Annotated in this window: 53 protein-coding genes, 1 pseudogene, 1 riboswitch and 1 other annotated feature (1 of these 56 running past the window's edge); of the genes and pseudogenes, 48 read left to right on the forward strand and 6 right to left on the reverse strand. The window is 44.4% G+C overall.

What is annotated here, in order from left to right; translation table 11 throughout:
• Positions 1–1,268, reverse strand: a 1,268-nt coding sequence (locus BUA78_RS09895; RefSeq protein ID WP_175549000.1) for a GLUG motif-containing protein, incomplete at its 3' end; no start/stop codon positions are given.
• 840 nt (positions 1,269–2,108) lie between these two features.
• Here BUA78_RS09895 and BUA78_RS09905 point away from each other — a divergent pair.
• From BUA78_RS09905 to BUA78_RS09940, 8 genes are all read left to right on the forward strand, one after another.
• Positions 2,109–3,113, forward strand: a complete 1,005-nt coding sequence (locus BUA78_RS09905) for a methyl-accepting chemotaxis protein (protein ID WP_072913898.1) — start codon at positions 2,109–2,111, stop codon at positions 3,111–3,113.
• Between the two features lie 168 nt (positions 3,114–3,281).
• The gene (locus BUA78_RS09910; protein WP_072913901.1) at positions 3,282–4,214 is read left to right on the forward strand and encodes a helix-turn-helix transcriptional regulator; all 933 of its coding nucleotides are present in this window, start codon (positions 3,282–3,284) and stop codon (positions 4,212–4,214) included.
• A gap of 67 nt (positions 4,215–4,281) precedes the next feature.
• On the forward strand, positions 4,282–4,740 hold the full coding sequence (locus tag BUA78_RS09915; RefSeq protein WP_072913903.1) for a GyrI-like domain-containing protein: 459 nt from the start codon (positions 4,282–4,284) through the stop codon (positions 4,738–4,740).
• Between the two features lie 231 nt (positions 4,741–4,971).
• The gene (locus BUA78_RS09920; protein WP_072913906.1) at positions 4,972–5,709 is read left to right on the forward strand and encodes a hypothetical protein; all 738 of its coding nucleotides are present in this window, start codon (positions 4,972–4,974) and stop codon (positions 5,707–5,709) included.
• 154 nt (positions 5,710–5,863) lie between these two features.
• The gene (locus BUA78_RS09925; protein ID WP_072913908.1) at positions 5,864–6,250 is read left to right on the forward strand and encodes a GntR family transcriptional regulator; all 387 of its coding nucleotides are present in this window, start codon (positions 5,864–5,866) and stop codon (positions 6,248–6,250) included.
• Positions 6,247–7,152 carry an ABC transporter ATP-binding protein gene (locus BUA78_RS09930; protein WP_072913910.1) on the forward strand — a complete coding sequence of 302 codons (906 nt, stop codon included), beginning with the start codon at positions 6,247–6,249 and terminating at the stop codon, positions 7,150–7,152. Before BUA78_RS09925 ends, BUA78_RS09930 begins: the two co-directional genes overlap by 4 nt.
• On the forward strand, positions 7,127–9,133 hold the full coding sequence (locus BUA78_RS09935) for a DUF6449 domain-containing protein (RefSeq protein ID WP_072913913.1): 2,007 nt from the start codon (positions 7,127–7,129) through the stop codon (positions 9,131–9,133). The genes BUA78_RS09930 and BUA78_RS09935 overlap by 26 nt, the downstream gene beginning before the upstream one ends.
• A gap of 317 nt (positions 9,134–9,450) precedes the next feature.
• Positions 9,451–9,648 (forward strand): cold shock domain-containing protein, encoded by a 198-nt coding sequence (locus BUA78_RS09940; RefSeq protein ID WP_072913914.1) that lies wholly within the window; start codon positions 9,451–9,453, stop codon positions 9,646–9,648.
• 74 nt (positions 9,649–9,722) lie between these two features.
• Here the strand turns inward: BUA78_RS09940 and BUA78_RS09945 are convergent, their stop codons facing one another.
• Positions 9,723–10,190, reverse strand: a complete 468-nt coding sequence (locus tag BUA78_RS09945; protein WP_072913917.1) for a CarD family transcriptional regulator — start codon at positions 10,188–10,190, stop codon at positions 9,723–9,725.
• A gap of 234 nt (positions 10,191–10,424) precedes the next feature.
• On the opposite strand from BUA78_RS09945, the gene BUA78_RS09950 reads away from it, so the two are divergent.
• The 3 genes from BUA78_RS09950 to BUA78_RS09960 all read left to right on the forward strand — a co-directional run bounded on the left by BUA78_RS09950 (position 10,425) and on the right by BUA78_RS09960 (position 12,050).
• Positions 10,425–10,766: an arsenate reductase family protein gene (locus BUA78_RS09950; protein ID WP_072913919.1), complete on the forward strand. Its 342-nt coding sequence runs from the start codon at positions 10,425–10,427 to the stop codon at positions 10,764–10,766.
• A 30-nt stretch (positions 10,767–10,796) separates the two neighbouring features.
• Positions 10,797–10,991, forward strand: a complete 195-nt coding sequence (locus tag BUA78_RS09955) for a YwbE family protein (protein WP_072913921.1) — start codon at positions 10,797–10,799, stop codon at positions 10,989–10,991.
• A gap of 66 nt (positions 10,992–11,057) precedes the next feature.
• Complete coding sequence (locus BUA78_RS09960) at positions 11,058–12,050, forward strand: diaminopimelate dehydrogenase (RefSeq protein WP_072913923.1); 993 nt, start codon at positions 11,058–11,060, stop codon at positions 12,048–12,050.
• A 52-nt stretch (positions 12,051–12,102) separates the two neighbouring features.
• Here BUA78_RS09960 and BUA78_RS09965 read toward each other — a convergent pair whose 3' ends face one another.
• Positions 12,103–13,002, reverse strand: coding sequence for an RluA family pseudouridine synthase (locus BUA78_RS09965; RefSeq protein WP_072913925.1), 900 nt, complete (start codon positions 13,000–13,002; stop codon positions 12,103–12,105).
• Positions 13,003–13,315: 313 nt separating this feature from the next.
• Between BUA78_RS09965 and BUA78_RS09970 the strand changes: the two genes are divergently transcribed.
• The 6 genes from BUA78_RS09970 (at position 13,316) to BUA78_RS09995 (ending at position 22,054) form a co-directional block, all read left to right on the forward strand.
• Positions 13,316–13,804: a DUF4358 domain-containing protein gene (locus tag BUA78_RS09970; RefSeq protein WP_072913927.1), complete on the forward strand. Its 489-nt coding sequence runs from the start codon at positions 13,316–13,318 to the stop codon at positions 13,802–13,804.
• Between the two features lie 83 nt (positions 13,805–13,887).
• A complete protein-coding gene (locus BUA78_RS09975) occupies positions 13,888–15,294 on the forward strand; it encodes an MBOAT family O-acyltransferase (RefSeq protein ID WP_072913929.1) in 1,407 nt (468 codons plus the stop codon).
• Positions 15,295–15,319: 25 nt separating this feature from the next.
• On the forward strand, positions 15,320–17,047 hold the full coding sequence (locus tag BUA78_RS09980) for a DHHW family protein (protein ID WP_072913931.1): 1,728 nt from the start codon (positions 15,320–15,322) through the stop codon (positions 17,045–17,047).
• A 296-nt stretch (positions 17,048–17,343) separates the two neighbouring features.
• Complete coding sequence (locus tag BUA78_RS09985) at positions 17,344–18,900, forward strand: sigma 54-interacting transcriptional regulator (RefSeq protein WP_072913933.1); 1,557 nt, start codon at positions 17,344–17,346, stop codon at positions 18,898–18,900.
• A gap of 231 nt (positions 18,901–19,131) precedes the next feature.
• Complete coding sequence (locus BUA78_RS09990; protein WP_072913935.1) at positions 19,132–20,508, forward strand: tyrosine phenol-lyase; 1,377 nt, start codon at positions 19,132–19,134, stop codon at positions 20,506–20,508.
• A gap of 145 nt (positions 20,509–20,653) precedes the next feature.
• On the forward strand, positions 20,654–22,054 hold the full coding sequence (locus BUA78_RS09995; RefSeq protein ID WP_072913938.1) for an amino acid permease: 1,401 nt from the start codon (positions 20,654–20,656) through the stop codon (positions 22,052–22,054).
• A 91-nt stretch (positions 22,055–22,145) separates the two neighbouring features.
• Here the strand turns inward: BUA78_RS09995 and BUA78_RS10000 are convergent, their stop codons facing one another.
• Positions 22,146–22,910, reverse strand: coding sequence for a DUF2087 domain-containing protein (locus BUA78_RS10000; protein ID WP_072913939.1), 765 nt, complete (start codon positions 22,908–22,910; stop codon positions 22,146–22,148).
• Between the two features lie 231 nt (positions 22,911–23,141).
• On the opposite strand from BUA78_RS10000, the gene BUA78_RS10005 reads away from it, so the two are divergent.
• The 9 genes from BUA78_RS10005 (at position 23,142) to BUA78_RS10045 (ending at position 33,152) form a co-directional block, all read left to right on the forward strand.
• Positions 23,142–25,328: a DNA topoisomerase III gene (locus BUA78_RS10005; protein WP_072914161.1), complete on the forward strand. Its 2,187-nt coding sequence runs from the start codon at positions 23,142–23,144 to the stop codon at positions 25,326–25,328.
• 94 nt (positions 25,329–25,422) lie between these two features.
• Positions 25,423–25,842, forward strand: coding sequence for a PPC domain-containing DNA-binding protein (locus BUA78_RS10010; RefSeq protein WP_072913942.1), 420 nt, complete (start codon positions 25,423–25,425; stop codon positions 25,840–25,842).
• A gap of 130 nt (positions 25,843–25,972) precedes the next feature.
• Positions 25,973–26,446: a peptide-methionine (R)-S-oxide reductase MsrB gene (gene msrB, locus BUA78_RS10015; protein WP_072913945.1), complete on the forward strand. Its 474-nt coding sequence runs from the start codon at positions 25,973–25,975 to the stop codon at positions 26,444–26,446.
• Positions 26,447–26,514: 68 nt separating this feature from the next.
• On the forward strand, positions 26,515–27,072 hold the full coding sequence (locus BUA78_RS10020; protein ID WP_084082376.1) for a hypothetical protein: 558 nt from the start codon (positions 26,515–26,517) through the stop codon (positions 27,070–27,072).
• Positions 27,073–27,277: 205 nt separating this feature from the next.
• Positions 27,278–28,393: an aminopeptidase gene (locus BUA78_RS10025; protein WP_072913947.1), complete on the forward strand. Its 1,116-nt coding sequence runs from the start codon at positions 27,278–27,280 to the stop codon at positions 28,391–28,393.
• Positions 28,394–28,666: 273 nt separating this feature from the next.
• Entirely contained in the window at positions 28,667–29,641 is a 975-nt protein-coding gene (locus tag BUA78_RS10030; RefSeq protein WP_175549006.1) for a TAXI family TRAP transporter solute-binding subunit, read from the forward strand.
• A 19-nt stretch (positions 29,642–29,660) separates the two neighbouring features.
• Positions 29,661–30,167: a DUF1850 domain-containing protein gene (locus BUA78_RS10035; protein ID WP_072913951.1), complete on the forward strand. Its 507-nt coding sequence runs from the start codon at positions 29,661–29,663 to the stop codon at positions 30,165–30,167.
• A gap of 3 nt (positions 30,168–30,170) precedes the next feature.
• The gene (locus tag BUA78_RS10040; RefSeq protein WP_338011612.1) at positions 30,171–32,126 is read left to right on the forward strand and encodes a TRAP transporter permease; all 1,956 of its coding nucleotides are present in this window, start codon (positions 30,171–30,173) and stop codon (positions 32,124–32,126) included.
• Positions 32,127–32,249: 123 nt separating this feature from the next.
• Positions 32,250–33,152 carry a patatin-like phospholipase family protein gene (locus BUA78_RS10045; RefSeq protein WP_072913952.1) on the forward strand — a complete coding sequence of 301 codons (903 nt, stop codon included), beginning with the start codon at positions 32,250–32,252 and terminating at the stop codon, positions 33,150–33,152.
• Between the two features lie 60 nt (positions 33,153–33,212).
• Here the strand turns inward: BUA78_RS10045 and BUA78_RS10050 are convergent, their stop codons facing one another.
• Positions 33,213–33,761, reverse strand: a complete 549-nt coding sequence (locus BUA78_RS10050; protein ID WP_072913955.1) for a GbsR/MarR family transcriptional regulator — start codon at positions 33,759–33,761, stop codon at positions 33,213–33,215.
• A 240-nt stretch (positions 33,762–34,001) separates the two neighbouring features.
• On the opposite strand from BUA78_RS10050, the gene BUA78_RS10055 reads away from it, so the two are divergent.
• From BUA78_RS10055 to recQ, 10 genes are all read left to right on the forward strand, one after another.
• The gene (locus tag BUA78_RS10055) at positions 34,002–35,234 is read left to right on the forward strand and encodes a quaternary amine ABC transporter ATP-binding protein (protein WP_072913956.1); all 1,233 of its coding nucleotides are present in this window, start codon (positions 34,002–34,004) and stop codon (positions 35,232–35,234) included.
• The gene (locus BUA78_RS10060; RefSeq protein WP_072913959.1) at positions 35,227–36,081 is read left to right on the forward strand and encodes an ABC transporter permease; all 855 of its coding nucleotides are present in this window, start codon (positions 35,227–35,229) and stop codon (positions 36,079–36,081) included. Before BUA78_RS10055 ends, BUA78_RS10060 begins: the two co-directional genes overlap by 8 nt.
• Positions 36,078–36,941, forward strand: a complete 864-nt coding sequence (locus BUA78_RS10065) for a glycine betaine ABC transporter substrate-binding protein (RefSeq protein ID WP_072913961.1) — start codon at positions 36,078–36,080, stop codon at positions 36,939–36,941. Before BUA78_RS10060 ends, BUA78_RS10065 begins: the two co-directional genes overlap by 4 nt.
• Positions 36,942–37,039: 98 nt before the next feature.
• A riboswitch (TPP riboswitch) is annotated at positions 37,040–37,153 on the forward strand.
• Between the two features lie 108 nt (positions 37,154–37,261).
• Complete coding sequence (locus tag BUA78_RS10070; protein WP_072913963.1) at positions 37,262–37,549, forward strand: thiamine-binding protein; 288 nt, start codon at positions 37,262–37,264, stop codon at positions 37,547–37,549.
• Positions 37,524–38,303 (forward strand): ABC transporter permease, encoded by a 780-nt coding sequence (locus BUA78_RS10075; RefSeq protein WP_072913965.1) that lies wholly within the window; start codon positions 37,524–37,526, stop codon positions 38,301–38,303. Before BUA78_RS10070 ends, BUA78_RS10075 begins: the two co-directional genes overlap by 26 nt.
• Positions 38,304–38,411: 108 nt before the next feature.
• Positions 38,412–39,413 carry an ABC transporter substrate-binding protein gene (locus BUA78_RS10080; protein ID WP_072913967.1) on the forward strand — a complete coding sequence of 334 codons (1,002 nt, stop codon included), beginning with the start codon at positions 38,412–38,414 and terminating at the stop codon, positions 39,411–39,413.
• A gap of 21 nt (positions 39,414–39,434) precedes the next feature.
• Positions 39,435–40,244 carry an ABC transporter ATP-binding protein gene (locus tag BUA78_RS10085; protein ID WP_072913969.1) on the forward strand — a complete coding sequence of 270 codons (810 nt, stop codon included), beginning with the start codon at positions 39,435–39,437 and terminating at the stop codon, positions 40,242–40,244.
• Positions 40,223–40,864 carry a thiamine diphosphokinase gene (locus BUA78_RS10090; protein ID WP_072913971.1) on the forward strand — a complete coding sequence of 214 codons (642 nt, stop codon included), beginning with the start codon at positions 40,223–40,225 and terminating at the stop codon, positions 40,862–40,864. Before BUA78_RS10085 ends, BUA78_RS10090 begins: the two co-directional genes overlap by 22 nt.
• Positions 40,865–40,991: 127 nt before the next feature.
• Entirely contained in the window at positions 40,992–42,047 is a 1,056-nt protein-coding gene (mutY, locus tag BUA78_RS10095) for an A/G-specific adenine glycosylase (protein ID WP_175549002.1), read from the forward strand.
• Positions 42,041–43,819 (forward strand): DNA helicase RecQ, encoded by a 1,779-nt coding sequence (recQ, locus tag BUA78_RS10100; RefSeq protein ID WP_072913976.1) that lies wholly within the window; start codon positions 42,041–42,043, stop codon positions 43,817–43,819. The genes mutY and recQ overlap by 7 nt, the downstream gene beginning before the upstream one ends.
• A gap of 120 nt (positions 43,820–43,939) precedes the next feature.
• Here recQ and BUA78_RS10105 read toward each other — a convergent pair whose 3' ends face one another.
• A complete protein-coding gene (locus BUA78_RS10105) occupies positions 43,940–44,356 on the reverse strand; it encodes a YlbF/YmcA family competence regulator (RefSeq protein ID WP_072913978.1) in 417 nt (138 codons plus the stop codon).
• 422 nt (positions 44,357–44,778) lie between these two features.
• On the opposite strand from BUA78_RS10105, the gene BUA78_RS10110 reads away from it, so the two are divergent.
• From BUA78_RS10110 to iorA, 12 genes and pseudogenes are all read left to right on the forward strand, one after another.
• Positions 44,779–44,967, forward strand: coding sequence for a 4Fe-4S binding protein (locus BUA78_RS10110; RefSeq protein WP_072913981.1), 189 nt, complete (start codon positions 44,779–44,781; stop codon positions 44,965–44,967).
• 120 nt (positions 44,968–45,087) lie between these two features.
• On the forward strand, positions 45,088–45,903 hold the full coding sequence (locus BUA78_RS10115) for a respiratory nitrate reductase subunit gamma (RefSeq protein WP_072913983.1): 816 nt from the start codon (positions 45,088–45,090) through the stop codon (positions 45,901–45,903).
• The gene (locus tag BUA78_RS10120; protein WP_072913986.1) at positions 45,904–47,295 is read left to right on the forward strand and encodes a (Fe-S)-binding protein; all 1,392 of its coding nucleotides are present in this window, start codon (positions 45,904–45,906) and stop codon (positions 47,293–47,295) included. It begins immediately after the preceding gene.
• Between the two features lie 168 nt (positions 47,296–47,463).
• Positions 47,464–47,781: a TusE/DsrC/DsvC family sulfur relay protein gene (locus tag BUA78_RS10125; RefSeq protein WP_072913994.1), complete on the forward strand. Its 318-nt coding sequence runs from the start codon at positions 47,464–47,466 to the stop codon at positions 47,779–47,781.
• A gap of 275 nt (positions 47,782–48,056) precedes the next feature.
• Positions 48,057–49,499: a cobyrinic acid a,c-diamide synthase CobB gene (locus BUA78_RS10130; protein ID WP_072913996.1), complete on the forward strand. Its 1,443-nt coding sequence runs from the start codon at positions 48,057–48,059 to the stop codon at positions 49,497–49,499.
• A 70-nt stretch (positions 49,500–49,569) separates the two neighbouring features.
• Positions 49,570–50,289, forward strand: coding sequence for a spore cortex-lytic enzyme (gene sleB / locus BUA78_RS10135; protein ID WP_072913999.1), 720 nt, complete (start codon positions 49,570–49,572; stop codon positions 50,287–50,289).
• An 18-nt stretch (positions 50,290–50,307) separates the two neighbouring features.
• The gene (ypeB, locus tag BUA78_RS10140; RefSeq protein ID WP_072914001.1) at positions 50,308–51,663 is read left to right on the forward strand and encodes a germination protein YpeB; all 1,356 of its coding nucleotides are present in this window, start codon (positions 50,308–50,310) and stop codon (positions 51,661–51,663) included.
• A gap of 81 nt (positions 51,664–51,744) precedes the next feature.
• Positions 51,745–51,959 (forward strand) — a binding site (T-box leader).
• A 48-nt stretch (positions 51,960–52,007) separates the two neighbouring features.
• Entirely contained in the window at positions 52,008–52,487 is a 480-nt protein-coding gene (locus BUA78_RS10145) for an Lrp/AsnC family transcriptional regulator (RefSeq protein WP_072914003.1), read from the forward strand.
• Positions 52,484–53,680, forward strand: coding sequence for an aminotransferase class I/II-fold pyridoxal phosphate-dependent enzyme (locus BUA78_RS10150; RefSeq protein ID WP_072914006.1), 1,197 nt, complete (start codon positions 52,484–52,486; stop codon positions 53,678–53,680). Before BUA78_RS10145 ends, BUA78_RS10150 begins: the two co-directional genes overlap by 4 nt.
• Positions 53,681–53,957: 277 nt before the next feature.
• Positions 53,958–54,193, forward strand: a pseudogene (locus tag BUA78_RS20645) (sodium:solute symporter); the annotation flags it as partial.
• A 314-nt stretch (positions 54,194–54,507) separates the two neighbouring features.
• The gene (locus BUA78_RS10160) at positions 54,508–55,806 is read left to right on the forward strand and encodes a phenylacetate--CoA ligase family protein (protein ID WP_072914008.1); all 1,299 of its coding nucleotides are present in this window, start codon (positions 54,508–54,510) and stop codon (positions 55,804–55,806) included.
• A gap of 139 nt (positions 55,807–55,945) precedes the next feature.
• Positions 55,946–57,671 carry the 5' portion of an indolepyruvate ferredoxin oxidoreductase subunit alpha gene (gene iorA / locus BUA78_RS10165; protein ID WP_072914010.1) on the forward strand. The gene runs 56 nt beyond the window's last position, so only the first 1,726 of its 1,782 coding nucleotides appear in the window; it begins with the start codon at positions 55,946–55,948; the stop codon falls past the right edge of the window.

A 57,671-nucleotide genomic window follows, 5' to 3' on the forward strand; every position in this document is an offset into this window, starting at 1 on the left:
ACTGTAAAGGTTGCTGTCTCTCCTACCGTCACCATCTGGTTCTGAGGCTGGTCCGTAATGCTCGGCGCTACCGGATCTGTTGTCCCCGGATTAATCGTCAAGGTTGCCGGATCACTAGTGACTGTTCGTGTTCCGTTGCTAACTTCTACCGTATAGGTTGCCGCGTCTGACGCTGCGGCCGCTTCAATGGTTAGCGTCGCAGAAATAGCCCCCGTGATGTCAACGTCGTCTTTTTTCCATTGATAGCTCAAAGGATCCTCTGCCGCTGTAGATGCTCTAACACTAAAACTTGCCGGTTCGCCTGCATTTATCGTCTGGTCCTCGGGCTGTGAATAAATGGTTGGTGTCACTGTCCATATAAGATAAGGGTAGCCATCGTGGCTTTCGTCCATGGCCCAAACATCGGTAAAATCCCAGTCCTCAAAGGTACTCTGTGTCTTCATCTCTGCGGTGCCTTTCCCGGTGCCCCCGGCGCTATCCTCCCGCGTTGAAGTTTGGATGTCCCAGTAGGATCTCTCTGTAGTTCCGTATCCGTCAGAAAAGGCCCCCACCAAGCCACCGAGACTATAGCCCATCGGGCTAAGTTTCTCCACTCGGCCTTTAGAATAAGAACTGATAATACTGCCCTGGTTGTAGCCTGCCAAACCACCGAGCATGGCGTTACCCGATACATCTCCTGTAGCATAAGAGTCGAGAATACTCGAACCGATGTAGCCTCTACCCACCAGACCTCCCGCATAAGTGTAAACGTATGTGCTCGTCACATTGCCCGTGGCGTAGGACTCCCAGATTCGACCATAGTGTGAGCCTACCAAGCCGCCGACATTTGGGTTACCACTTGCTGACACATTGCATGAGGAATAAGACTTTCTTATGAGGCCATAATTCTGTCCCACCAGGCCGCCGACAGCTGCGACGCCTGCCACTTCGCCTTTGGCGTAAGAATTGATAATAGCATCATTGGGAGAAGAGCTGGCCCCCGCCAGGCTGCCGACCATTTGGTTTCCTCTTACAGCTACATCCACCATTCCCAAGTTATGGATTCTTGCTCCATTAAGAATGCCGAACAATCCCATACCGCTTTGATTGGGGCGGTTACTATAAAGTCCGCTGATTGTATAACCGTTGCCGTCAAAAATGCCTCTGAAGTCGTTAATGGGCTGCCATCCGGCACCGCCATTATAACCTGGCCCGTCCGCGCTCAGATAATCGGTCAGATCAATGTCTTGGGTCAAGATAAAATTACCCGCCAAGTTCGCCCTTACCAAAGTATCCAATTCTTCCGGAGTGCTAATCGGTATTGCATCATCGGATTTTGCATATGCAGGCGCGCCGGCCATAGGGAGGGCTGCTATCAGCATCATTAAACTGAGCAGTAAGGAAAAGATTTTTTGACAATTCAATTTCATTAAAAAGACCCCTTCTTAGACCAAATTGTTCGTAAATGAAATGCTTCACAGAAGTTCTCTTAAGTAGCTATGCTAAAAGGGATTTTCTGTTTTCTTTGAACCGAATCGCGCTCGCTTTTCGATAATCACAGCGTATATCTTCACCCCTTTTTCTAACTTTTTTCAGGTTCCATCAACTTCCCAATACATGAGTGCCCACTGGGTCCTTCTCCGTATTTTCTAGAAATGATTGCTAACTTTTTCAGTATAGCAAAGGCCACTGAACAATTACTGAACAGATCTGAAACCCACGCCGGCTTGAAAATCTTTTTGAAAATACTAAAAAAGAGGTCATCTCCCGTAGGATTTTTAACTTTTAAGCTTCGGATATTTAAACAGATAACAAAAGGCTGGTTCCCGAGTTTGGAGAACCAGCCTTTTGACAAAAACAATGTATTTATAGATAGTAGAATCAGTTGGAAGGAAAGTCATGGATAATAATTTGTTAAAACCCCTACAGCACGAATAACTTCGCTATTACCTATTTCCCGAGGAGATCATGGAATATCTTAAGGACAGGCCCATTTTACAGAGTATACCAAGCTTTTAAGAAAAAGCTTGAAAAAAGTTGAAATTATTATATAATAGTCAACATAATTGGCAACGAGGCCTACCTGATTTTTCAGGTAGGCATTTTTTATTTTTGGGGGTGAGTGTACTATGGTAAACCAGGAGCTAGTTATTGATGCATCTATCCTAATTAGTGAACTTAAAAATGCTAGTAATGAAATGGGACGTATCAATGGTTCCATTCGGGAAATTGCTGTGCGTACAAATTTATTGTCGTTAAATTCAGCAATCGAAGCTGCCAGGGCAGGGGATGCTGGCCGGGGATTTAGTGTAGTGGCGGATGAAATAAAGAAACTGGCAACAAGTAGTTTAGCCTCTACCAAGGAGAGTACCAAAATTATTGAAAATATTCAAAGCAAAGCGAATGAGGTTATGGCCGTCAGAACAGCCGATGTAGCCTATGATACCATTGATAAAATTGACCGAAACCTTTTTGAACGTAATTGTGATGCACAGGCCTGGGCCAGTTTCGACAAGGTAAAGAGCTGCTTTTTATCGACAGACCCTACACGTTTTTCCGTAGCAAACGAGCTTTTGAAAAAGCTGGTAGACATTTATGAAGTTTATCATGACCTCTATGTACTGGATACTGATGGTAAAATTGTTGCGGCGGGTGTCCGCCATGAACTCATAGGAAAAGATATGGGAGATAAGGATTGGTTTAAGGAAGCTGCTGCGGTAAATTCTATATCTGTAAGCGATCTTTATTATTCATCTGTGGAAAATCTTCATACAGTGGCATATACTTGTCCGGTACGAGGAGATGAAGGGCAAATCCTTGGGTATTTTTCCACTCGTTTTAATTGGAACTATATTTATGACATCATAGATTCGGCCCGTATCGGTCAAAATGGGGACATATTGATTATCAACAAGCAAGGTTATATTATTGCTTGCCGAAGCCGTAAGGGGATTCTGCATGAAAAGCTAGGGCACCTTGAGGCGGTACAACGTGCAATGGGTGGTGGAACCTATGGCTATGTATTTGAAAAAGATAGCCTAGGTAGCATTAAAATATATGGCTATGCGCACACACGGGGCTATAACGCTTATAAAGGGAAAAACTGGTCAGCTATTATAATAGAGACTTTATAGAACCGTTTTAAGATAATATCAATGAATTTGAAGCCAGGGTAGATACCGCTGGCGTTTTTTTATTTCCAACAAGTCTTTTATCGTTGTAAGCAGGAACCCATAGAGAAATGACAAAGAATACACTTATAGTAAAATGATTTGCTGTAGCGGGTTAAAGGATGTGCTTCATTGAAACTAGATAGACTAATCTCTATTTTGGTGATGCTGTTAAGAAGGGAACGTGTTCAGGCAAAAGACCTGGCTAACATGTTTGATGTTTCAGTCAGGACAATCCTGAGGGATGTGGAGGCATTAAATCTGGCAGGGATACCTGTTGTGACATATCAGGGAGTGAACGGCGGCATTGGCATTGCGGAAGGTTACCGTTTGGATAAAAGTGTACTAACTGAATCAGAGATGGCGGCAATTATCACAACGTTAAGAAGCTTTGCCAAAACCATACCGGATAACAAGCATCAAGTTTTACTGGATAAGTTTACCAACATTTTATCCTCAGCTCAGCTGGAGTTACTGAATACAAAGGTAAACCAGCTTGTTATTGACTTGTCTCCCTGGGGAGGAAACGAACTTCTTAAAGAAAAAGTACTGGCTATACGCAAAGCCACAGAAAGTTTAAAGGAGATTGAGTTCACGTATATAGATTCAGCAGGTCAGAGGACCAGCCGGAGAGTGGAACCCTATTCACTGGTTTTCAAGGGGCAAAAATGGTACCTCTATGCGTGGTGCCTTCTGCGACAGGACTTCCGATTTTTCAAGCTTTCGAGGATGAGAGAACTGATAGTATGTAAAACCTTCTATAAACCGAGGGAGGTATCGCTAGAGCAGTTGCCTTGGGAAAGCGAATGGAATAATCTTAAAAACTTGGTGTCACTGGAATTACTATTTGATAAGGAACTGGCGAGTATCGTAGAGGAATGGTTTGGCCAAGATACAGTGGAGCAGCCGGTTGGAAATATTATGGTCAAGACATTACTTCCTGAAAACAACTGGCTTTATGGCTTTCTTTTAAGTTTTGGGCCGGCATTAGAGGTTGTCAACCCGCCGCATATTCGAACAATCCTAGCAGAGATGGCCAAAGAGATTTATAAAAAATATACATAGAAAACATGACATACAGGTGTCAGGTTCCCAATGGTATAATCTACAAAAAGCTAAAGGGGGCAATACTATGAGTTATAACTTTGTAGTAACAGAGGAACTGGCACAACCAGTACTTTCTATTCGTATCAGAACTGCAGTTGGCAATTTGCCACAGGAATTAGGCAAGGGATACCAGGCAATCTTTCAATATTTAGCTGAAATGGGAGAAAAGCCATTAGAGGCTCCCTTTGCGGCGTATTACAACATGGATATGCAGGATCTCGATGTAGAGATGGGAGTCCCGGTTGCCAACCCCCTTATTGGGCAGGGTGATATCCAGCCAGGGGAAATCCCTTCAGGCAAGAGAGTATCCTGTGTTTATAAAGGCCCCTACGATCAAACGGAGCCAGTTTATAATGCCATGATGCAGTGGATAAAGGAAAATGGCTATACTCCCACAGGCGTGGCCTACGAGTTTTACTTTAATTCTCCGATGGAAGTGCCGGAAAGTGAACTTTTAACAAAGATTGTCTTTCCCCTAAAATGAGAGTGAGTTCCTAAGGCTAAGAAATAATAGTATTTTTTCTATGAAGACCGTAGCAGTGCAATGATCTGTTAGGGTCTTTTTTACATTGTTCAAATTAATTTTGTAACTTAAACCGCAACATGAACAGGGTGTTTGCTTCAAATTTTATTTTAAAAAATGCAAATATTCATTAAGTTTTTTTAAAAAGAACCGAGTATATTTAGGAGATGTTTAGCAAATAGGGGTGATATTGTGTTTCGTTCTTTTCAATTAGCTTTAAATAATGGCGGTGCTAAAGCAGGACTCATTTATATAGTTTCTTCAGGTCTATTACTAGTAATGTTTTTAGTTATAATGACATTATTCTCTGGAGGGTCCCTACTTTCAATAGTAGCTCCAGGAAGTTTAGACTCAATAACGGAGCATCTCATATCACAAATGTTGAGTAAAGAATCCTTCGGATTAGTAATTACTTTATTAGGTGCTTTATTTGTTTTTGGAATTATTAGTTGTGGTATCCTACTCGGGGGGCTAATAGGATCGTTTAGGGATGTTGTTGAAGGCAGACCGATAAGTATAGCGAGCTATTTCAATAATAGTTTGAATTATGCCCTAAGAACAATTGGTTACTTCTGCCTGTATTTTTTTATTCTTGGGCTAATGATTTTTGCTTTAATTCGCATAATATTTTTAGTAATTACGCCAATTGAAATAAATAATCAAACATTTTTAATATCATTATTTACAGGGCTGGTCATTACCCCACTATTAACTTTATCTATAGTAGGCTTTAAAAAGAGAGGTTTTATTACCCAGAATATTGGTCCTATCTTTATTTATTCCTTAGCCGTAGCGATTTTTTCAATAATTCCGGTTATCGGTCAAATAGTAACATTCATCTTACAGACATACTATTATTTGTTCATACTAGTCATCTCTACAAAAAACAATAATACATTTAATTTCACCAAGAATTTTACTGTTGAATAGGTATAGTGGAAAAATGAATTATCCAAGAAAACCGAGGGCAGATAATCAGCCCTTGGTTTTTCTGTTTTAATTAGCCTTTACAAACCCTAGGCAATATCCTATACTATAACTGTATTAATAGTAATAGTACAGATGTTACGGGAGGGGGGAGCCTATGTTTGATTTAGATTTAAGAAGCCGCGTACCCATTTATGAACAGTTGGTGGAAACATTTAAAGAAGCCATTATAAATGAAGTTTTAAAGACCGATGAACAACTGCCTTCGGTACGTATTCTGGCCCAGCAATTGACCATCAATCCTAATACCATTCAAAAGGCCTATCGAGAGTTAGAAAGACAGGGATATATCTACTCCCTACCGGGTAAAGGAAGCTTTGTGGCTGGGATAAACAACCATAAAAATGATGAAAAACTAGCTAAGTTAAAGGAAGAGCTGATTAAAGTTTTATCGGAAGCTATGTATCTGGGCATGACCTATGAGGAAATCATGGCCATTATTTCTCAAGTGGACAACTCGGTTAGGAGGGGGATAATGAAGTGATTGAAATAAAGGATTTAAACAAATCTTTTGAGGACTTGGCAGCGTTAAAAAACGTAAACATTAAGATCCAAAAGGGCTCTGTCTATGGTTTAGTGGGGTCCAATGGAGCGGGGAAAACCACCCTGTTAAAAACCATGGTGGGAGTTTATCAGGGAGATCAGGGAACTTGTTATATTGATGGTCAAGAGGTATTTGAAAATGTGGCAATCAAAGCCAAAGTAATATTCATTCCGGATACTTTGTATTTTTTCCCCAACTACTCCGTACGGGATATGGCGAAATACTACAAAAACATTTATCCTGCTTGGAATGAAGTACGTTTTGAAAAATTAAAAGAGGCTTTTGACATTGATGTTAACAAAAACATTAATCGTCTTTCCAAGGGAATGCAAAGACAAGTAGCTTTTTGGCTAGCCTTGTCGTCCATGCCTGATTATTTAATTTTAGATGAACCGTTAGATGGTCTGGATCCGGTCATGCGGCAGAAAGTAAAAAACTTACTCATTCAAGATGTGGCAGAGAGACAAATGACCGTGCTAATTTCCTCCCATAATTTGAGAGAACTGGAGGATCTCTGTGACACCATCGGTATTTTACATAAAGGAACTTTAATTTTAGAGAAAGAGCTGGATGATTTAAAATCGGATGTTCACAAAATTCAGGTGGCATTTAAAGAAGAGGTGTCCGGGGAATTTTTGGCCAACGCCCAAGCCCAAGTGCTCTATGAAGAGATAAGAGGCAGCGTCAGGCTCTTTATTATGCGTGGTAACAAAGATGATCTGACCAGAATATTTGCCAAACAGCAGCCGTTGGTCCTGGATATCCTACCGTTAACCTTGGAAGAAGTTTTTATTTATGAGATGGGGGGGATCGGTTATGCCATTGAAAACATCATTATTTAATCAAGGCGTTTTGCTAGACGATTTAAAAAGATTTAGTTGGCTGGGCATCCTGTATACCCTCGCCTTATTATTCTTAGTGCCGTTACAAATTTTCATGATCTCTGGCCAGGAGGATAGGGATCATAGCATCATGAAGGAGTTCTTTTATCTGGGGACTGGGGAGAATATGCAAGGGGTCTTGGTGTTGGCTGTTTCGATTCTCATGGGCATTTTTATTTTTCGCTATATCCAGGTAAAAGCAGCTTCGGATACGTTGCACAGTCTGCCCATTAAAAGAGCGGTCTTCTATAGAACCCATGTTTTGACCAGCCTAGTGCTGTTGATTGTACCGGTTTTAATCACAGCTTTTATCTCATTAATTCTGAATAGTATGTTAGGCTTGGGCGCTTATTTTAGCCTCAAAGATATTGCAGAGTGGGCTGGCGTAGTAATTTTGCTGGAACTTACCGTCTTTTTTGTTTGTGTTTTTGTAGGTATGATCGTGGGTATGTCAGTGGTGCAGGGCGTTATTACCGTTATCTTCCTCTTCTTACCCTTGGGCTTGGCACTCTTGTTAGTAGAATCTTTGCAGACCTTTCTCCATGGTTTTACCTACAATTTTGGGGCAAATGAGTCTAAGCTTTCGCCGCTCGTCAGGCTAATGGAAGGATTTCGGGAGACCAATAAAATGGGGACAGGAGAAATAGTCACCTATATTGTTGTTTGTCTGGGTTTATATTTTCTGGCCCAATTTTTATATGAAAAAAGAAAATTAGAAACGGCTTCTCAGACCATCGCCTATCGTCCTTTTCGTTGGCTGTTTAAATACGGCGTCACCCTTTGTACCATGTTAGTGGCAGGTGTTTATTTTAACCAAACCCAGCAAAGCATTAGCTGGACTTTATTTGGCTACCTGATTGGCTCGCTACTTGGCTACTATGTAGCAGAGATGGTACTGAAAAAATCCTTTTTTGTGTTTAAAAATTTCAAGGGTTATTTAATGTATGCTGCCGTAGTTAGCGTGCTACTGACAGGGCTGCATTTTGATCTAATAGGCTTTACAAAGAAAGTGCCCCCCATTAATCAAGTTAAAAGTATTGGTTTTGGCTACAACTTCTATGATTTAAGAGACGGGAAAAATTTGTATGTGGATAAGGATAATCTAGCCCATATTCAAGAACTGCATCAACAACTGATCGCGGATCAATCACAAAATAAATATGGTGATAAGAGATCAACCAGAGAGATGACGTTAGTTTACCACTTAGCAGATGGTAGTCAGTTAACTAGGGGCTATTTTGTTGATTATGATAACTACAGTAAGCAGTTGAAACCCATTTATGAATCGCAGGAATACAAAAAGCACCGTTACGATGCTTTAACCGTGGATGCAGCGGATATTGAAAAAATGACCATTCGTCCAAGCATCGATGCAGGGGGGAATAAAGAGGCTGTTATCCTAAAGCCGGAGGATATTAAAGAAGCCATTACTATCATCCGACAGGATATTGAAGCTGAAACCTATGAACAGATGAATGATAACATAACACCCTGGGCCAATATCCGTCTATTAATGGCCGATGACAAAATGAAAAAATATCAAAAGCTGCATACGGAAATTAACCAGGAGAGAAGAGAGTTCTATGCTTCTTGGGAGAAATCCTATGGAAATTTTGAGACCTGGCTGCAGCAAAAGGGTTATCTGAAAAACGCCAGAGTCTTCCCCGAGGAGATTGATTATGTTGTGGTAGAAAAGGTGGCCAGCCTGGGACAATGGGAAGCCAAACGCAGAAGTGGCGAATGGATCGATAAAAATGGCACCAACCGCTTGGAAATCAAGGATAAAGACCAAATTGAAACTTGCTTAAGAAACCATAGTGACGTATGGGACGGCAGGAAGGCTGAATATATCATCGGATTTTATAGGGAAGGGCATGTTAATATAGGCTATGGCAGCTTTCAGAAGGACAATGTGCCGGAATTTATTAAGGGTAGATTATAGGGAAATAAAATTAGAGAATTTACTATTTAGTAAGTATGGTGCAAGCCATACTTACTTTTATATATTGAAAATCCCAAAGAGGGGCAGTACTTAAGCAACTGTAGAACGTAGTATCGTAGAACTAAAAGTAGATTTGCCTGGCCCTGGAAAAAACTTGCATTGAGATAGCGAGTATGATACACTTAGCTAACATAAATTAAATCCTGATCACATGTTGTAAAGGGTTGTTTGTGCAAAGGAACCTGTTACAATGTGTGAATTTTTATTTTTAAAAAAAATAAAAAAGGACATATTAATTCAATTTTGGAGGTAATACAATGCAAGGTACAGTAAAATGGTTTAATGCAGAAAAAGGTTTTGGTTTTATCGAAGTTGAAGGTGGCAAAGATGTTTTTGCTCATTTCAGTGCCATCGTAGGGGACGGCTACAAATCCCTGGACGAAGGTCAACGTGTTGAATTCGACGTGGTAGAAGGCAACCGTGGTCCACAAGCTGAGAACATTGTAAAACTATAAAGCCAATAACAATAAAACTGCCCTTAGCATTTGTTAAGGGCAGTTTTATTGTTATTGGCTTTATAGAGGGATTATTAATTATTAACAACTTGATTAAATAAATCAAGGGCTTGCTCCTGGGGAATTCCTTTTGCTAGTATCACTTCGCTAATTAATATTTGTTGAGCGTTATCCAACATAGCTTTATCTCCTGTGGACAGAGCTCTCTTTTTACTCATGCGGATTAAGTCCCGAATAACTTCGGCTCCTTGGTAAATATCGCCGGTTCTTATTTTATTCATATTACAGCGATACCTTTGGTTTGGGTTTAGACTGGTATCTGATTCTCCGTCATGAAAATTGGTAATAACGTCATCTACTACATCTGAGTCCACAATTGGCCTAATTTTTAGGATAGTGTCCATAGGAAACATAACTTGCATGCTTCGGATGCTCATTACATAGTAAAGCTGTTTATTGCCCAGTATTTCTCGTTCCTCAATTGCTTCAATAATGCCAGCCCCATGCATGGGATAAAGCACCTTATCACCAATGTGAAACACTGAAACCACCTCCCCCTTAAACGTACTTAATAAGTATACCATAGAATTGGCAAAATATCAAAAAACAATATTTTATCATAAAGTATTATTGGGGGTCAATGATTTTTTATCTCTTTTTAAGAGTGGTTAGCCTTTTCGGTTCTAGAGAAATAAATATAGATAGACCAAAGTAGGGTTAGCTATATTTATGAAGAATACTAGCGATAGCAGTTATTAGTAAGGGGAGAAGTTTAAATGAATATTCAAATCTTTGGTATCAAGAGATGTTTTGCTACCAAAAAGGCAGAAAGGTATTTTAAGGAAAGAAGAATTAAATATCAATTTATTGATTTAGCGATAAAAGGATTGAGTAAGGGAGAATTGCAAAGTGTTAAAAATGCACTAGGATTAGAGAATTTGATTAATAGTCAAGCTAAGGAATATAAAAAATTGAACATGGATCGCATCATAGGCAACAACGCTAGAGAAGAGATATTATTAAACAACCCCAGTCTTTATCAAACGCCTATTGTGCGGAACGGAAAACTAGCTACGGTAGGCTACGAACCCGATACCTGGAAGACGTGGGAAGACTAGTGGACATATAAATAATGGGGGAATAGATACATGAATGGAACTGAACGAAAAAATATTAAACCAGGAATTAAGGTGAAAATAATCCAAAAACCACACCAGAGGACAGGACAATTAACCGAAGGGGTGGTGAAAGATATTTTGACCAAAAGCCCCGTGCATCAGCGGGGTATTAAGGTGCGGTTAGATAATGGAATTATTGGTAGAGTTCAAGAAATTCTGTCATAATATAGGAGTTAGCAAAAGATTCCTAGAACTAAAACATGATTAATTAAAAACAGTGGAGGGTTAGGTTTGAGAGAGACAATAAAAATAGGAATTGTGGGTTATGGTAATTTAGGCAAGGGAGTAAGACAAGCGATTAAACAAAACCCCGATCTGGAACTGGTAGCGGTATTCACCCGGCGAGATGTGGCCAGTATTAAGATTGATGATGAACAGGTTAAGGTGTTACACGTAAATCAGGCCAAGGAGCATGTCGATGCCATTGATGTTATGATCCTATGCGGCGGGTCTGCTACGGACCTGCCTGAACAAGGCCCGTTTTTTGCTGCTATGTTTAACACGGTGGATAGTTTTGATACGCATGCTCGGATTCCCGAGTATTTTACCGCTGTCAATCAAGTGGCAGAGGAGCATGGAAAAACCAGTGCTATTTCTATTGGCTGGGATCCGGGGCTTTTCTCCCTGAACAGAATGTTAGCCCAGGCTATCCTGCCCGCAGGAAGGGAGTATACCTTCTGGGGACCCGGGGTCAGCCAGGGGCATTCAGATGCCATCCGCAGAATCCCGGGAGTTAAGGGTGCCGTGCAGTACACCATACCTGTGTCAGAAGTTATTCAAAGCATCCGGGAAGGTGAGAACCCGGAGCTTAGCACCAGGGAGAAACACCTGCGGGACTGCTATGTAGTGGTTGAAGATGGTGTGGACAAGGAGCAAATTGCTGAGAGTATTAAAACGATGCCGAATTATTTTGCCGACTATGACACCAAGGTAACGTTTATTACTGAACAAGAATTGAAAGAAAAACATTCTCAGTTGCCCCATGGAGGGTTTGTTATACGGAGCGGGAAAACAGGGGCTAATCAAGGAAATACTCACATTATGGAATTCTCCTTGAAGCTCGATAGCAACCCCGAGTTTACTGCCAGTGTCTTGGTAGCCTATGCCAGAGCGGTGTCTCGTCTCAATAAAGAAGGACAATTTGGTGCAAAAACGGTGTTCGATATTCCCTTTGGTTATTTATCAGCAAAATCACCGGCAGAATTACGCCGGGAATTGCTCTAAATTACATTGCAAAAAGTGGGTATCCCGGAGATTTTCCGGGATACCCACTTTTCTAAGTGTGAGTTTCACAAATTTCCAAGGCTTTTGCAAAATCTTTGGGTAGAGGAGCCTGAATAGTAATTTCACCATGATCCTTTACATGACGGAAGCTGATGGATTGGGCATGTAAAGACTGCCTCGAGATCCAAGGGGTGTGCAGGCCATACATCCGATCCCCCAGAACGGGATATCCGAGGTGAGCTAGGTGTACGCGAATTTGGTGTGTTCTGCCGGTATCCAGGCTTAGCTCCAGTAGGGAAGTGTCCTTGAAGCTACGGATCTTCTGGTAATGAGTAATGGCTTCTTCACCCTGCGCATTGATGGCCCGGCGATTAGGCTGCGATGGGTGAGGTCCAATGGGTGCATTAATGCTCCCGGACGGTGGACTAACGATCCCCTTTACCAAAGCCCAGTAGAATCGCTTAAGAATTCTTTCTTTTAATTGTTGTTCCAAAATAAACTGGCTGCGGGCATCCTTGGCAAAGATGACACAACCGGAAGTATCCCGGTCTAACCTGTGTACAGCACGAATGGTACTCATTTTACCGCGTTGTTGTAGGTGGTAAGCCAGATAATTTGCCAGAGTGCCCGAAGTGGTCCGACCTGTAGGGTGCACCAATTGATAGGCGGGTTTGTTTAAAACAAATAGATATTCGTCCTCGTAGAGTATTTCAATGTCACCTTTTTCTGGTTGAATACCGGAGGCGTCATCTTCGAGAACGAGGACCTTTATGATGTCCTGGGAATTTACCTTTTTTTGTAGGAAAACGGTCTTGCCGTTTACTAAAATGCCTTTGCGCCGGGTCAGTTTTTGCAGCTTCCTACCGGAGTATTGTAAGATGGTTTTTAAATAGCTTTCCAGTGTTAACCCGGCGTGTTCCTGAGAGACCTGGTAAGTAATAAATGATTTCATGGTAGCCTTCCTTTTATCCTTAAGTAGTGGATATTATCTGATGAATCCTGCTATAAGTCAAGCGAACCCCTAACAGCATCATTTTTTTGCCCTCCTTGGTTCCAATTTGTTCCTAGCATTATCTTCGATGTAAGCTTAGGTACAGGAGCTTTTGAACAGGCAAGGCTTGATCCCCAAAAGAGGTCTGTCCCCGCATTAAAGGGGTTAGGCTTCTTCTTTTTTCTAACTGGTCTAATTACCATGATTAAACATATACCTAAAACTATAAAAAGGAAAATTGTACTGGCATATCTGACAGAGAGGGCTTAGTAAGATGAACAGTTCTTTTATTAAAAAGGGCATCGTCAGCCTGCTGCTTTTTCTTTGGCCACTAAGTATTTTGTATGGCTGCACGGCTGCCAAAGTCCCAACAAAGAATCCTTCCTTTAACGAGATAATGGGCAAGATCGGTAAAACAGTGGATCTATCGACACTGAAGGAAGGAAATTTTGCCAAATTAAAAAGGCTTTATGGAATTTCACGGGGAGAAATAGAAGAGTTTGCTTTTTATCAGGCACCTTCCAATATTAAAGCCGATGAGATTGTCCTAATTAAGGTTAAACAAACCGAAGATACCGAGAAGGTGAAGGAGAAGCTTTTAAAAAGGGTTGAGAAACAAGCTGCAAACTTCAAGGACTATCTCCCCGAGGAGTATTATTTAATCGAAAAGAACGTGCTTAAAGTGCAAAACAATTATCTACTCTTGGTAATTTCCCCAGAGGCAGAGAAAATTTCAGAGGCATTTGATCAATGTTTTTACTAACGTTTATTAATGAAAAGTCGGTTTGGCCAGGGCAAACCGACTTCGCTAATTAAAGCCAAAAAATCCGCTGGAGATGAGGAAAGATGGTTTTTAGCAGTCTGTTATTTGTTTTCTTTTTTTTACCCATCATTCTGGGGGTGTATTACCTAGCACCTAAAAGGTTAAGAAATTTTGTTTTAGTTCTGGGGAGTCTGCTGTTTTATGCCTGGGGTGAGCCGGTCTATGTGGTTCTTATGATCTTTATTGCTGTTTTTGATTATGTCAACGGATTACTTTTAGATAAATATTCAGAGCGTAAGGCCATTCGCCGCTTGGTTTTAACCGGCTCATTAGTCATCAATATAAGTGTTCTGAGTTTTTTCAAATACTATGGTTTTTTGATTAACAATATCAATGCATTGTTTGACATTAGTTTAGTGGTTAGAGAATTACCCCTCCCCATCGGAATTTCCTTTTATACCTTTCAATCCATCTCCTACATTGTGGATGTTTACCAGGGCAAAGTTAAGGCGCAAAAACAGTTTATTTCTTACGCTACCTTCATTACGATGTTTCCCCAATTAATTGCCGGCCCGATAATTCGCTACATAGATATTTCCCGACAGATAGAAAATCGTAAAGAAAGCCTGGCGCTGTTTGGGGAAGGGGCCTGGCTCTTTGTCATAGGGCTTTCTAAAAAGGTTTTGCTAGCCAACAATATTGGTATTCTCTGGCAGAGTATCAAAGCCACTCCTTTGGAAGAGGTATCCGTCCTGTCAGCTTGGCTTGGTATCCTTGCCTTTACGTTTCAAATTTATTTTGATTTTAGCGGTTATTCCGATATGGCTAGGGGTCTCGGGAAAATGTTTGGTTTTGATATTATAAGGAATTTTAACTACCCCTATATTGCAAAAAGTGTGACTGAGTTTTGGCGACGCTGGCACATCTCCTTGGGCTCGTGGTTTAGAGAATATCTCTATATTCCCCTGGGTGGCAATCGCTTAGGAGCGGTCAAGCAATATCGAAATCTCTTGATAGTTTGGTTTTTAACCGGCTTTTGGCACGGTGCCAGTTGGAATTTTATTGTTTGGGGGTTGTACTTTGGGCTGTTTGTTACCCTGGAAAAGATATTGCTATTGAAATGGTTGGCAAGGAAACCCGTCTTTGTGGGACATCTTTATACTTTGGTGGTTGTGGTCGTTGGCTGGGTCTTTTTTGAGTTTACCAATATGCTGCAAGGTTTACGGTTTATTGGGACAATGTTTGGGTTGGGTGCAAATCGCTTCCTGGATCATGACGCCATGTATTACCTATACACCCATGGTGCCCTTTTGGTGATATTGGCAGTTTGTTCCACACCTTGGCCGAGAAATATCCTAAAAAGGTGGCAAGAACAAACAAAACTTGTCGGCGTTTTTGCTATACCAGTGATTGTTCCGGTGCTTTTAGTTTTATGTACTGCTTATTTAGCCAATGTAGGCTACAATCCTTTTTTATATTTTAGGTTTTAGCCCGTGGTGAATGGGGTGGATGAACTTGGAAAAACACAAACTGCTAACGAAGCAAATTACCGGTGCAATAGTAGTGCTATATCTGGGGGTTTTAACAATGATCAATATCCTAACGCCAACGAAACCCTTTTCAGATTTAGAGAACCGAAGACTGGAACAAGCGCCTCGATTTTCTTTCAGCAGCCTTTGGGCCGGAAGTTTTACCAAGGACTTTGAGAAGTATCTGGCGGATCAGTTTACCTTTAAGGATACTTGGATTGGGATCAAGTCCGGATGGGAAAAAATGATGGGTAAAAAAGAATTTAACGGCGTTTATATCGGCACAGAGGATTATTTGCTGCAAGCCTTTCCGAAACCAGAGGCATCGAGTCTACAAATAAAAATGGAAGCTATCAACACCTTCGGAGCGGCTACACCGCATCTTAACAAATATTTCATGGTAGTGCCTAATGCCGTAGAAATCTACCGGGATAAGCTTCCGCCCTATCTGCAGACTGAAAGAGAAGAAAAATGGCTGGCTAAGATAAAAAGCTCTCTGCAGCAGGACATACAGTTTATAAATGTGTATGATACCCTGTCTGCCCAAAAAAATAAGGAACTCTTCTATAAAACGGATCATCATTGGACAACACAGGCAGCTTTCTTTGCTTACCAAAGATTTATTGAGGCTACAGGGGGAGTTCCCAGGGTGGTAGAAGATTTTGCTATTCAACAAGCGAGCAATCTCTTTTATGGGTCACTTTATTCCAAGAGCGGTTTACGGAATCTGGCGCCAGATACCATTCAATTATTTGTACCTAAAAACAAGGTTACCTGCCGGGTAGAATATTTTGACGAAGGGGGGCCAGGCCAGGTTTCAGACTCCCTTTATCAGATGGAGTGGCTTACCAAAAAGGACAAGTACGCTGTATTTCTGGGCGGCAATCACTCCTTAATCAAAATAAGCGCCAATTGTTCTGGGGGAAAGAAGTTATTGATCATTAAAGATTCCTATGCCAACTGCTTTATCCCCTTTTTAACGGAACACTATAGTCAAATCTTGGTGGTGGATCTTCGCTATTATGGAGATATCCTAAGCGATCTCATTAAAGACAATGGCATCAACGATGTGTTATTTCTCTATAATGTGACGACTTTTTTTGAGGATTCAACGATTGAAAGTATTTTAGATTATATGGAATTAGATAATGAGATTACTGGTGATCAACCCATTAATTATAAGGATTTTTTTCAACAGGATGTTTTCCTGGGAGATTCCATCACGGAAGCCATCTCTTATCTAGGCCTTTTGGATGAGAGAAATGTTTGTGCCACTATCGGGATCAATATTAATGAGGCGAAAGCGCAGGTTCAACAAATCCAAATCAAGAGCCCACGCAATATTTACCTGTTATATGGCGTTAATGATATGGATGATCGAATGCCCAGTCAATGGTTTGTTGAGCAATACCGGGAGTTAGTACGGGAGCTAAAGCAAAAATACCCCCGTTCCCAGATTTATCTGCAATCGGTACTGCCGGTGGACACCCGCGTGGAGCAGAAAAAACCCCATACCAATAACAGATATATTAGCCAATGTAATGATGAACTGATCAAGCTGGCGGAGGAGGAGCAAATAAAATACATAAATTTAGTGAATTTGTTAAATGCTAGCAACCAAGGTTTATACGAGGCAGATGGCACTCATTTTAAAGCCCCATTTTATCATCTGTGGTTTCATTATTTGGTAACCTATTTGGGTTCAGCGGGATAGTACGTAAAATATTCTAATACGTTGACTAAAAAGATAAAACAAGGAACCAGGAAAGTCGCGAGAGCATAGCGTTGGAATTGCCAGACTGCCAGCGTGGACTTGATAGGCTAAAGGACTCCTTAAAGGGGTCCTTTTTTTACCAAAAACTAAGAAATAACCAATTTCGCATAATAATTTGTTATAATACCAAGTAATGTATACGGAATACTGCCATTGACTGGCCATGGGCCTTGGGCATATTTTGACCAATGGCTGGGCTAACGTCCAATGGTCATTGCACGAAAGGTGGTATTGTAGTGCGCTTACGGATGCCCTGCGGTGATAGACTTGGCCTGATTCACGATATATCCGTTGTTTTAAGAGATAAGAAAATTAACATGATCTCCATAGAAATCGACCAGGGATTCATCTTTTTAGAATGCCATAGGGTGCCTGCCGAACAAAAAACTGAACTTATGGCAGCTCTAAAAGGGGTGCCGGGAATCTATGACGTACAACCAATCTCTTTCATGCCTTTTAAGGAGAGGGCAGAACAACTCAATGCCGTCTTGACTACGGTACAGGATGGCATTTTGGCGATCAACAGACAGGGGATTGTGACCCAGTGTAACCCCGCAGCCGGGCGTATTCTGCGGGTGCGTGTTGATGATATGTTGGGTCAGCCGCTGCCTAGACAACTAGCCGACGATTTGCTGGTGAATCAGACTTTTGCTTCTGGCCGCTCCCAACGTAACTGTGAAGTGTATTTAGAGTCCATTGGCACCTATTGCATTGCCAGTACCATCCCCCTGAGGTTAAATGACCGCACCATCGAGGGGGTGGTGATAAAGCTAATGGATAACAGAAACATGCGGGAATTAGTGCAAAAAATGACAGCATCCCGTCCGGTTACCTTTGTAGAAATCCCCTTTAAGAGTGAATCTATGAGCTTGGTCGTTGGGCAAGCCCGCCGATATGCGACCAGTGATTCCACGGTGTTAATTCGTGGGGAAACCGGTACGGGTAAAGAACTGTTTGCCCGGGCTTTACACAGTGCTTCGCCTAGGGCAGATAACGCTTTTGTGGCCGTTAACTGTGCGGCTATCCCAGAAACCCTTTTGGAAAGTGAACTTTTTGGTTATGAAGAAGGCGCTTTTACCGGGGCGGTAAAAGGGGGAAAGCCCGGTTTTTTTGAGTTAGCCAATAATGGCACCCTTTTCCTGGATGAAGTAGGGGAAGTATCGGTGCATCTTCAGGCAAAATTGCTGCGTGTTCTCCAAGACCGCCGAGTGAGGCGTTTAGGCAGTTCCCATGAAATTCCCATCGATGTTCGGATTATTACCGCTACCAATCGAGACTTGGAAGATATGGTGGCCCAAAAACTTTTCCGGGAGGATCTTTACTATCGCCTCAATGTTATTCCTCTCCTTTTGCCTCCCCTACGGGAGCGCCGGGAAGATATTGCTTTGTTGGCGGAACTGTTCTTGCGTCGCTTCTCTGAAAAATTGCGTTGTCCGGCGCGGTCGTTTTCCCCGGAGGCCCTCAGGCAGTTAGAAGAATATAACTGGCCGGGAAATGTCCGCGAGCTGGAAAATGTCATTGAACGAGCGGTAAATTTAGTGGATGGGCCTCTGATTGAGACTTCTCATTTTCATTTGAGCACACAACAGGCTGCTCCTTCGGATCTCCCTACGGTGGATTTTGCCACCTATCAGACTTTGGAAGAACGATTGGCCGAAATGGAAAGAAAAATTGTTGAAGAAACGTACAAACGGTTTCACTCCACTCGCAAAATTGGAGCGGCCTTGGGTATATCCCACACCGCCGCTTTACGGAAACTGCGTAAGTATGGACTGGTTAACGAAGTAAAATGATCCATAGAATGATCCATAGCAGGCAAAAGGGTAGACTCTCCCAGTCTACCCTTTTGCCTTTATCAGAACATTGTAAACAAAGCGTAACATTGGAAACCAAATCGGAAACATAACGTTCCGGAAAAATGTCTAAAACGACAAAATACACCATTTTTAGGTTTGGCATACTTATTGCGTATAGTATAAGACAGAAGGGCCATTCAAAATTATTATTTTAGGAGGAACAAGAACATGGCAAAGTTTATGGCTGAACCTTTTAAAATTAAGGTCGTTGAGCCTATTGCAATGAAAACTCAAGAACAACTTGCAGCAGCCATTGAGGAAGCAGGCTACAACACCTTCTTACTGAAATCCAAAGATGTCTATATCGACCTACTGACCGATAGCGGCACCACCGCCATGAGTGACAACCAGTGGGCTGGCATGATGATTGGCGACGAAGCCTATGCCGGTAGTGGAAACTTCTATAACTTGGAAAAAACCGTTCAGGAAATTTATGGTTTTAAATATGTCGTACCCACTCACCAGGGTCGTGGTGCAGAAAACATTCTTTCTAAAATTTGCATCAAACCCGGCGACTATGTACCCGGTAACATGTACTTCACTACCACCCGTGCCCACCAGGAATTGGCCGGTGCTACTTTCGAAGATGTTATCATTGATGAAGCTCACGATTCCCAGCTGGATCACCCCTTCAAAGGCAACATCGATCTGAACAAGTTTCAGGCGCTAATCGACCGGGTAGGTGCTGAAAGAATTCCTTACATTTGCCTAGCTGTTACCGTTAACCTGGCCGGCGGCCAACCCGTCAGCATTCAGAACATGCGGGAAGTTAAACAACTAGCTGACAAGCATGGTATTAAAGTAATGTTTGATGCCACCCGTTGTGTGGAAAATGCTTTCTTCATCCATGAGCGTGAAGAAGGTTATCAGGATAAATCCATTGCTGAAATTCTCAAAGAAATGTTCAGCTATGCCGACGGCGCTACCATGAGCGGTAAAAAAGACTGCTTGGTTAACATTGGCGGTTTCCTAGCCCTTAACGATGATGATCTCTATCAAAAGGCTACCCAACTGGTGGTACTGTACGAAGGTATGCCCAGCTACGGTGGTCTGGCCGGTCGTGATATGGAGGCAATGGCTCGCGGTATTCGCGAATCCGTTGATTACTACTATATTAAGCACCGTATTGAGCAGATTCGTTACCTGGGTGAAAAACTGGAAGAGGCCGGTGTACCCATTGTAAAACCCATTGGTGGCCATGCGATCTTCCTGGATGCCCGTCAATTCCTGCCTCACATCCCTCAAGATCAGTTCCCGGCTCAAATGCTGGCAGCTCAGCTGTATAAGCTGTCCGGTGTGCGCAGCATGGAGCGCGGTATCGTTTCCGCAGGAAGAAACTCTCAAACTGGCGAGCATTATTTCCCCAAGCTTGAGCTGGTACGCTTAACCATTCCACGTCGCGTCTACACCTACGCCCATATGGATGTAGTAGCCGAGGCCGTTATTGAGCTTTACAAAAAACGTGATACCATTCCTGGTTTGAAGATGGTTTACGAGCCACCGGTACTGCGTTTCTTCACCGCACGTTTTGAACCCGTCAAATAAGTTAGACCCCATTGAAAGCAAGAGTAATAAGGTAAGTTAAGAGGGCCGGAGGAATATCTTTCGGCCCTCTTTTTCCCACCAAAATAAAAACCAACTGAATATGGAAGCACTGGCATGACCAAAAACTGACAAAAGGAGTAGGTCTATGAACATTTTTCGCACTAAAAGCATTGATTTGATGCTGCAAGAGACCAAAAAACACTCGCTAGTAAAGTCTCTCGGTGCTTTAGACATCCTATTAATTGGTATTGGGGTTATCATTGGTACAGGTATTTTTGTCTTAACCGGTGTGGCTGCCGCCAAGTATGCCGGTCCTGGACTTATGTTATCCTTTGTTTTAGCTGGTTTAACCGTTGCTTTTGTGTCCTTAGCCTATTCGGAATTGGCCTCGATGGTGCCAATTGCCGGTAGCGCTTATACCTACACCTACACATCCGTAGGAGAATTTGTTGCCTGGCTGGTGGGGTGTGGCTTAGTCTTGGAATATACGGTGGGAGCCAGCGCGGTTGCTGGTGGTTGGTCTGCTTATCTGACGGGTATTTTGAAATCCGCGGGGATTCATCTGCCAAAGGCTTTAACGGCTGTTCCGGCGGATGGAGGAATTATAAACTTACCGGCTGTTGCTATTACCCTATTCCTGACCTTCCTGCTTGTTCGTGGGGTTAAGGAAAGTGCAAAGCTTAATAAAATCCTAGTTGCTGTAAAACTCGGCGCGATCTTTCTCTTCCTCTTGTTGGCAGGTCCCAAAGTGGACCCCACCAACTGGACTCCCTTTCTTCCCTATGGTTGGGCAGGCGTTTCCGCAGGGGCAGCCGTAATTTTCTTTGCTTATTTAGGTATCGACTCCATTGCCACCGCTGCTGAAGAAGCGAAGAATCCTACGCGTGATATGCCCATTGGTATCCTTGGTTCTTTAGTGGTTTGTACCATTTTGTATATTGGAGTAACCGCTGTTATGACGGGTACTACCCCCTATACCCAATTGGATACCGCTGAGCCGGTAACCTTTGTTCTACGTAATCTTGGCTATAACTTTGGCTCCGCCATTGTAGGCACCGGTGCCATTGCCGGGCTTACCACCGTGTTGATGGTTATGATGTACGCCCAATCCCGTGCTTTCTTTGCCATGTCCCGTGACGGACTTATTCCTTCTAAATTAGGTAAAATTCACCCTAAATTTGGCACTCCCTATAGACTCTCCATTATCGTGGGATGTGCTGTGTCCATTATGAGCGGTTTTACCCCCATCCATGTGGTGGCTGAGATGTGCAGTATCGGTACTTTGTTTGCCTTCTTTATGTCTATCATAGGTGTTATGGTCTTGCGGAAAACCAAACCGAATATGGAACGTCCCTTTAAGTGTCCCGGATTATTTATTATTGGTCCTCTGGCCCTAATCTTCTGTGCTTTCGTTATTTCCAATTTACCTGGTCAAACTTGGATTAACTTCTCCATTTGGATGACCATTGGCATCGTATTCTATTTTGTTTATAGCCGTAAGAATAGCGCGTTAAATAAAAGCCAAGCATCCTCAAATAATGGATAAGTAAGGATTAAAAATTGCCAATAATCAGATGCAAAACCGGCCAGAGCAGGAGCTACTGGCCGGTTTTATATGTATTTACACCTGGTTACATTTAGAGTTTTAACCAATAGGAACTGCCGTCCGGGGTGCGATCCATAAAGCCGTATTCAACCAACAAACGGCGTAATAGGGCATAATCGCTATAAAAGTGTTTAAGCCGGGTGTTTACTTCTTCTTCAGTGTATTTTTTATTGGCCGTAAATTTTGCTGCCAAAACCCGTAAAATAGCAACGCGCTTTTTCTCTTTAAGCGGAAAAGAAGCCAGGGGACCGCCCGGTCCTTGTTTAAAATAAGCCTTGACTATTTTTTCGTGCTCTTGTTCGGTAATGGCAAAACGGTTGTCAGCTTTCTGAGAACTGTGGGGAGTTTCCCTAAAGGGATTCTTTTTGGGTACTTGTTCCCCTAGGAGTTCCATTAGGGCTAAGAAGATCTTAGCCTGTTTTTGTTTTTCCCGTAAAGTGAAGCGGTGGTTACGAATGGTTGAGTTGCTGCCGGTATTGAGGGCGTTGGCTACCTCCTGGTCGCTATAGCCTTCATAAAAAAGTGCTAAAAGGGTCTTCTGATGCTCGGTTAATCCCGTTACCTTTTTATCCAAGTTCAACAGAAAGTGAAAGGAGGAGCGGTGTTCCTGGATAATGTGGTATTGAATGAATTTCTTTGCCTCCAATAATTGATCGTTGCAAGGGTAGATGATGCCGTTAGAGAAGCTTTTCCCACAAATGAGGCAAATAAATTCATCGCTGTCTGGTTTATAAACATAGCCCTGTTTGATATCTTGTAGGGAGGCCTGCCAAAAAAGATCGGGTAAATCAGTCATTTTACAAACACCTCGATAGTATCCGTTGATTATGTAGACATTATAAAATAATGTTTATATAAAATCAAATAAATTACTTGTTGTGTTTATTTAATAAATAGATGAAAAATATTTTTGGCAGGCGTGTAAAATTGACAATTTGGAAATGACCTATTACTATTATGGAATAAAAAGCAAAAGGGAAGGCCAATGGCCAATCAGATAGAAGAGATTATTGAAAGGATTTTTATGATGAGCAAAACATTGGTATTAGCCGAAAAACCTTCGGTGGGCAGAGATTTAGCCAGGGTATTACACTGCCATCAAAAAGGGTTCGGGTATTTAGAAGGATATAAATACATTGTCACCTGGGCACTGGGGCATTTAGTAACCCTGGCAGACCCCGATGTCTACGATGCTAAATACAGCGCTTGGCGTATGGAGGACCTGCCCATGCTTCCTTCGCCGCTTAAGTTGGTTGTCATCAAGCAAAGTGGCAAACAATTTAGCGCTGTCACCTCTCAAATGAATCGAAAAGATGTAGGGGAGATTGTTATTGCCACCGATGCCGGCCGTGAAGGGGAACTGGTTGCCCGGTGGATTCTCGAAAAAGCCAAGGTAAAAAAACCCCTCAAACGTTTGTGGATTTCCTCCGTTACCGATAAAGCTATTCAACAGGGCTTTAAAAATTTAAAAAGCGGTAGTGAATATGTTAATCTTTATGCCTCCGCGGTGGCTCGGGCCGAAGCAGATTGGTTGGTGGGGATAAATGCTACCCGTGCCCTAACCTGTAAGCATAATGCCCAACTTTCCTGTGGCCGGGTGCAAACCCCTACCCTAGCCATGATTGCCCAAAGGGAAGAGGAGATAAAAAACTTTAAGCCTAAAACCTTCTATGGGATAACGGCTCAAGCAGAAAAATTGAAACTTACCTGGCAAAACCGTCAAACCAAGGATAGTAGAACCTTTGATGAAAAAAGTTGCGACGCTATTCTAAAAACCATTTCCAATCAGAAGGCTCAGGTGGTAGAGGTAGAAAGGGTTTATAAGAAAACCTATGCTCCACCTCTGTACGACTTAACAGAACTGCAACGAGATGCCAACCGGATTTTCGGCTACTCTGCCAAGGAAACCCTCTCAATTATGCAAAGGTTGTACGAACAACATAAGTTGCTCACCTACCCGCGTACTGATTCACGATTTATTTCTTCGGATATGGTGGAGACTTTGAAGGACCGGGTGGAGTCCTGTGGTGTAAACCCTTACAGCAAAATTGCTTTTAAGATCTTAAAAGGCTCTATTAAGGGTAATAAAAATTTTGTTGATGATAGTAAAGTTACCGATCACCATGCCATCATTCCCACGGAACAGACGGTTATTTTGAGTGCTTTACAGGATAAAGAGAGAAAAATATACGATTTGGTGGTTAAGCGGTTTTTAGCTGTGCTATCTCTTCCCGGTGAGTACGAACAAACAACGATCAAAGCAAAAATTGGGGAAGAACTATTTATAGCCAAAGGGAAAAGAATCTTAGCCCAGGGTTGGCAAGAGATTTATGAAGCGGATCATCGGGAAGAGGACCCGGCAGAGGGAGTAAAAGAGCAGCTATTGCCCGCCCTGCAAAAAGGGGACAGCTTACGGATTATCTCCTTAACTAAAACCAGCGGGGAGACCAAAGCACCGGAACCCTTTAATGAAGGAAGTTTACTTTCTGCCATGGAAAACCCTGTTAAATATATGACCAATGAAAACAGTGAATTAATCAAGACCCTTGGAAAAACCGGGGGCTTGGGGACGGTGGCCACTCGGGCGGATATTATTGAAAAACTTTTTAATAACTTCCTGATCGAGAAGAAAGAGAAACATATATTTATTACCTCTAAGGGTAAACAGCTTCTAGAGCTGGTACCGAGCGATTTAAAATCCCCAGCTTTAACCGCGACCTGGGAACAGAGGCTGGAGGCTATTGCCAAAGGGGCCCTCCGTAAAGAGTTATTTATCGAAGAGATGAGGGGCTATGCTCGGTCAGTTGTCAATGAAATTAAGAATACCGAGCAGAAGTTCCGGCATGATAACCTTACCGGGGAAAAGTGCCCGGAATGTGGCAAGCGCATGCTTGAGGTAAATGGTAAAAAAGGCAAGATGTTGGTCTGTCAGGACAGAGATTGTGGCTATCGCAAGGGTGTTAGCAGAACCAGCAACGCCCGCTGCCCCAATTGCCATAAAAAATTAGAGCTGCATGGCGAGGGAGAAGGGCAAATTTTTGTCTGTAAGTGTGGTTACCGGGAAAAACTTACCGCTTTCCAAGACAGACGGCAAAAGGATAAAAACAGTATTTCTAAGAAGGAAGCGGCAAAGTATCTTAAACAAAATAATTCTAACGAGCAATTAATAAATCCGGCCATGGCAGAGGCTTTGGCCAAACTAAAGCTAAAGTAGAAATAATCCTGATAAGTTAGCAGGAGGAAAAGAAATTCGGTGTAATACTAGTTTTAAGAAACGATATAACGATCTTGCAGGGAGGCTGGCGCAATTGGAATTTAAAAAGTTTGGCAGTAAATATGTGGTGAGGCTGGATAAAGGGGACGAGATCATCGAATCCTTGAAAAGCCTATGCCAAGAAAATGCTATTCGTTTAGGGACGGTTTCCGGTATTGGTGCAGTCAATCGGGTCAAAATTGGCTTGTTTGAAACCAGTACCAAGGAATATCACTCGGTGGAATTAAACAAAGATATGGAGATTACCGGATTAGTCGGTAATGTATCGGAGATGAACGGGGAAGTTTACCTCCATTTGCATGCAACTTTGTCCGATAGCACTTATAATGCCTTTGGTGGGCACTTAAATGTAGCTGTCATTAGTGCTACCGGAGAAGTTATTGTGGATGCCATTGAAGGAACTGTGGATAGGGAGTTTAGCCAAGAGATTGGCTTAAATCTACTAAAATTTTAATAAAAAGGTTCTGGATACAGTAAAATACCCTGTGGTCGGTTGGCCGCAGGGTGTTTTTGTAATAAGACAGTCCTCTCTTGTGAATAGTAAGTAAAAATACCTTTACTTCCTCTGAAAGGAGAATACGTAAATGCTCGACAATGATAACCAAAGCAAAGAAAGCTTAAAGAAAGTTCAACCAAGTAAGGAAGATATCAAAAGTAGGCTTACTGACATTCAATTTGAAGTGACACAAAACAATGCTACTGAACCACCCTTTCGCAACGAATACTGGGATAATAAACGGCAAGGAATTTATGTGGATATCGTATCTGGGGAACCTCTTTTCAGCTCACTGGATAAATTTGATTCGGGTTGTGGTTGGCCAAGCTTCACAAAGCCACTGCATAATGAAGGAATGAAAGAACTAACCGACCGCAGCCATGGCATGATTCGGACTGAAGTAAGGAGCAAACAAGGGGATTCCCATTTGGGACATGTCTTTAATGACGGCCCCGCACCCAATGGATTACGGTACTGTATAAACTCTGCTGCTCTGCGGTTTATTCCCAAGGAAGAATTAGAAAAGGAAGGGTATGGACAGTACTTGGCTTATTTCCAATAAATGACAGACACTCTTTTCCCTCTCTGAGCATACACTGCAATAGGATGATTATGCGGGAGGGAAAATCTATGGTCTTTTATAGGAAGGTTTATGCTCAAAAAAGCTATCGTTTTATTGAACCGGCAGAATGTTGTCCCTATCTATCGGACCGGCATTGCGATTTGCGAAAACACAATGTCTGTGATTCGGATAATCATCATTATAAAAAGAACTGTTGTACATCCCGTTATTATGATAGATGTAGCAACTTTGTAAATGAAGTTCGGGTGATCAAACCCAACAGGTATTTCAAAACCTCCTACAGCTGCCCATATTCACTTGATGGTTTCTGTGAACTAAGGGGAGTTAGCGTATTCGAAAAGAACCGAACCTTTTATCGCCATGCCTGTAGCACTACGGATTACGCCAGAAAATGCCCTTACTATATTGGGAGGATTTCTAAGATCAAATGCAAAACTCCGAAAACAATTTATGGCTGTTGCCCCTATAAAGAGGATGACTGGTGCAAAGTAAGGAAGACCAAGATAAAGGGCCGTTCCGGTGGGTTTTACGATCATACCTGTTGTAAGTCAAATTACGTAAAGTCCTGTCCCTATTACATGGAAGCGGAGTGCGGTAACGACTAACTTAGGAAACTAGTACCGTAATTGCCGTTGCACAAGTGAATTAATTCAAACGAAGGAGTATCGCAAAAAGTAGTTTTGCGATACTCCTTTGCCGTTTTTATGAAAAAATTGGCATACACTAAGATTTTCTATTAAAATTAAGAATGAAAAGAATATAGAATCAAAATAATATTTGCGAGTAAAAATTACTGATGGGGGGAGCACTATGGTGGACCCGAGAATTGTGACGCTGGCTAAAAACTTAGTAAGATACTCCTGTGAAGTAAAACCGGGAGAAAAGGTTCTCATTGAAAATATTGGTCTGGAATTGCCTCTGATAAAAGAATTGGTTAAAGAAGTATACCAAGCCGGGGGCCTACCCTTTACATCCATAAAAAATAACTCGGTGGAAAGAGCCTTGCTGCTGGGGGCCACCGCAGATCAAATGAAAATTCGTGCTGAATATGAAGCAGCTGAAATGCGGCAAATGGATGCCTACATCGGTATTCGCTCCGGCGACAATGCTTCGGAACTTTCCGATGTGCCAGCAGAAAAAATGGAGCTGTACTTTAAACACTACTGGAATAAGGTGCATGGGGAAATTAGAGTTAATCAAACCAAATGGGTGGTGCTGCGCTATCCCTCACCTTCCATGGCTCAGTTGGCCAATAGCAGTACCGATGCCTTTGAAGACTACTATTTTAAAGTGTGTAATTTAGATTACGCTAAAATGTCCAAGGCTATGGACCCCCTGGTAGAACTTATGCAAAAAACGGATCAAGTAAAAATTATCGGACAGGGAACGGATTTAACCTTCTCCATAAAAGCGTTACCTGGCATTAAATGTGCCGGGAAAAGAAATATTCCCGACGGAGAAGTATATACCGCCCCGGTGAGGGATTCTGTTAACGGTTATATCACCTACAATACCCCCGCTGTATATCAGGGCTTTACCTATGAAAATATCCGGCTGGAATTTGCCCAAGGTAAAATTATCAAAGCGATTGCTAACGACCCGGAAAGAATTAACAAGGTCTTTGCTACCGATGAAGGTGCCCGCTATATCGGGGAATTTGCTCTGGGAGTTAACCCGTTTATTACTAAGCCAATGAAGGATACCCTGTTTGATGAGAAGATTGCCGGCTCCCTCCATTTTACGCCGGGCAGTGCCTACGAAAAGTGCAACAACGGCAACAAATCCGCCATTCATTGGGATTTAGTGTATATTCAGACCCCGGAATTTGGTGGCGGTGAGATTTACTTTGATGATGTACTTATTAGGAAGGATGGTAGGTTTGTTTTGCCGGAATTATCTGGGTTAAATCCAGAAAACCTAAAATAGCAAAAGAACTCCGGCCTGCATACTAAATTGACATACCATGCGGGCCTTTTATTTCTGGGATTGAGCTAATTGCCAGCAAATTCATATTTGTATACCTAATTCCCATAGCAGGATTTTTTATCTTCCACAGAAAATATAGTATGTATAACTAATTAGACATCAGTGGGACTCAATTTTTTAACTTTACTGAAAATGTTAATAAAGGGGGGAATTAGAAACTACTCTTGTAAGCAAATAAAAGATGAAAAAGGGAGAGGAAGAGTTTTGTTTAAAATGAAAAAAAGAGGTTTTGCTTTACTGGCTATTGTAACGATGCTGGCACTTATGGTTACTGGTTGCGGTGGTAATAAATCTGGCGGCGATAAGCCTGCTGCGGCCGAAAAGAAATTTTTTAACATTGCCACCGGCGGCACCGCAGGTGTGTACTATCCTCTGGGAGGAGCCATTGCGGAAATTCTCAATAAAAATATTGCTGGAGCGAATGCCAAAGTACAATCCACCGGGGCTTCGGTAGCCAATGTTAACATGCTAATCCAGGATAGCGTACAAGTTGCCTTTGTGCAAAATGATATTGCCTATTATGCCGCTAATGGTACCGAAATGTTTAAAGATAAAAAAGTTGACAGCTTAAAGGCTTTGGCCACCATCTATCCAGAAACGGTGCAACTGGTAACCCTGGAGAAGAGCGGTATCAAAAATGTGGCTGACCTAAAGGGTAAAAAAGTGGCTGTAGGTGCTGCCGGCAGCAGTGTTACTGCTAACGCCAGGCACGTATTAGAAGCCAATGATATGACCTTTGAAGATATTAATGAACAGTACCTGTCCTTTGCTGAAGCTGCCAGTGGCCTAAAAGACGGCAATATTGATGCTGCCTTCGTAACTGCTGGCGTGCCTACTGCTGCTATCCAAGATATTATTGCTCAGCATAAAGTGGTAGTGATTCCCGTTACCGCTGAAATGGCAGACAAAATGATTGCTAAATATCCCTTCTACACCAAAGTAGTGATTCCCGCCGATGCTTATAAACAGGCCAAAGATGTTGAAACCGTTGGCACAAAGGCTATGCTGGTGGTAACCGACAAGATGGATGAGCAAACTGCCTACGATATTACCAAAGCGGTCTTTACCCATGTTGATCAATTAAAAGCAGCCCATGCTGTAGGCCAGTATATTAGCAAAGAAAATGCCAAGGATGGTGTTTCCATTCCCCTGCACCCCGGTGCCGAAAAGTTCTTTAACGAAAAATAAGATTTAATGGGTGATAACCATGAATAAGCAACGGGCCAAAAGACTTCTCCTAGGGCTGTTGCTGGCAAGTTTTTTACTGATCTTTTTATTGCCGCTGCCCACCCTGTTGGTGGGGGAGCAGCAGGGTGCCACGGTGCTGGCAATCCCCCTAGTGCTAGACAAATCTTTTACCTATGAATATCTACATTCGGTTCTCAAAACCCCGGTGCAGGAAAATTTTGTTCTTGCACCGGGCAATGATTTACTGCTAGAATCTACATGTTATCAATCATTAGGAGTGGGAACCCCCTTTTTACCAGGGGAAGGTGAATTGGAAAATCACAATGGGCTGTATGTTCTTAAGGGTCAGAACCGCATATTCCACCAATTAAACCTGGGCCTGGTAGATTTTACAGAGCAAGTAATACTATACCGGGGAACCAGATACGAATTGGCAGACTTTTTTACATCAGGCTCGTTGATTGAATTACAGGTTAAGAATATAACCTTTGCCAAATTTATTTGGCTAACCCTAGAAAGGAGATAGAATTTGACTGATCGTAATACGAAATTAGCAGATAACCAAATAAACGTGGATGAATTTATGGCCAAATACGATCGGGAATCCGACTACCGTCGTCTAAGCGGTTCTAGCGGTATGGCGGTGGCTGTATTGGCTACCGTGTTTTCTTTATTCCAGCTATACACAGCCTTTTTTGGTGTCCTAGATGCCCAAATCCAGCGTGCTATTCACTTGTCTTTTGGGCTAGCGTTGGTCTATATACTCTACCCGACCAGAAAGTCCTGGTCCCGTAGTCGAGTACATTGGTTCGATCTTTTATTGGCTATTCTCTCGGTTGCCGCCCCGCTCTACATCGTGATTTGTTACAAAGACCTGGTAATGCGGGCGGGTATTACCACCACCACCGATATGTTGGTGGGGGGATTAGGGGTATTATTTGTTATGGAAGCAGCTCGCCGGGTGGTGGGTTGGCCCATTGTTACCGTAGCCATTTTATTTCTTGGCTATGCCTTTGCCGGTCCTTACCTTCCCGGTGCTTTTGCCCATCAGGGAGTTACCATTAATGGTTTGGTGGGGCACCTTTTTTATACCACCGAGGGAATTTTTGGTATTCCTTTAGGGGTATCCTCTACTTTTATTTTTCTGTTTATCTTATTTGGGGCCTACCTAGAGAAAACTGGTTTGGGTAAGTTTTTCATTGATCTGGCCAACGCCATTGCCGGCTGGGCCAGTGGTGGCCCGGCTAAGGTGGCGGTATTGTCCAGTGGTTTAATGGGAACGGTATCTGGCAGCTCCGTGGGCAATGTAGCCGGTACTGGCAGCTTAACCATTCCCATGATGAAAAAATTAGGCTATCGCCCGGAGTTTGCCGGTGCCGTAGAAGCCGCCGCTTCAACAGGGGGGCAGCTAATGCCGCCCATTATGGGTGCCGCTGCTTTCCTAATGGCAGAGTTTGTGGGCACCCCCTATGTGAACATCGTGAAGGCTGCCGCCCTGCCAGCGTTACTCTACTTCACGGGGATCTGGATCGGTGTTCATTTGGAAGCAAAAAGAGCCGGTCTTAAGGGAATACCTCGGGAGGAATTGCCCAAAGTTAAGTACATTTTGGCGGAAAGAGGTCATCTGGCCCTTCCTCTAATTGGTATTGTTTACCTGTTGGTGTCCGGTCGCTCTCCGATGCAGGCTGCACTGTGGGCGATTGCTCTATCGATTGTAGCTTCTATGCTGCGCAAATCTACCAGAATCTCCTTGCTTGATGTTCTAAAGGGTTTGGAAGAGGGGGCACGGTCGGCTCTGGGTGTTGTTATTGCTTGTGCCACCGCAGGTATCATCATTGGCGTAGTAACGAAAACTGGCCTTGGCTTAAGCCTAGGTTCCACTCTGATTGACTTGGCGGGTGGTCAACTGCTGCCCACCCTGTTCTTTACCATGATAACCTCAATTATCCTGGGGATGGGTGTACCTACCACGGCCAACTATGTAATCACTTCCACCATTGCTGCACCGATTTTGGTGCAAATGGGAGTTCCCGTGTTGGCTGCCCATATGTTTGTCTTTTATTTTGGTATTATTGCGGATGTTACACCACCGGTGGCCTTGGCGGCCTTTGCAGGTGCCGGGATTGCGGGAAGTGACCCCATGAAAACCGGGGTGCAGGCCTCCAAATTGGCCATTGCGGCCTTCTTGATACCCTATATCTTTGTTTTATCTCCTTCATTGCTGCTCATTGATACCACCCTTCCCAAAGTGCTTATGATGATGACCACTTCTCTCATAGGTATGACAGCGGTAGCAGCTGCTATAGCGGGTTATCTGATAACGCCTACCAAATGGTTCGATAGGATTCTCTTCTTTATTGGTGGTTTGATGTTGATTGACCCGAACCTAATTACCGACTTAGTTGGTATCGGCCTGTTGGTTGTTGGTGTTACCTTACAATGGATAAGAAATCGGCAAGCAAAAACATCCCTAATGAATAATTAGTATAAGAGCCCGTTAGCCGAATTGCTCGGTTAATGGGCTCTTTCTTTAGCCAGACACAGACACTCTCATACCTGCATAGATTAGATACAAGAGGTATTAACCTGTTGGCAGGAGTGAACGTGTATGAGCAGATACCGAATTATAACCTTCGATGGCGGGGGGATTCGTGGTGCCTTAAGTGCCAATCTTATAAAACGGTTAAATAATGCATTTCCGGGATTGGTCCAAAGCACGGCCTTTTTTGCCGGTACATCTACCGGCTCCTTTATGGCCTTAGGATTGGCTTATGGCTTAAAGCCGGAGGATTTGGTACATTTATATTCCGAAGAAAGGGCCAAGTTTATTTTCAAAAATAAGCGTGTAGAAGTGTTCAGGCCCAAATACGAGAACGATCGCTTAAGGGGAACTTTAAGTACTGTGTTTCCCGACGACCTACGGTTGGAAGATTTGCAGCGACATGTATTAGTACCGTCTTTCCGGGTCACCGGCAAGGGAGAGCATAAATGGCAGCCTATTTTCTATCATAACTTCCCGGATTCACCTTTTTTAAAGGAAAAGGTTATCGATGTTGCCCTATGCAGCAGTGCAGCTCCGGTGTATTTTCCTTCTTATCAAAATCATATCGACGGCGGAGTTATTGCCAATAATCCTAGTACCGCCGCGATAGCTCACACGATTGACACAAAATTTGCTAACCAAATGATGGGAAACATTTGCTTACTATCCTTGGGCACAGGTTTTAGTTCTTTGCAAATTACCGCCGACACGACAGCGTGGGGGGCCTTTGATTGGGCTCTTAGCACATCGCCACCCTTTCCGTTACTAAATGTACTGTTTGACGGAGGATCAGAGGCGGATGTTTACTACAGTAAACAAATTCTCAAGGATCAATATTTCCGTCTTAATCCCCGGCTGAATAAACCGATTACGCTAGATGAATACAAAAAAATACCCTACCTAATTTCCTTGGCGCAAAGCTACAACCTGCGCCCCACCCTGACGTGGCTGCATCAAAATTGGTTATAGTTGAAGCAACTTAGTGTGGCTATTTCATCGGTAATCGTAGCATAAAAAGAACCAGGCACCCTAGTGGGCTCCTGGTTCTTTTGGTACATATTCAAAAATTTGATGGGATTCAAAGGTGTCAATCAAGCGGCTTAACCAATTGTAATAGGCAAGGGCATTCTTTATCTTCTCAATATCTTGTCCCACAGACTCTCGCATGTCCTCAGGTAAATCTTCTTTAACAGACAGTTCCTCTAGCTCACGGACTGATTTTTGAAGGGATTGGACATTATCATCAATGCCCTTACGCCACTTAATCGAGAAATAGTCGATGAAATTTTGATACCAGTCCGGCTCTACTGCGTAATAATCTTTGCGTGTTCCTTTCATCCAAACCTTGTTGACCATATTTAAATCCAACAGAGTACGCACACCAGTACTCATACTGGTTTTACTCATGCCAAGGGCTTCGCCCATTTCGTCGAGACTCATGGGTTTATCCTGAAATAGCAGCGTACCGTACAAATGACCGATGGACAGAGTGATGCCATACAAATCAATATTACGTGCTATGGAATCAATGGCCCGTTCTCGGGCTTTTTTTATGAGTTGTTCATAATTCTTATCCATTGGGGGAATGACCCTCCTGCATAATTACTGAATAACATTTTACTGAGAATATAGTAAAAAGTAAAGGAGCACATCATACAGTATATAATTGAAATTCTAAGAATACCAAACTTAACGTTCGTAAAGTTTAAACTTTATTAACAATATGGCAAGAGAGTAACTTATACCAGTTTTGTGAAAAAAAGCCTTTGGGTTATACAATAGTAGTTAGAAAGTTTAGACAGATAAAGAGGTGAATCAATGATCAAGATTCAAGTAAAAAATCTAACAAAAATATTTGGTTCCAAACCAGACAAAGCTATCCAACTGCTGCAGGAAGGCGGGTCTAAGAAGCAGATTTTACAAGAAACCGGACTTACTGTGGGGGTAAATCAAGCCAGCTTTGCAGTGAATACCGGAGAGGTTTTTGTTATTATGGGACTTTCGGGTAGTGGCAAATCTACCCTGGTTCGCTTACTCAATCGTCTTATCGAGCCAACCCGTGGTTCTATTGAAATTGACGGAGAAGATGTGGCTACCATGTCTAAGGAGCAGTTACGGGAGGTAAGAAGGAAAAAGCTCAGTATGGTATTCCAGCGTTTTGCCTTGTTTCCGCATCGGACCGTCTTGGAAAATGTGGAGTATGGCTTAGAAATCCAGGGTCTGCTTAAAGATGAACGACAGGAAAAGGCAAAACAAGCCTTGGCGTTGGTGGGTCTGTCTGGCTGGGAAAGCAGTATGCCGGATCAACTTAGTGGTGGTATGCAGCAACGGGTAGGTTTGGCCCGGGCTTTGGCCAATAATCCGGATGTTTTGTTAATGGACGAAGCCTTTAGTGCACTGGACCCCCTAATTCGTAAAGACATGCAGGATGAATTGTTGGAATTACAGTCTTCCATGCAAAAGACCATTATCTTTATTACCCACGACCTGGATGAAGCCTTAAAGATCGGTGATCGGATTGCTCTCATGAAAGACGGTAAAATTGTTCAGATTGGTACACCGGAAGAAATCCTGACCAACCCGGCCAATGAATATGTAGAAAAATTTGTAGAAGATGTAGATATGTCCAAGGTTTTAAATGCCGAGCATGTCATGAAACGGCCAGAAACCATTACCTTGGACAAAGGGCCACGGGTGGCTTTACAACTTATGCGGGACAGCGGTGTCTCCAGCCTTTATGTGGTGGACAAAAGAAAAACTTTGCTGGGGATCGTGACTGCAGAGGCAGTTTCCCAGGCCAAAGCTGAGGGATTGACCCTGCAAGAAGTCACGGAAACCAACGTTCCTACGGTGAGACCGGATACCAGGCTCCATGATTTATTCGACCTGATTGCCTTTTCGGCGTTACCCTTAGCAGTGGTGAATGAGGGGAACCGTCTGCTGGGAGTGGTGGTACGGGGAGCTGTTCTTGGTGGACTAGCAGGTAGGGTGAAGGTGAAACAAGAACCACCGTCAGAACAATCCTTAGAAAGGGTGAATCTGGTTGGATAAACTATTTCCCAAGCTGCCTCTAGATCAGTGGGTAGAAACTTTGGTTCGGTACTTATGGAAACAGGCTGGTGGGGGATTTGATCTAATAAAGATGTTTATCTCTGGGTGGGTAGATTTTTTAGCCTTTCTTTTTATGGGGCTACCAGATTGGGCTATGATTTTGGTATTTAGTCTACTGGCCTGGTTATTGAGCAAACGCTCAGTGGCAATCTTTACTTTTATTGGACTATCCTTAGTTAGTAACCTGGGTTATTGGGCCAATACCATGCAAACCTTGGCTCTGGTGTTAACAGCAGCCCTTATCTCCATTATCCTAGGAATTCCCACAGGTATTATGTGTGCTAGAAAAAAAGCTGTGCGGGATGTGGTGATGCCTGTACTGGATTTTATGCAAACCATGCCGGCCTTTGTTTATTTGATACCCGCAATCTTTTTCTTTGGCATTGGAGAAGTGCCAGGAGTAATTGCTTCGGTTATCTTTGCTATGCCGCCCACTATCCGCTTAACTAACCTGGGGATTAGGCAGGTCCCGGTTGAACTGGTGGAGGCAGCGGATTCCTTTGGTTCCACGGCGGCCCAGAAATTGCTGAAAGTTCAGCTACCTCTGGCTAAGCCCACAATTATGGCCGGTGTAAACCAATGCATTATGCTGTCCCTTTCTATGGTGGTAATTGCCTCTATGATTGGTGCCAAGGGGTTAGGGGCGGATGTTTATCGAGCGGTTACGCAAATTAAGATTGGCAAAGGCTTTGAGGCTGGGTTGGCCATTGTCATTCTGGCTATTATGCTGGACAGGGTGACTCAACATATAGGCAACCATAAAAAAAATAAGGGGGAGAGGGTTTGAAGAGAAGAGGAGTGTATTTGTTATTAGGGGCACTGATGTTTTCATTGCTATTGGTAGGGTGTGGTAGTGAGCAGAGTAACACAGTAAAAAAACAGATCATTGGTATTGATCCTGGAGCCGGCTTGATGAAGGCTACTGGAAAGGCCATCACGGAGTATCAATTAAAGGACTGGGAACTGGTGGAAGGTTCTGGAGCGGCCATGACTGCTGCTCTGACCAAAGCCTATGAGAATAAAGAACCGATCATTATCACCGGTTGGACGCCCCATTGGAAGTTTTCCAAGTATGATCTCAAATATCTGGAAGACCCTAAGAAAGTCTTTGGTGAGGCAGAAGATATCAACACCATTGTACGTACTGATCTAAAAAAAGACCATCCCGTGGCCTATGCCCTGCTGGATAGCTTCCACTGGGAACCCGCCGATATGGAGTCTGTGATGGTAGCCATTCAAGAGGGTAAGGATCCTAAAGTAGCTGCCCAGGAATGGGTAAAGAATAACGAAGATAAAGTGGACAAGTGGTTGACAGACCTGCAACCCGTTTCTGGGGAAAAAATCACTCTGGCCTATGTGGCCTGGGATTCAGAAATCGCTAGCACCAATGTGGTGGCGGTAGCTTTAGAGAAACTTGGCTATCAAGTGGAACTTAGCCAGGTGGAAGCAGGTCCCATGTGGGCAGGGATTGCTTCTGGGGATGCAGACGCTATGGTGGCCGGTTGGTTGCCCACCACGCATGCGGATTACTACCAAGAATTCCAAGGCAAATTTGAAGATCTGGGTGCCAACTTGGAAGGTACTAAAATCGGCTTGGTAGTTCCCTCTTACATGGAAATTAGCTCTATCGAGGATTTAAATAAATAGACTGAGCCAGCCCGAGGCATGTTCTCGGGCTTTTTCAGTGTGAATAATTTGGTAGACGTTTACAAAAAGCATTGGGCTTGTTATAGTATTGCTATAACAAAATAAATTTGGGGAGCCGGGGAGATGTCCTGGCTGAGAGGGTACCAAAGGGGTACCGACCCGTGAACCTGATCTGGGTAATGCCAGCGGAGGGAGAGTGAGAAAGATGGCTATTGACCAAGCTGAAGCTACCCCACAGGGTAGTTTTTTCATTTTTTAAAAGTGACGTAGGAATAATAAAGAGAAAATATCGCTATGAATTATTTTAAGGAGGACTACCTATGCCGATAGTAAACTTAGCTTTACAAGTTGTGCCCAAAGTAAATGGCGGGAACTCCTATGCTGTGGTGGATAAGGCCATTGAGGTGATTCAACAAGCCGGAGTCAAATACGAGGTGGGGGCCATGGAAACCGTCATGGAGGGAGAACTGGATCACCTGATCGAAATTGCTAAAAAGGCCCAGGAGGCTTGCATAACAGCGGGCGCTTTGGAAGTACTAACCTACATAAAGATTCAATACCGGCCCGAAGGGGTGTCCATGGATGAAAAACTGGCGAAATATCGCTAGGGGTGATTGGAACACCTTTTTATTGCCAACCGGCACCTTGCTGGGTTTCTTGATTACCTGGGAGGTATTGGTAAAGGTTACTGCAATAGAAAAGTGGTTGCTGCCAGCTCCCAGTGCTATCCTGAAAGCCCTCTGGTCGGTAAAAGAATTAATTTGGCAGCACAGCCTGCAAACCATGCAAGAAACCTTCTTGGGTCTAGCCCTGGCGGTGGTGGTGGGTGTGGTTATTGCTACGGCTATTGATTGGTCCGAAGAGTTGAAAAAGGCCGTATACCCGCTAATTATTGCTTCCCAAACCATCCCCATCATTGCCGTGGCGCCACTGCTGATTATCTGGTTTGGTTACGGGCTGTTGCCCAAGGTATTGGTGGTGGCGTTGGTCTGCTTTTTTCCCATTACGGTTAACCTAACCGATGGTTACCGCCTGGTAGAATCGGATATGCTGCGTCTGATGTCGGCCATGGGTGCCAATCGGAGGCAAATTTTTCGTATGGTTAAACTTCCAGCAGCAATGCCCTTCTTCTTCTCTGGTCTACGTATCGCCGGTACCTATAGCGTAATGGGGGCAGTCATCGGTGAGTGGTTGGGTGCCAGCCGGGGCCTGGGCATTTTTATGACCCGTTCCTCCCAATCCTTTCTTACCGACCGGGTTTTTGCTGCCATTATTGTGATTACCATCCTCAGCTTGGCGATCTTCCTGCTAGTAGAAGGATTGGCCAGATTGACCATGCCCTGGCATTATCAGAGGAAGTAAACACAAGGGGACGGTTCTCTTGTGTTTGGTGCTATGTATAAACCCTCAAAATACTAATTAATAAAACACGAGAGAACCGTCCCCTTGTGTTTGAAGGAGCTATAATTTATGAAAAGATACGTTGTCCTACTTATAACAGGCTTACTACTAGTAACCGCTGGCTGCGCCAAGGAACAACAGATGGCACCAGAACAGCAAGCCAAAACAGCACCCTCAAAAAAGGTTACCGTTATGTTGGACTGGTTCCCCAATACCAACCATACCGGGTTGTACGTAGCCAAGGACAAAGGGTTTTTCAAGGAACAAGGTTTAGAGGTGGAGATCGTGCAGCCCGGTGAAGGAACCACCGCCGATCAACTGGTGGCAGCGGGGAAAGCAGATTTTGGCATTAGTTACCAAGAAAACGTTACCCAGGCTCGTGCCGTAGACATTCCCCTGGTATCTGTGGCAGCCGTCATCCAGCATAATACTTCGGCCTTTGCTTCCTTAAAGGGAGCAGGCATCACTTCTCCCAAGGATTTTGCAGGTAAACGCTACGGCGGCTGGGGAGCTCCGGTGGAGGAAGCCGTTATTAAAGCTGTGATGGAAAAGGAAGGGGCAGACCCGGCTAAGGTACAAAACATCACCCTCGGGGTTACGGATTTTTTTACCTCCATCGGACGGGATGCGGATTTTGAATGGATTTACTACGGTTTGGATGGTGTAGAAGCCCAGAGACGCGGCATAGAATTGAATTTGATTATGCTAAAGGATCTGGATCCCGCTTTAGACTACTACACCCCCGTATTGGTAACCAATGAACAGCATGTACAAGAACAACCGGAACTGGTCAAAAAATTCCTAGCCGCAGTAAGCAAGGGCTACCAATTTAGCATTGATAATCCGGCTGAAGCTGCCGCAATCCTTTTAAAGAATGCACCGGAAATCAATGCAGAACTGGTCCAGGCCAGCCAGGCCTGGGTTAGCCAAAAGTATCAGGACGATGCAGCTCGCTGGGGTGAACAAAAGGAAGAAGTATGGTCCCGCTATGCCAATTGGATGTTTGAACGACAACTAATTCGCCAAAATATAGATGTGCAAAAGGCCTTTACCAATGAATTTTTGCCATAATAACTAAAGAAGGTGGACAAAATGCCCAGTGACAAGCTCACGGTCCGTGGGGTTAGCAAAATATACTCTCAGGACAGGGGCCAGGTTGTACTGGCTCTGGACCATACTTCCCTCTCGGTTCAAGAGGGTGAATTTGTCAGCCTCATTGGACCCAGCGGCTGTGGCAAAAGCACCCTGCTGGATCTGGTGGCAGGACTCACCACACCAGATAGCGGAGAAATTCTGTTGGCTGGCCAATCCATTGTGGGGCAGCGGGGAAAAGTAAGTTATATGCCTCAGAGCGACGTACTCTTTCCCTGGTGCAACGTGGTAGATAATGTGATTATTCCCCTTAAGTTACAAGGAGTACCCCTGGCTGAGGCCAGAGCCGAAGCCTTGGCTTTATTGCCTGCCTTTGGCCTGGAGAAATTTGCCGCTAGTTACCCCTATATGCTATCCGGCGGTATGAAACAACGGGCAGCTTTTTTACGGACCTACCTGTGTAAAAAGGATTTGATGCTGTTAGATGAACCCTTTGGTAAGTTAGATGCCTTAACCAGAATGCAGATGCAGGGCTGGCTTTTAGACATCTGGCAGCGCTTCAAACACTCAGTATTGTTTGTAACCCATGATGTGGATGAAGCCATTCTGTTGTCCGACCGTATTTTTCTAATGTCACCCAGCCCGGGAAAGATTTTGGTGGAAATAAAAATACCCTTGTCCCGACCACGCCATCCCCGGATGGTTACCGAAAAAACTTTCATAGAAATAAAGAGAGAGTTAATGCGCTGGCTGGAAACCGGGATTTTTGCCCAAGAGGAGGAAACATCATGGCAAAACAAAGAATTCTAATCTTCTCCGGCGGCCACCTGGGGCCCTGGGCTTTGAATGAAATTGAACCGGGGGACTTTTTGTTGGGAGTAGAGAGGGGAGCCTTATATCTCATCTATCACGGGTTTCAACCGGACTTTGCTATGGGGGATTTTGATTCGGTCACCCCTCAGGAACAAATCCTGATTAAACAGGGGAGTAAACAATTCTGGTCTTGCGATCCGGTTGACAAAAATGAAACAGATACCGAACTGGCCTTCACTTGGGCCTTAGATCAGAACCCCCAGGAGATTCTTTTGTTGGGTGTCCTGGGTAGCCGGTTGGATCATTCCCTAGCCAATGTCCACCTGCTGGTCAAAGGTATAGCAGCGGGCATCCCCTGTCGCATTGTAGATGAGAAAAACCAAGTACAACTTCTTAACGATACGCTACATATGCAAAAAAGCAGATTTCCCCAAATATCTCTGTTGCCCCTTACCCCGGAAGTCCAGGGTGTTACTCTGAGCGGTTTTCAATACCCCTTAGATAACGTAACCCTCGCCCTTGGCCAATCCTTGGGTATCAGCAATATTCTCCTGGGAGCTAACGGGACTATCAGGATAACCTCCGGTCTCCTCTTAGCCATCCAAAGCAGCGACTAACGGCGGTTGGTATGTGTATTTTTTAAATTATTCATTCATCGTGCGGTGGTTGGGGCGGTTCTTGACTTGAATTAATCAACAGAGGTATCATATGGAAAAGACTACAGCATAGTGAGGTACAGACATTTTGCAGATAACTTGGGTTACCGCTTTATTAAATTGGTTCCAGCTACATCAAAGGGAGCTACCCTGGCGGCAAACCAAGGACCCTTATGCCATTTGGGTTTCCGAAATCATGCTTCAACAAACCCGGGTCGAGACGGTAGTGCCCTATTATCGGCGTTTTTTGGAGCGGTTTCCGACCGTTGAACACCTGGCCAAGGCACAGATAGATGAGGTACTTAAATTATGGGAAGGCCTGGGCTACTATACCCGGGCTAAAAATTTGCACCGGGCTGCTCAGGTAATTCAACAAGAATACCAGAGTGTGTTCCCCCGATCTCACTCCGAGGTGTTGGCTCTGCCCGGAATTGGGGACTATACCGCCGGTGCCATTATGAGTATAGCCTATGGCCAGCCTTTCCCGGCCATTGATGGAAATGTGCTGCGAGTGATTGCCAGGCTACAGCTGGTTCAAAAGGATATTAGCCTCCCCCAAACAAAAACCGAAGTGGCAGCCTTCCTTAAAGGGGTGTTTCCTTTGGAGCAAGCCTCGGACTTTACGCAGGCACTGATGGAACTCGGTGCTTTGGTGTGTTTACCAATGACCCCTAAATGTACCCTCTGCCCCATACAAGTTCATTGTCAGGCTAAGCAAAGAAACATGCAACAGGAATTGCCCATTAAGTCTAAGAAGACTTTACCCAAAAGAGAGAAGCGCTATCTGGCCATCATTCAACAGGGCGATAAAATCCTCATGAATAAACGACCCATGGCAGGGTTATTAGGCGGCTTGTGGGAATTTCCCGGTGTGGAAAGCAAAAACAAACAGGATTTTGTGCAGAATTTTAAAAGGCAATTTGGACTAACTATCATTCCTAAGGTGCACAAACTGGATACCAGCCATGTCTTTAGTCACCGTATCTGGGAAATGAAAGTATATCACTCTGAATTAGTTTCCGGGGAGGTCACAACAGCAGCCGATCTCCACTGGATTCCCATTGACCAGCTAAACACCATCGCTATACCCAGTGCTTTCCAAAAAATCAAAGATAGCTTGCTGCTGGGAGGAAAATTATGTTAGACGATGCGAAGAAGGTTTTAAAAGAGTTCTATGGTTATACCTCCTTTCGCAGTGGACAGGAAAAAATCGTACAAAACATTGTAAGGGGAAGAGATACCCTAGGCATTATGCCCACGGGTGGCGGGAAGTCGATCTGTTTTCAAATCCCGGCGTTGCTGTTTCCCGGTATTACCCTGGTGGTTTCGCCGCTAATATCCTTGATGAAAGATCAGGTGGATGCTCTCAACAACTTAGGAGTTAAGGCGACCTATATTAACAGCTCTTTAGATTATCGAGAAATAGAGGACAGGCTGTGGGGCGCTCGCCAGGGACAGTATAAGCTCATCTATATTGCTCCGGAAAGATTGGAATCGGAGCGCTTCAGGGCAACCCTAACCGGTCTGGCCATTTCTCAACTAGCTGTTGACGAAGCTCACTGTATCTCCCAATGGGGTCACGATTTTCGCCCCAGTTATCTAGCGCTGCCCACCTTTATCAAAGAAATGTCGAGCCGACCGGTAGTAACGGCCTTTACCGCTACAGCCACGCCGGAGGTTAAAAAAGATATTGTGCAGCGGCTCATGCTAAAAAACCCCCTAATTTATACCAGTGGTTTTGACCGAGAGAATCTGTCTTTTGCTGTGATTAGGGGGGAGAATAAAAAGGACTTTTTAGCAGACTACTTACGGAGAAATAAACGTCAATCGGGCATTATCTATGCTGCCACTCGCAAAGAAGTGGATGCCCTCTATGAAATACTGAGCAAAAAAGGTTTCTTAACGGGAAAATATCATGCGGGGATGACTGACCAAGAGAGGAACCGGAGTCAGGAGATGTTCCTTTATGATGATCTCACCGTGATGGTTGCCACCAATGCCTTTGGTATGGGCATTGATAAATCAAACGTCCGCTATGTGATTCATTACAACATGCCGAAGAACATGGAATCCTATTACCAAGAAGCCGGACGTGCCGGGCGGGATGGGGAAGCTGGAGAATGTATCTTGTTATTTAACTCCCAGGATATCCAAATCCAAAAATACCTGATTGAGATCAGCGAACTGGCCCCGGAGAGAAAGACCAACGAATACCAAAAACTTCAGGCGATGGTGGATTATTGCCATACCCCCGGCTGCCTGAGACGATATATTTTACAATACTTTGGCGACAGTAATGTTCCTGAGGAATGTGGCAATTGCAGCAGTTGCAATGATGAACGGGAACTAGCCGATATCACCTTGGAGGCACAAAAAATTTTTTCCTGTGTCTACCGCATGAATGAGCAATATGGTGTTACCTTAGTGGCAGATGTCCTCAAAGGTTCCCGCAGTAAGAAAATCCAACAGTACGGTTTTCAGCAGCTGTCTACCTATGGTTTAATGAAAGAGAATACAGCCAAGCAAATTGCTGATATGATTCATGTCTTAATTGCCGAAGGCTATCTAGCTCTAACCGAAGGCCAATATCCGGTGGTTAAGCTACGCCCCAAGGCAGCGCCCGTGCTGAAAGGACAAGAGAAGGTCTTCCAGAAAATAAGGCAGGCACCACAGGAACCGCAGGAAGACAATACGCTATTTGAACAATTAAGAGAACTTCGTAAAGAACTGTCCCAGCAAGAGAGAGTGCCACCCTATATTATTTTCCCGGACAGTACCTTGCACGAGTTGTGTAAATATCGCCCCACAGATAAAGATTCTTTTCTCGCCATCAAAGGGGTAGGACAAACGAAGTTTGAACGGTTTGGCAAGCGATTTTTGGAAGTGATCCTTAAGCAAAATAAGGGATCTCTTTGAAAAGTTAAAAATAAGCAGGTAGACTAGCTATTTCATAGCAAAGTGTTGGAATTGTCAGGCTGCCTGGGAGAATTTTTTTAAAATGTAAAGGGAGTGACGCTTTGCGTCACTCCCTTTGGCTTAGCAACCGGAGCAGGAACCGCCACAGGCACCGCTGTCGTTGGATGAGCAGCTGCAGCCGCCACCCTGGGCATGGGCGTCTTCTGGGGGAGCTCCTTTAAGGCCCTCTTGAATTTTAGCGTTGACGGTGTTTACCACTTCATAAAAATTAGACTGAGCACTTAAATAAGCCTGTACCAGCTGGTTGGCAGAAGCCTTTTTTTCGGCTTCTTCCAGGGTTTGGATGTTTTCCTGGGTTAGCTGGTGTCCCATCATTTGCATACGCTGATAGGATTGCTGAAGCTGTTGGAATTCCTTCACTCCGGCACGGGCTTCCTTATCCATAGCCACAGCCTTTTGTGTTTCCACGACCCTTTGATATTCCTCAGTGTTAGACAACTGCTTGCCTAACTCAATCGCCATGTCATAAACAGACACGTAATCACCTCCACTTAACTATTTTCTCCAACCATGCGAAAAATCCTACTAAAAAATTTCAATACGAAAAAAGCAAAAAAATAATTGGCATATAATGCAAAAGATAATCTTATCTTTGAATACAAGCACCAGCGAGAGTAAAGTATAGCCAGGTGGAAAAACTGTCCTGGTAAGACAATTTGAACATCTTTACGTACCAATAGAAATAATGATATATTTTTATTAGTTGTCTAATAAAAGATGTGGGAAAGTCTCTTTGTCAAAAAAAGTAACGATTTAAGAAGGAATAATTTAAGTTGCAACGAAATAGCATTATAGCATCTTACAAGGGGTATCTATGCCCTTGTGAAAGATTTTGGTATCAACCAACCCAAGCCCACCCCCAATGAATTTCAAAATATTCACCAAAGGAGGGATGTGGAATGTACGTTGTTTCAATCAGTGCTGATAAATGTGAGGGTTGTGGCGAATGTATTGATGCTTGCCCAGCAGGTATTTTAAGCATGATTGAAGGCAAAGCGCAAGTAACCGGTGCGGAAACAGACTGTATGGGCTGTGAAACCTGTGTGGTGACCTGCCCTAATGAGGCTTGTTCTCTGCAGGAACTTTAAATGTCACCCGGTTTTGCTATGGGTTGGGTAGCGTTGTAATGGATATAGTTATAACCATTGTTGGTACAGGCTTATAAAATTATAGAGAGAAAGCTTTTACAAACCAAAGGAGGTGTAGCAGTGACCTACTTCATTTTACAAATTCTTCCTTATATTTCTGTTGCTGTTTTAACCATTGGCCTTCTCTACAGACTGGGAAGATGGGCCAGCGGGCGCATTGTTCACAACATTACGTTAACTCCTGCTCCGACCACCCAGACTGGTGCTGTGGTGGACATTGCTGCAGAGGCTATTTTATTCAAGAGTCTGTTCAAGGCTGACAAGACACTTTGGACTGGTTCCTGGATTATGCACATGTCACTGTTTGCTATTTTAGGTGGACACGTCATGGGTATTGGCTTACTAGGCTTACAGTTCTATTACATCGGTCTTACTTCCGCTGAAACCAGCGAATATCTGTCTAACCTGCTGGGTACTTCTATGGGGATTGTTGTTCTGTTGGGACTGTTGTATCTGCTCTATCGCAGGATGGCGATCAACGAAGTTAAAATGATCTCTGCACCCAGTGATTATTTACATTTGCTTATGCTAATTGCCATTATAACTGCAGGTAATTTAATGCGTTTTGTTCCTGAATGGGGTATTCACTACGAACCCGTACGTGATTATGTTGCTCATCTGTTAACTTTCTCTGCCGTAACACCGGAGATGGAAGTTATGCACAAGCCGGTATTTGTTATCCACTTGTTATTGGTGCAAGTTTTGATGATGTATCTGCCCTTCAGCAAACTGCTTCATATCCCGGGTATGTTTGCTCACCGTTGGATTATCAACCGTCCCTATGTTGAACCCGCTCCGGGTATGCCTGGCGTAACCGTAGGTGGCAGTGGTCATAACGTTTCCGGAGGACATTCCGCTTCAGGGGAGGTGCAATAAATGCCGTTAACAGAAACCGGGTTAAAGCAACCTGTTAAAGCAAATGAAAAAGATCTACTAAAAATTAACATGCCTGTAATTCCTGATGATCAAAAGGTTGAAGTTGCATTGAAGCATTTGAACGAACTGGGAGAAAAGTTCCGTTCCCTGATGCTTACTTTTGAGTCCTGCGTAAAGTGTGGCGCCTGTGCCGAGAACTGCCATACCTATCTGGGAACGAGGGATCCTTACAACATTCCCGCCAACCGTGCTGACTTACTGCGTAAGGTTTATAAACGCTATTTCACACCGGAAGGCAAATTTTTCCCCGGCTTGATCGGTGCTAAAGACCTGGAACTGGAAGATTTGGAGAAAATGTACTCCTATTTTTACCAGTGCAATGAGTGCCGCCGTTGTTCTTTGGTTTGTCCCTTTGGGTTGGATACCTGTGAAGCAACCATGGCTGGTCGTCAATTGCTGCACTGGTTGGGTATGGTGCCCAAGCTGCATGCATCCGTAGGTGCTGCTATGGCGAAAACCGGTAACCACACTGGTTTACCCAAGGCCGCTACTGTAGATACCTGTGAATTTTTGGAAGAAGATATTATGGATGAAATTGGCGTAGATATAAAAATTCCCGTTGATAAGCCGGCTGATATCCTGTATATTCCTTCTTCGGCTGACTTTATGCTAAACCCCAATACCATGACCGGAGCCGCCAAGTTCTTTCACTACTTGGGAGTTAACTGGACCATCAGTAGTGAGATTGTCGAAGCCGGTAACTTCGGCTTGCTGTTTGACCAGCGGGCTACCCTGCGGGCCAACTGTATGCGGGTTATCGATGAAGCTCTCAAACTAGGCATAAAGAAGGTTGTTTGGGGCGAATGCGGTCACGGCTGGCGGGCTGGTAAAATGTACCTACCTGGTATGTTAGATCGTCCTGGGCGTATTCCCATTGTGCACATTCACGATGAGGTAGCCTACTACATTGAAAAGGGTGCACTGAAGCTAAATCCTGATTCCATTACCAGGCCGGTTACCTTGCACGATCCCTGTAACTTTGGCCGGGCCTGCAATATGTGTGATACCTTGCGTAAAGTAATGAACGCCAGCGTGTCTAACTTTGTGGAAATGACACCTAACCGTGAGCGCAACTTCTGCTGCGGCGGCGGTTCTGCTATCCTCTTTGACGATCCGGAAATGTACGATCTGCGTATTAAATTCTCCGCCAAGAAGGCAGAGCAGGTTCGTGCCACCGGCGTAGACAAGGACGGCGAAGGTATTCTCTGTGCCCCTTGCTCCATTTGTAAAGCACAGCTTTATCCAATGGTAGAGGAACATAAACTGGGCGTAGAAGTTAAGGGTCTGATCGATTTAGTGGGGCTGTCTTTATATCCGGTTAAGCATGATTAAATTAGAAAAAGAGTATCATAAATCTATATAGTATGTTTTTTCTAAAAAATATTGTGCTTGGACTACTACAAAAATTATCATAAAACGTATATAATATAAAATGGTATCAATGTTCCGCCCTTGCGGTACTATTAAAAATAAAAAATATCCTGGAGGTGCTCTTTAAAAATGGCATTTATTGAAGTGAGTGGCCAGCAAATCGAAGTTGATGAGGACGGTTTCTTATTGAACCCTGATACTTGGACAGAAGACGTAGCTAAATACTTCTGCAAAGAAGAGGGTATTGACGAATTAAACGATGACCACTGGAAAGTTATCAAGTACCTGCGTGACTACTTCTTCCAGTTCGGTATTGCTCCGATGGTTCGTAAACTGTGCAAAGACACCGGCTTCAGCCTGAAAGGCATTTACGAATTATTCCCCACCGGCCCTGCTAAGGGTGCTTGCAAACTGGCTGGTCTTCCCAAACCTACCGGCTGCGTATAATAATCGTCTAATCGATCACCCCCATCTGGAACTCCAGGTGGGGGTGATCTTTGTATTGGCGTATTAGACATTAACTGGTTGTTTCCTCTCTTAAATAGTTTTCCAAAATATAAAAGGTAGATGTTTGGCAGACTCCTGGAATAATTAAAATAAATATTGACAAGCTAAACTTAGAATGAAAGACTAGGTTTAGTGCTTTAAACTTAGTAAATAACACAACAGGCTAATGGCCAAAGGCTATCAAGAAGCTGACTGCTTTGAAATGAGGTGATACCTTGACTTATACATACAAAATTCCCCGCTTGCTTGTCGGGGCTCCCCAAGGACGCTCGGGCAAAACCACCATCACGGTGGGCTTAATTGCCGCGCTAACGGCCAGGGGTTTAAAGGTGCAGCCCTTTAAAAAAGGACCGGATTTTATCGATCCCAGTTGGTTAACCAAGGTTGCCGGTCGTACCTGCCGTAATTTGGACAGCTACCTCATGCCAAGGGAAGCCATCCGGAGTACCTTTATTAGACATGCCAGCCAGTCGGATATCGCCATTATTGAAGGTGCTATGGGTCTATTCGATGGGGTGGATGTACAGGGCAGTGGTAGTGCGGCAGAGATTGCTAAAATTGTTCAGGCACCGGTGCTCCTGGTGGTAAACTGTACCAGGATGACTCGCAGTGTGGCAGCTATGGTTAATGGCTTTGCTAATTTCGACCCCCAGGTTAAAGTGGGTGGCGTCATTCTTAACCAAGTGGCCCGCAGTCGCCACGAAAAAGTGCTGCGAGCTGCGGTGGCTGAATACTGCGATGTTCCCGTGTTAGGGGTTATGCCCAAGGGAACTCAATTTACCATTCCAGATAGGCACCTGGGATTAATCCCAGCCGGGGAAAACGAAGCTCTGATGGATGCGGTTAAACAAATAGGACAAGCTGCCGAAAACCATCTGGATATCGACGCAATTTTGCAAGTGGCCAGGGATTGGCCCACTTTGCAGGAAGACCGGGAAATCTCAGCTGCCGTGGAGATACATTGGCACAGGGCTGGAGATCGGCCTGCCGAACAACAAGGCCCCCGCATTGGCGTGATCAAAGATCGCTCCTTCTCCTTTTATTACCCCGAAAACTTAGAGGCATTGGCTGAGGCCGGTGCTCAATTGGTACAGATTAGTGCCATAGAAGATGCGGCGCTGCCTGCCCTAGACGGATTGTACATTGGGGGAGGTTTTCCAGAAGTACTGGCGGAGGAACTGGAGAGAAATCACTCCTTTCGTCAACATTTGCGGCAGATGATAGAGCAAGGGCTGCCGGTATATGCTGAGTGTGGTGGTCTGATGTATCTGGGACGGCGTATTCATTGGGAGGATAAGTCCTACGAAATGGTGGGAGCTTTGCCACTGGATGTAGAGATGCTAAAGAAGCCTCAGGGTCATGGTTATATGCATCTAGAAGTATTGCCCGGCACACCCTATTTTCCGGCAGGTAAGCTGGTACGAGGTCATGAGTTTCATAATTCCAGGGTTGTCGATCTACCAAAGGATCTAACAAAGGTAGGCTGTCAGTTTGCCTTCCGGGTACAACGGGGACACGGCATCAATGGCGAGTTCGATGGGGTGCGGTATAAAAACGTGCTGGCCCTGTACAATCATATTCACGCGGTGGCCGAACCAAATTGGGCGAGTCATTTTGTAAACCTAGCCCGTGCCTGGCAAACCAATAGGTTATACTAAAGCAGGAAACTTACATAATTTCACCCCGTTCAGGTAAAAATAGCAAAAAAACTGACGGGGTGAATTTTTTATGACCTGGAGCGATCATACCAACAGGAAATGGAAAATCGGTATTTCAATAGCTAGCCTAGTGGTATTCTTTTTCGCCTGCTTTTTACTATGTAACCCTGCCTACGCTGAGGACACTACGCTATACTGGGGCAGTAGCGGCAGTAAAGTGCGTGCTGTACAGCAAAAGCTAAAGGACTGGGGGTATTATAAAGGAGACGTAGACGGCTATTATAGCGGCAATACAGCTGCCGCTGTACGGAAATTTCAGGCCCGTCATGGCATAGCGGTGGACGGTGTGGTTGGTACCAGCACCCGTATTGCCTTGGGTCTGGAAACGATTCCCAAGAAAGTGACCTATACCACTTCAAGTAATGGTTTTGTTTCCAACCAAGATTCCGTAAATCTTTTAGCCCGAGTGATCATGGGGGAAGCGGCCGATGAGCCTTATGCCGGCAAAGTAGCGGTGGGAGCCGTTATGTTAAACCGTTCGAGAAACTCACAGTTCCCCAATACGCTGGCAGGAGTGGTGTATCAGCCCCATGCCTTTGAATCGGTTACCAACGGCCAATACAATAGAACTCTCGACCCAGAAGCTATTAGAGCGGCCCAGGATGCTTTATCAGGTTATGACCCCACCGGAGGTTGCTTATTCTTTTGGAACCCTAGCAAACCTGTCAGTGCTTGGATTTGGTCTCGCGCAGTTGTTACCCAGATTGGCAACCATGTATTTGCACACTAATCGGAAGGGGATACCAAAATGAAGAGATGGGGAGTAACGGCTCTTATTAGTGTATTAATTTTATCTGCGGTGGGGTTTTGGGGTTATAAAGAGTATCGAGATAAAATTATGCTGGAAACCTATGTGAATAACCGCTACCAAATGTCCTTTTATAATCTCATTAGCCGAGTGCAAAACATGGAGGTTCTGCTGGCCAAAAGCTTAGCCGTGGCCGGGGAACCGGAGGATACCATGATATTTTCGGAAATTTGGCTCCAATCCGAGGGAGCCCGAGAAAATCTTACTCAACTACCCCTTACCTCAAATGTAGTGGGCAGAACGGCCAAGTTCTTAACTCAAGCCGGGGATTATGCCCGGGTGATGTCCAGAGATATCAATACTGGGGGGGAGCTTTCGGATAAAGAATACCAGACACTCAGTAGCTTATACAAACAAGCAGAACAACTCAATCGCGAATTGCATAACATGGAAACGAAGGTTGCAGATGGCAAACTTAGTATCAGTGAATTAACCCAGGCTGCTAAGCAAGAGTTGAAAAAAGGCAATACTACCAATGCCTCGGCTGATTTTCAAAGTATTAACCGAGATATGCAAAGTTTTCCAACTTTAATCTACGACGGCCCCTTCTCGGATCACCTGGATCGTGCCCAGCCAGTGGGACTAGCCAATAAACCCACATCTGCAGATGAAGCCAGAAATATCATGCGGCAATTTATTGACACCGAGCAAGATAAAGACTATCGAGTCCAAGTTACCGGGCGAGTACGTGAAAAAATACCTAGTTATCAAATAGAGCTACTGCCACCCCAAGGAACCGCGGGCCGTATCATGGGTAATGTCAGTGAGCGGGGGGATAAGGTAGTATGGTATTTAGGTAGCCGTGCCGTTGGGACACCTAAAATTACCCTGGAACAAGCCCAAACAAAAGCGCAGCAGTTTTTGGAATCCCGGGGGTATAAAGACCTGGTTGCTATTTATCATCAAACGCAAAATGGCATGACTGTATTTAACTTTGCACCGCGGCAAGAAGGGGTGATCCTTTATCCCGACCAAGTAAAAGTTACCGTCGCCATGGACAATGGCCAAGTGATCGGTTTTGATGCCAGAGGTTATTTAATGGCTCATAAACAAAGGGACATTCCCAATCCAAAAATCACTGCAGCCGAGGCCCGGAAAAAGATAAACAAGCGGATGGAAGTTATTGGCAGTAGGTTGGCCATTATCCCCACAGATGCAGGGCAAGAAAGGTTTTCTTACGAAATCACCGGACAACTGAATGGGGAAACTTATCTTGTTTATGTCAATGCTGTCACAGGCAAAACGGATCAGGTATTAAAACTTATCCTGGCCCCCAACGCAACCCTCACTATGTAATGTTTAATAAAGTTGGGGCATTGTTAGATCCTAGTTTGACAGTCAGTAGAGCAGATGGTACACTATAAATCAGTAAAACAGAGTAATGCAATGATGGGTAAGAAGGCAGTGAATTTGTGCAGCGAACCGGGGTATGGTGTGAGCCCGGTACAATGAAGCCGCCAGGCCGACCCGGAGTGCAGGCCGAATCTCAGTAAGCTCTGCCGGTGCTTCGCCGTTACCGAAGTCTAAGTGGGTTGCCGGTGCACAGGCAACCAATTAGGGTGGTACCACGGGTATACAACCTCGTCCCTTTCGCGGGACGGGGTTTTTTGTTTTTCTATAATGCATCGGAGGTGTTTTTTATGCACGAAATCCTCGATCTATTACAAAACAACAGCCGACTCACAGCGGCGCAAATTGCCGTTCTCACGGGACGGAAGGAACAAGAAGTAAAAACCATGATCGAAAAACTGGAAGCAGATAAAACCATTATCAAATACTTTACTCTGATCAATTGGGAAAAAGCTGGGGTAGAGAAGGTATCTGCTTTAATCGAAGTAAAAATGGCGCCCCAACGGGATGTGGGCTTCGATGCGGTGGCTGAGCGCATCTACCGTTTCCCGGAAGTAAAAACAGTCCACCTGATGTCTGGTGCCTACGATCTGGCTGTACTGGTAGAGGAAGTCACCATGAAAGAAGTGGCCATGTTTGTGGCCACCAAATTAGCCACCATAGAAAACGTTCTAAGCACGGCCACCCATTTTGTGCTAAAAACCTATAAACAGAATGGTTTTATTTTGGAAGACAAAGAATCTAATAAAAGGCTGGTGGTAACCCCGTGAGAACCAAGTGGAGTGAATATATTAATCCTGCCGTTCAACAAATTCCGCCCTCCGGCATCCGTCGCTTCTTTGATCTGGCTACGGAAATGGAGGGGGTTATCTCTTTGGGAGTGGGCGAACCAGACTTTGTTACCCCCTGGCATATTCGGGAAGCTTGCATTTATTCGTTACATCGGGGAAGAACCACCTATACCAGCAATCACGGCTTGTTGGAATTACGGGAAGGGATTGCTGACTATCTGAGTAGCCAAGGAGCCCGGTATAATCCTAGAAAAGAAATTTTGGTGACTGTAGGGGTTAGTGAAGCCTTGGATTTAGCCTTTCGTACGCTGATTTGCCCGGGTGACGAAGTGATTATTCCCACTCCCTGTTATGTCTCGTACCTTCCCTGTACCGAATTGGCCGGGGGTGTGCCGGTGACGGTGGCCACCAGCATGGAGGATCAGTTTCGCCTGACCGCTGATAAATTGGAAGCAGCCATTACGCCCAAATCGAAGGTGCTGTTGTTATGTTTTCCTAACAACCCCACTGGTGCAGTCATGGATCGGGAAAACCTTTTAAAGATCGCCGAAGTGGTAAGAAAGCATGATTTATTGGTAATTTCTGATGAGGTTTATGATCGTCTCACCTACACCGGACAACATACCTGCTTTGCTGCGCTGCCCGGCATGCAGGAACGTACCATTGTGCTTAATGGTTTTTCCAAAGCCTATGCCATGACAGGCTGGCGACTGGGTTATGCTGCAGCCAACGAAGAGTTTATCGCAGCCATGACGAAGATCCATCAGTATACCATGTTGTGCGCACCAATTACCGCCCAGGTTTCCGCCCTGGAGGCCCTGCGGCACGGCAAAGCTGCTATGGAAGACATGGTAGCCCACTACAATCGTCGACGACGTCTGGTGGTGCAGGGCTTTAAGGAGATTGGTTTGCCCTGCTTTGAACCCGGTGGAGCTTTTTATGCCTTTCCCTATATTGGTAATACGGGTCTAACTGCAACAGAGTTTGCCGAGAATCTGCTGCTGGAAGAGAAGGTAGCCGTAATCCCCGGTGATGTCTTTGGTCCTGGGGGCGAAGACTGTGTTCGTTGTTCCTACGCCTCATCTGTAGAAGACCTCACCGAAGCACTGCAACGAATGGGGAGATTCCTTAAGCGTAGAGGCTTACAAAATTCGAAGGTAGTATATATTTAAAATTGGCCTCAGTCTTCCGCCATCAGCCTAAAAGCAGATGGCGGAAGGCTGAGAGCTGAAGGTTAGGGTAGGGTAGTATAAAAATTAAGTGTTCTAGCAGGAAATGACATAGTAATCTAGAATTAGAGCTATATTGCTTGGAGGTGAATTCGTAGGACAGTAGAATGGCAGTTCGTAGCACAGTAGATGTTGTAGGCATAATAAGTAGCTAGTTAAAAAGAGTAATCAATACTCAAAAACCAATAGTGTCCCAAAGGTAGAACAGGAGGATGGTAGAATGAAAGGGATATTTCTAACCCTTTTTATAGGGTTTCTTTTATTTAGTGGACTTTACTGTATGCGCAGGGCGAAAACCCTAAATGACTTTTCCTCGGTGGATGGAATGTAGGCCCCAAACTTGCCGCCTTTGCCTACGGCACCACCTATTTCTCCGCGGTTGTCTTCATTGGTTATGCCGGCAAAGTGGGATGTATTACCTGTGGTGCTACGTTACTGGCAGCTAACCTGTCTTTTTTGGCATATCGAAAAGTATAAAACTTTCCGACATGCATAAGGGGCAAACTAAGCTTCCTCCGGTGCCTAAAGACTTGGCCTACCCTATTAGGGCATAACCTAAAGGTCACAAGTAAACAAGCCAAGTTTTTCTAAATAAATACCTATAGGTGAGATCACGGGCAAACCTAACCCAGATATCTGGATAAGGATAATCATTTACCAGTGGCCTTTGATTGTTGGTCAGCGGCCTAAATTTAAAGGACCAATGGCCAACGGCTAAATGGATAGGTTAACGCTAAAAAGCTAGTGAAAAACAAAAAGGTGGAACGGCTATGATTTGGAATGAACAGTACGAAACCATGAACCGGGAGAAACTGCATCAGTTACAGTCCTCTCGGTTGCGGCAGACCGTAGAAAATGTTTATCAAAATGTTCCCTTTTATCGGGATCTTTTTGAGGAACATGGAATCAGGTCACAAGATATCCAGGGGGTAGAGGATATTACAAAACTCCCCTTTACTACCAAGATTGGGCTGCGAGATAACTACCCCTTTAATATGTTTGCGGTGCCCATGAAAAAGGTGGTACGCTTACATGCCTCCTCTGGTACCACTGGGAAACCCACGGTGGTGGGTTATACCCGCCAGGATATTGAAACCTGGTCTGAGTTAGTGGCGCGGATGATTACCGCTGTCGGTGTTACCGATGAGGATATAGCACAGATATGCTTTGGTTATGGCTTGTTTACCGGAGCATTAGGTTTACACTACGGTCTGGAAAAAGTAGGTGCCACCGTGGTACCTTCTTCCACAGGTAATACAGAAAAGCAAATTATGTTAATGCAGGATTTTGGCACTACCACGTTAATCGCGACCCCCACCTATGCCTTGCACATTGCTGAAGTGGCCAGTGGTATGGGGATAGACCCCAAATCTTTGGGTCTTAAGATTGGCCTCTTTGGTTCCGAGGTTTGGACCGAAAGCATGCGGGACGAGCTTGAGCGGGTTTGGGGTCTCTTTGCCACAGACAATTACGGCCTGAGCGAAATTATTGGACCTGGAGTGGCCGGGGAGTGTCGAGAAAGAAATGGTATGCATATCTCAGAGGATCATTTCCTGGTGGAGGTAATCAATCCTGAAACAGGCCAATCGGTGCCCGACGGGGAAGAGGGGGAACTGGTTATTACCAGCCTGACCAAAGAAGCTTTACCCATCATTCGTTATCGGACGAGGGATATTACCATCAAAACTACCGAGGCTTGCGCCTGTGGCCGAACAACCGCCCGCATCTGCAAGGTCAGCGGCCGAACCGATGATATGCTCATTGTCAGCGGAGTCAATGTGTTCCCTTCCCAGATAGAAGATGTTCTGTTGAAAATCAATGGGGTGGCACCCCATTACCAGATCATTGTTACCAAAAAAGGTTACCTGGATGCTTTGGAAATACAAGTAGAGATGACCGACGAAGCCTTCACTGGCAACTGGAAGGATTTAGAAAATCTAGAGAGAACTGTCCGAGCCCGTCTACTGGCCGTACTTTCCATCAATCCCAAAGTGAAACTGCTGGAACCACGTTCTTTAGAACGGACGGCAGGGAAGGCCAAGCGAGTTGTGGATTTGAGGAATAAATAGGCCCTTGGCTATCAGTCCTCAGCTTTTTTAGACTTTCAGGACAGAAAGTATAATATAATGCCGTAGGGTATGGTGTTATCACAGTTATTATCAGGATAGCAAACTCATCACTAACTAACTAAACTGGAGGATGAGCATCATGAAAGAACTTCTCTCCGGCAATGCCGCCATTGCCCGAGGTGCCTTTGAGGCAGGAATTACCGTAGCTGCTGGTTACCCGGGAACTCCCAGTACTGAAATTCTAGAAAACTTTGCGAAGTACCCCGATATCTATGCTCAGTGGTCACCTAATGAAAAGGTGGCTCTGGAAGTAGGTGCCGGTGCTTCCATAGCTGGCGCCAGGGTGTTGGTTACCATGAAACACGTAGGTGTCAATGTGGCAGCGGATCCGTTGTTTACACTGTCCTATACCGGGGTAAATGGTGGCCTTATTTTAATATCCGCCGATGACCCAGGCATGCATAGCTCGCAAAATGAGCAGGACAACCGTTTCTATGCCCTAATGAACAAAATCCCCTGCCTGGAGCCCTCGGATAGCCAGGAAGCTAAGGATATGGTCGCCCAGGGGTTAGAAATCAGCGAACAGTTTGATACCCCGGTGATGCTGCGGCTCACCACCAGAGTGTCTCACTCCCAGAGCTTTGTAGAGATAGAAGAGCCAGGCCCCAAAAATATCCGCCCCTATACCAAAGATCCGCTTAAATATGTAATGGTTCCTGCTTATGGCCGTTTGCGCCGGATCTTTTTAGAGGAGCGAACAGCCCAATTAAAAGCATACAGTGAAAATTGTCCGCTAAACTTTATTGAGTGGGGTGACCGCAACGTTGGTGTAATCACCAGCGGTATTAGCTACCACTACATCAAAGAAGCACTACCCAATGCTTCCGTCTTAAAATTGGGCTTTACCCATCCTCTACCAGAGAATTTGATTAAAGAATTTGCCGCCGGAGTTGAGCGGCTAGTTGTTGTAGAAGAATTGGAACCCTTTCTAGAGCTACAAATTAAAGCTCTGGGCTTAACAGTCCATGGGAAAGATTTGCTGCCCTCCTACGGGGAATTAAGTGCTTCTATCATTGCTCGCAGCCTTGCCCCACTGGGTGGTATTGCGGTGGCAGAGGAGTATTTGGCCCAGCCAGAGGTGATTGCAGCATCCGAAACACCGTTACCCGGTCGGCCACCGGTTATGTGCGCTGGCTGTCCACACCGTGGCGTTTTCTATACCCTGCAGAAAAATAAACTGGTTGTCAGCGGTGATATTGGCTGTTACACCTTGGGCAGCATGAGTCCCTTAAACGCCATGGATACTTGTATTTGCATGGGGGCCAGCATTGGTGCCGCCTTGGGCATGGAAAAAGCCAATCCGGATATGGCCCGCCGCACCGTAGCGGTAATTGGCGATAGTACCTTTTTGCACTCCGGTGTTACTGGTCTCATCGATGTTGTCTATAATGGGGGGACATCTACCGTCCTCATCCTGGATAACAGAACTACCGCCATGACCGGCCATCAGGAAAACCCTGCTACCGGCAGCACCCTGATGGGTAAACCTGCACCGGAGGTAGATCTAGAGGCTCTGGTCCGGGCTATTGGCGTCAAACGGGTGCGGACAGTAGACCCCTTAAATTTAAAAGAATTGGATCAGGCTGTTAAAGAAGAAACAGCCGCAATGGAACCGTCCGTAATTGTTGTGAGACGACCCTGCGCCCTGTTAAAGAAAGCAATTACCTCAGAGCCTGCAGAAGTTAATAAAGAAATCTGCATCAATTGTGGTATCTGCCTGAAACTGGGTTGCCCGGCAATTTCACGTCAAGAGGATAAAGCCCCTCCCCATGTTACGGCCATTCAATGCAATGGTTGTGGTCTGT

Origin of the sequence: Desulforamulus aeronauticus DSM 10349 (genome assembly GCF_900142375.1) — a bacterium.
GTDB classification, from domain to species: Bacteria; Bacillota; Desulfotomaculia; order Desulfotomaculales; family Desulfotomaculaceae; genus Desulfotomaculum; species Desulfotomaculum aeronauticum.

What these genes read in the sequence shown, in the direction of transcription:
- BUA78_RS10055 (WP_072913956.1), top strand. Translation starts at nt 34,002, where the DNA reads ATGATCAAGATTCAAGTAAAAAATCTAACAAAAATATTTGGTTCCAAA.
- sleB (WP_072913999.1), top strand. Translation starts at nt 49,570, where the DNA reads ATGACCTGGAGCGATCATACCAACAGGAAATGGAAAATCGGTATTTCA.
- BUA78_RS10090 (WP_072913971.1), top strand. Translation starts at nt 40,223, where the DNA reads ATGGCAAAACAAAGAATTCTAATCTTCTCCGGCGGCCACCTGGGGCCC.
- BUA78_RS10030 (WP_175549006.1), top strand. Translation starts at nt 28,667, where the DNA reads ATGAAAAAAAGAGGTTTTGCTTTACTGGCTATTGTAACGATGCTGGCA.
- BUA78_RS09975 (WP_072913929.1), top strand. Translation starts at nt 13,888, where the DNA reads ATGGTTTTTAGCAGTCTGTTATTTGTTTTCTTTTTTTTACCCATCATT.
- msrB (WP_072913945.1), top strand. Translation starts at nt 25,973, where the DNA reads ATGCTCGACAATGATAACCAAAGCAAAGAAAGCTTAAAGAAAGTTCAA.
- BUA78_RS10020 (WP_084082376.1), top strand. Translation starts at nt 26,515, where the DNA reads ATGGTCTTTTATAGGAAGGTTTATGCTCAAAAAAGCTATCGTTTTATT.
- BUA78_RS09965 (WP_072913925.1), bottom strand. Translation starts at nt 13,002, where the DNA reads ATGAAATCATTTATTACTTACCAGGTCTCTCAGGAACACGCCGGGTTA.
- BUA78_RS10045 (WP_072913952.1), top strand. Translation starts at nt 32,250, where the DNA reads ATGAGCAGATACCGAATTATAACCTTCGATGGCGGGGGGATTCGTGGT.
- BUA78_RS09970 (WP_072913927.1), top strand. Translation starts at nt 13,316, where the DNA reads ATGAACAGTTCTTTTATTAAAAAGGGCATCGTCAGCCTGCTGCTTTTT.
- BUA78_RS09990 (WP_072913935.1), top strand. Translation starts at nt 19,132, where the DNA reads ATGGCAAAGTTTATGGCTGAACCTTTTAAAATTAAGGTCGTTGAGCCT.
- ypeB (WP_072914001.1), top strand. Translation starts at nt 50,308, where the DNA reads ATGAAGAGATGGGGAGTAACGGCTCTTATTAGTGTATTAATTTTATCT.
- recQ (WP_072913976.1), top strand. Translation starts at nt 42,041, where the DNA reads ATGTTAGACGATGCGAAGAAGGTTTTAAAAGAGTTCTATGGTTATACC.
- BUA78_RS09940 (WP_072913914.1), top strand. Translation starts at nt 9,451, where the DNA reads ATGCAAGGTACAGTAAAATGGTTTAATGCAGAAAAAGGTTTTGGTTTT.
- BUA78_RS09995 (WP_072913938.1), top strand. Translation starts at nt 20,654, where the DNA reads ATGAACATTTTTCGCACTAAAAGCATTGATTTGATGCTGCAAGAGACC.
- BUA78_RS10110 (WP_072913981.1), top strand. Translation starts at nt 44,779, where the DNA reads ATGTACGTTGTTTCAATCAGTGCTGATAAATGTGAGGGTTGTGGCGAA.
- BUA78_RS10070 (WP_072913963.1), top strand. Translation starts at nt 37,262, where the DNA reads ATGCCGATAGTAAACTTAGCTTTACAAGTTGTGCCCAAAGTAAATGGC.
- BUA78_RS10080 (WP_072913967.1), top strand. Translation starts at nt 38,412, where the DNA reads ATGAAAAGATACGTTGTCCTACTTATAACAGGCTTACTACTAGTAACC.
- BUA78_RS10120 (WP_072913986.1), top strand. Translation starts at nt 45,904, where the DNA reads ATGCCGTTAACAGAAACCGGGTTAAAGCAACCTGTTAAAGCAAATGAA.
- BUA78_RS10145 (WP_072914003.1), top strand. Translation starts at nt 52,008, where the DNA reads ATGCACGAAATCCTCGATCTATTACAAAACAACAGCCGACTCACAGCG.
- BUA78_RS10160 (WP_072914008.1), top strand. Translation starts at nt 54,508, where the DNA reads ATGATTTGGAATGAACAGTACGAAACCATGAACCGGGAGAAACTGCAT.
- BUA78_RS10125 (WP_072913994.1), top strand. Translation starts at nt 47,464, where the DNA reads ATGGCATTTATTGAAGTGAGTGGCCAGCAAATCGAAGTTGATGAGGAC.
- BUA78_RS09925 (WP_072913908.1), top strand. Translation starts at nt 5,864, where the DNA reads ATGTTTGATTTAGATTTAAGAAGCCGCGTACCCATTTATGAACAGTTG.
- BUA78_RS10050 (WP_072913955.1), bottom strand. Translation starts at nt 33,761, where the DNA reads ATGGATAAGAATTATGAACAACTCATAAAAAAAGCCCGAGAACGGGCC.
- BUA78_RS10005 (WP_072914161.1), top strand. Translation starts at nt 23,142, where the DNA reads ATGAGCAAAACATTGGTATTAGCCGAAAAACCTTCGGTGGGCAGAGAT.
- BUA78_RS09955 (WP_072913921.1), top strand. Translation starts at nt 10,797, where the DNA reads ATGAATGGAACTGAACGAAAAAATATTAAACCAGGAATTAAGGTGAAA.
- BUA78_RS09950 (WP_072913919.1), top strand. Translation starts at nt 10,425, where the DNA reads ATGAATATTCAAATCTTTGGTATCAAGAGATGTTTTGCTACCAAAAAG.
- BUA78_RS10035 (WP_072913951.1), top strand. Translation starts at nt 29,661, where the DNA reads ATGAATAAGCAACGGGCCAAAAGACTTCTCCTAGGGCTGTTGCTGGCA.
- BUA78_RS10075 (WP_072913965.1), top strand. Translation starts at nt 37,524, where the DNA reads ATGAAAAACTGGCGAAATATCGCTAGGGGTGATTGGAACACCTTTTTA.
- BUA78_RS10000 (WP_072913939.1), bottom strand. Translation starts at nt 22,910, where the DNA reads ATGACTGATTTACCCGATCTTTTTTGGCAGGCCTCCCTACAAGATATC.
- BUA78_RS10085 (WP_072913969.1), top strand. Translation starts at nt 39,435, where the DNA reads ATGCCCAGTGACAAGCTCACGGTCCGTGGGGTTAGCAAAATATACTCT.
- BUA78_RS09915 (WP_072913903.1), top strand. Translation starts at nt 4,282, where the DNA reads ATGAGTTATAACTTTGTAGTAACAGAGGAACTGGCACAACCAGTACTT.
- BUA78_RS09905 (WP_072913898.1), top strand. Translation starts at nt 2,109, where the DNA reads ATGGTAAACCAGGAGCTAGTTATTGATGCATCTATCCTAATTAGTGAA.
- BUA78_RS09935 (WP_072913913.1), top strand. Translation starts at nt 7,127, where the DNA reads ATGCCATTGAAAACATCATTATTTAATCAAGGCGTTTTGCTAGACGAT.
- BUA78_RS10025 (WP_072913947.1), top strand. Translation starts at nt 27,278, where the DNA reads ATGGTGGACCCGAGAATTGTGACGCTGGCTAAAAACTTAGTAAGATAC.